This is a genomic window from Isoptericola sp. NPDC060185 (assembly GCF_042728595.1).
Lineage (GTDB): Bacteria > Actinomycetota > Actinomycetes > Actinomycetales > Cellulomonadaceae > Isoptericola.
Genome location: NZ_JBHWYY010000025.1, coordinates 14,467 through 56,417, shown reverse-complemented (window position 1 = coordinate 56,417; position 41,951 = coordinate 14,467). Strand labels below are relative to the sequence as shown.

Here is a 41,951-nt window from a genome sequence, read left to right as displayed (position 1 = left end):
CGGCAGCTCGGACTGCCGACCCGAGCACGAACTGCCGACCCGAGGCATGTCAGGGCCGCAAGGCTCCCGCCGCCGGCGCGTCGTCACACGGCCTCCCCGAGCCGACGCTCGAGGTAGGCGCGCTCGGCGTCGTTGTCCACGAGCTCGAGGGCGCGGCGGTACTCCGCCGCCGCGTCGTCGACCCGGCCGAGCCGCTCCAGGAGGTCGGCCCGGACGGCCGGCAGGTAGTGGTAGCGGGCCAGCTCGTCCGCACCCGCCAGCTCGTCCACCAGGCCCAGGGCGACCCCGGCGCCGTCCGCCATGGACACCGCGACCGCGCGGTTCAGCGCCACGACCGGCGTCGGCCACGCCGCGAGCAGCCGGTCGTAGAACGTGACGATCTGCTGCCAGTCGGTGTCGGCGTAGGTCGGGGCCTCGGCGTGCAGCGCCGCGATCGCGGCCTGCAGGACGTAGCGCCCGGAGGCGCCGCGCCGCAGCCCGTCGATGACGAGGCCCTGCGCCTCCACGACCGCGTCGCGGTCCCACCGCGTGCGGTCCTGGTCCTCCAGCCGCAGCGGCTGCCCGTGGGCGTCGACGCGCGTGGCGCGCCGCGCGTCGGTGGCAAGCAGCAGGGCCAGCAGCCCGGCCACCTCCGGCTCGTCCGGCATCAGGGCGCGCAACGTCCGGGCCAGGTGCAGCGCGGCGTCCGCAAGGTCGCCCCGCACCAGGGACGGCCCGGACGGCGCGGCGTGCCCGGCGGTGAACAGCAGGTGCACGACGCCGAGCACGGGTCGCAGCCGGTCGGGCAGCTCGGCGGCACGCGGCATCCGGAAGGGGATGCGCGCCAGCGAGATCTTCTTCTTCGCGCGCGTCAGCCGGGCCGCCATCGTCGCCTCCGGCACCAGGAGCAGCCGCGCGACGTCCGCCGTCGCCACCCCGCACACCAGGCGCAGCGTGAGGGCGAGCTGCGCCTCGGGCGCGAGCGCCGGGTGGCAGCACAGGAACACCAGCCGCAGCCGGTCGTCCGGCACCACCGCCGCGCTCGCCGCGGCGGCCGCGGCCTCGTCGGCGCCCGCCACCTCGTCCGCGGGGTCGGCGTCGTCGTCCGCCTCGAGCAGGAGCGGCAGCTTGTCGCGGAACGTCCGCTCGCGACGCACGGCGTCCAGCGCGCGCCGCTTGGCCGCGGTGGTGAGCCAGGCGGCCGGGTTGCGCGGGACGCCGTCCTCGACCCAGCGCACCAGAGCCGTGGCGTACGCCTCCTGCACGCACTCCTCGGCGAGGTCGACGTCGCGCGCGACGCGCACCGTCGCGGCGAGCAGCAGGGCCCACTCGCGACGGTGCACGTCGGCGATCACCGCCTCGACGGTGGAACGGTCACGCACCGGGCGCCTCGACGACCCCGCCGGCCGCGACCGGCCGCACCTCGACGGTGCCGCCGTGCACCGCCGACGGGCACCGGCCGGCGATCTCCAGCGCCGCGTCGAGGTCGGGCGCCTCGACGACGTAGATGCCCGCGATGACCTCCTTGGCCTCGGCGAACGGCCCGTCGGTGACGGTGTCGCCGCTGACCGTCGTCGCCGTCTCCGACGGCTGCAGCGCGAACGCCGCCGTCATCACGCCCGCCCGGGCCAGGTCGTCCGCGTGCCGGTCGTGCTCCTCGCCGGAGCCGGCCACCGCGTTCTCGTAGAGCAGGATCGCGTACTGGGCCATGATCGTTCCCTCCATCGTGGTTCGTGCTGACACCTACTCGTCGAACGGCCCGGCGGAAATCGACAGGCGGAGCCCATCCTGTCGATCTGCCGGTCAGCAGTACACCGTCCCCATGAGCTCGCGGACGTCGGCGAGCGTGCGGTCGGCGACCTCGTTCGCCCGCGCGTTGCCCCGCGCGAGGACGTCGCGGACGACGGCCGGACCGTCGGCGGCGAGCGCGGACCGCCGCTCGCGCAGCGGCCGCAGCCCCTCCACCACCGCCTCCGTCACGACCGCCTTGAGACGCCCCGCGCCCGCGTCGCCCACCTGGTCGGCCAGCTCCTGCGGCGTCATGCCGGCGAAGTGCGCTCCGATCCGCAGCAGGTTCGCCACCTCGGGCCGCCCGTCCGGGTCGTAGGCGATGTGTCGGTCGGAGTCGGTGCGGGCGCGGCGGAAGAAACGGACCGTGTCGTCCTCCGAGGCCCGCAGCTCCAGCGCGTTGCCCCGCGACTTGCTCATCTTGGCCCCGTCGTTCCCCAGCACCGTCAACGACGGCGTGAGCAGCGCCTCCGGCTCCGGGAAGTACGGGCTCGCGGCCGCGTAGCGCTGGTTGAACCGGCGCGCGACCGTCCGCGTGGTCTCGAGGTGCGGCAGCTGGTCCAGCCCCACGGGCACGAGGTTGCCGTGGCAGAACAGGATGTCCGCGGCCTGGTGCACCGGATAGGTGAACAGCAGCCCGGACATGCCGCGGCCCTGCCGCTTCTCGGCGTCCGCGGCCTCCGCCTTGACGGTGGGGTTGCGCTCCAGCTCGGCCACGCTCACCAGCGACAGGAACGGCAGGAGCAGCTGGTTCAGCGCCGGCACGGCCGAGTGCGTGAAGACGGTGCTGCGGGCGGGGTCGATGCCCGCGGCGAGGTAGTCGAGCACCACCTCGCGCACGACGGCGGGCAGGTCGCCGGCGTCGTCCCGGTCGGTGATGACCTGGTAGTCGGCGACGACGAGGACCACCTCGACCCCGGCGTCCTGCAGCCGCACCCGGTTGTCGAGGGTGGCGAGCAGGTGGCCCAGGTGCAGGGCGCCCGTCGGGCGGTCGCCGGTGAGGACGCGGAACCGGCCCGGGTCGCGGGCGATCTCGGCCTCGATCTCGGCCGAGCGGGCCTGCGCGACGGCGGCGCTCGCGGTGGCCGCGGGCGCGACGGCGGGGGCCGGGGTGGATCCGGGGACGGCCGGCGCGGTGGGGGCGGTGGGGGCGGACAGGACGGACATGGTGCGGCTCCTTCTCAGGGTTCGCCGCCCGTCGGTCCGGCCCGGACACGAGAACGTCCCGGCTGCGACAGGCAGCTCGGGACGGGTGCTGGTGGGCGCGTCGGGTCACGGCTGCGGAGGCAGCCACCACCAGCACGCGCGCATCGACATGCCGCCATCGTACGCCCGTCGCGCCCGAGGTCCGGCCGGTGGCGGCCCCGCGACCAGGCAGAATGTGGCGGTGATCCGTTGCCTGTTCGCCCTGTCCCTCGGCGTCCTGGCGGCGTCGATCCTCGGTGACGCCCTCACGGGCGACGCGCTCTACACGACCCTGCTGATCGTGTCGATCGTCGTGGCCAGCATCTGCCTGCCGCTGACCATCATCGGCAGCGTCGTGGGGTCGATGGGCGTCACCAACCCCCGGCAGGTGGCCGCGGCCCGGGCGGCCGGACGCACGACGCTGGCCCGCGTGGTGCGCATCGACGCGACCGGGTCCAGCGTCAACGACCAGCCCGTGTGCGACGTCGAGCTGCTGGTGGTGCCGCGCCAGGGCCGCGGGCCGTACCGCACCACCACCCGACGGGTCGTGAACCTGGCGCACCTGCCGTCCATGCAGCCCGGGGCGGTCCTCGTCGTGACGCAGCTCGACCCCGAGCGCCCCGAGGTCGCGATCGACGACTCCCCCGCCCCCGAGTGGGCGGCCCGCGCGGCGGACGACCGGCAGGTGCGCGAGGCGCCCCTCGCCGACGTCTGGGCGGCCCCGCGCCAGGGGCGGGCGCCCGGCTCGATCCGGCGCGTCCCGTTCGTCGTCTTCCCGGTGCTGGCCGTGCTGGGCGGCGTCGCCGCGCTCTACCCGGCGTGGGCCGAGGCCGCCCAGCTGCTCCGGGGCAGCTCGATCGACGAGATCCGGGCCGAGAGCGACGCCGCGGCCGCCGCCGAGACGTCCATGCTCACCCCCGGCAACCTGGCGCCCGCGATGGAGGCCGTCCTGGCCCTGTCCGGCCCGGACGTCACCGACGTGGGCGTGTACGACCAGTTCGTCGTCGTCACCGCGCCCACGTCGCCCGGCGCCACCACCACCGACGAGTGGCAGTACCGCGACGGCTCCGCGGAGCGCACCGGCCCGTCGCTCATCCAGCCGGACCCGAAGGACGTGCCGGGCGAGCTGTTCGACGCCACCGAGGTCGACTGGGCCACGCTGCCCGGCCTCGTCGACGAGGCAGGGCGGCTCACCGGCATCGACGAGGAGGCTCCGTCCCTGCGCGTCGAGCGCAACGTGTTCGCGGACGAGAAGCCCAGCGCGCCCCGCGTCTCCGTCTCGACCTCCGACGACTACCACTCCGGCTGGGTGGACTTCTCCCTCGGCGGCGACGTCGTCGCGATGGGCGGCGGGGCGCCGGACTCCGAGGCCGCCGCGGCGGAGTGGGAGCGGAACGGCGAGAGCGGCTAGCCAGGCCGCGACGGCCGGGGTGGGAGAATCGGGCCGTGCCCGACCAGCCCGCCGCCCCGCCGTCCCCGTTCGCCCACGTCGTCTACTACGAGCCGCGGATCCCCGGGAACACGGGCTCGGCCATCCGGCTGGCGGCCGTCACCGGCGCCCGCCTGCACCTCGTGGAGCCGCTCGGCTTCGACCTGTCGGAGGCCAAGCTCAAGCGCGCCGGCCTCGACTACCACGACCTCGCCGTCATGGACGTGCACCCGTCGTTCGACGCCGCGCTCGACGCCCTGCCGGGCGCCCGCGTCTTCGCGTTCACCGCGCACGCGACCACCACGTACACCGACGTCGCGTTCCGGCCCGGGGACGTGCTGCTCTTCGGGCCCGAGCCCACCGGCCTGCCCGACGAGGCGATGGAGCACCCGCGCGTCACCGACCTCGTCAAGATCCCGATGCTGCCGGGTCGGCGCTCGCTGAACCTCACCAACGCCGCATCGATCGTCGTCTACGAGGCGTGGCGCCAGGCGGGCTTCGCCGGCGCGTCCTGACCCGCCGCCGGCCGCCTTGCGCGACCGGGGGCGCCTGGGATGCTCGGCACATGACCCCGCCGAGCCGCCCCTTCCCGATCGCCTCCGAGGCCGCGCCCGGCCTGGTCCTGCGCTGGGCGGGCCCGACCGTCGCCGCCCCCGACCTCGACCACCTCGCCGTCGACCTCGTCAACGCAGGCACCGAGCCCTGGGCGGCGCGGAAGGACCAGCACCTCCTCGCGGTGGGTCTGCTCCGGTCCGCCGGGGAGGAGCGCGACGGCTTCGCTTTCGCCCTCTTCGGCAGCCAGCGCTTCGCCGTCCCGCTCGGCCCCGGCGACTACGCGCGGCTGCCGGTGCAGATCGGCGGCGGCGAGTGGTCTCGCGCACGGCCCGGCCCGACGCTCGTCGACGCTGTGCTCCCCGGGATCGGCCTCGGGACGGAGGCTCCCCTGAGCGTGGACCTGACCGCCGACGACATCGCGCGGCGACGCACGGCCGCACCTGCACGCCGGGACCCGGGCGACCTCGACCGTGCGGCACGGGACCAACTCGCCACGATGTCGACCCTGCTCGCCGCCCGGGGCCGGCTGACGGAGGTCATCGACGCCGTCCTCTCCGCCGGCTCCGACGACGACGCCGTCGCCCGCGTCGCCGCCCTGCTCGGATGCGACGAGGAGCGCGCCGGGCTCGTCGTCCGTACGGGCATCGTGCGGTACCGGGACGCGGCGCGGCTGGAGGCCGAGGTCACGGCCCTGCGCGAGCGGCTGGCCGACGCGGACTCCTGACCGCGCCACGCCGGCGTCCGGTGCTCCCCCGGTTGTTGCCCCGGCGAATCCGTGATGCGGTGACACCTGCACGACGCCATCCACCGAGAGACAAGGACGTCTTCGATGTCAGCGCTGTCACGACCATGCCGTGTCGTCTACGCCGCCCTGGCCGCCGCGGCCACGGCCCTCGCCGGGCTCGCCGCCGCCCCCGCCTCCTCGGCCGGGGCCGACGAGATCGAGGTGCACGGCCTCAAGGGCGAGTACTTCGCGGCCTCCGCCCCCGACGCCCACGACTTCGCCGAGCTCGGCGGCGTCGCCCTCGACCCGAACATCGACCTGCCCAACCTGGTGCCGACCTTCGAGTCGCTCACCGGCCAGGGCGAGCACACCACCGCCCGGTGGACCGGGAACCTCACGGCCCCCGCGACCGGCGACTACACGTTCTACGCCATCGGCGACAACGGCTTCCGGATGTTCCTCGACGAGGAGCCCGTCATCGACCACTGGGTGGGCGACTGGGACGTGGAGCAGACCAGCGAGACCGTGCACCTGGAGGCCGGCGAGGCCCACACGTTCCGGATGGAGCTGTTCCAGGACGTCGGCGGCGCCAACCTGTTCCTGCGCTGGTCCGGGCCTGGGATCGACAAGCAGGTCGTGCCCACCTCGGCGTTCACCCCGCCGGATGACTACGAGGTCTTCCCCGTGGAGCTGACCACGCAGAAGGAGGGCACGCTCCTGACGGCACGGTTCGAGGAGCCGGTGTCCGACCTCGGCACGCTCACCGACCACCTGACCGTCGAGGCCGACACCGTGCCCATGCCGGTCGAGGACGTGGCGGTGGACCCGAAGGACGACACGAAGGTCCAGGTCTCGCTCTCCGCGCCGGTCCAGCAGGGACAGCGCGTCCGGTTCGACTACGACGGCGAGGGCGGCCTCGTCGTCGGCGGCGAGCCGGTGCCCGCGATCCTGCGCGACGCCACCAACGAGTCGACCCACCGCCTCCTGACCCCGTGGGGCGAGAAGCTCGACCGGAAGCACCCGCTGCCCGAGTACCCGCGCCCGCAGCAGGAGCGCGCGCAGTGGCGCAACCTCAACGGGCCGTGGCAGTTCGAGGCCGCCGAGGCGGGCGCCACGCCGACGTTCGGCGAGGACCTCGACGAGCGGATCACCGTGCCGTTCCCCGTCGAGTCCCAGCTGTCCGGGATCGAGCGCCACGAGGACCACATGGTGTACCGCAAGGAGGTCACCGTGCCCCGGGGCTGGCAGCAGCGGGGCCAGCGCGTGAAGCTCAACTTCGGCGCGGTCGACTACCGGGCCACCGTGTACGTCAACGGCGAGCAGGTGGCCGAGCACACCGGCGGCTACACGGCGTTCAGCGCCGACATCACGGACGCCCTGCGCGGCCGCGGCACGCAGGAGATCGTCGTCGCGGTCTCCGACACCACGGGGAAGAACCAGCCGCGCGGCAAGCAGGTGCAGGACCCGAGCGGCATCTGGTACACGCCGTCGTCCGGCATCTGGCAGACGGTGTGGATGGAGCCGGTGCCGGCGTCGTCGATCGACGACCTGCGCACCACCCCCGACGTCGAGGACGACAGCCTCGAAGTCGTGGCCGTCTCCGCCGGCGCGTCCGAGGACGCCGTCGTCACGGCCGTGGCCCGCGACACCCGCGGCAGGGAGGTGGGTCGCGTGAGCGGGCCCGCCGACGAGCCGCTCACGCTGGGGCTGACCGGCGGCACGACCCACCTGTGGAGCCCGGACGACCCGTACCTGTACGACCTCGACGTGACGCTGCGCGACGGCGCCACCACGGACCGGATGCGCAGCTACTTCGCGATGCGGTCGGTGGGCGTCGAGCAGGTGGGCGGTGTGCCGAAGATGGTCCTGAACGGCGAGCCGGTCTTCTCTCTCGCGATGCTGGACCAGGGCTTCTACCCCGACGGGCTGTACACGCAGCCGAGCGACGACGCGCTCGTCTTCGACCTGAAGGCGCAGAAGGACCTCGGCTTCAACGCGGTGCGCAAGCACATCAAGGTCGAGCCGATGCGGTGGTACTACCACGCGGACCGACTGGGCCTGATGGTGTGGCAGGACTTCGTCTCGGGAGACCTGACCGACGCCGCGGGCCGGCAGGCCTTCCTGGACCAGGGCAAGGCCGAGATGGCGCAGCTGCACAACTCGCCGTCGGTCGTGGGCTGGATCCCGTTCAACGAGGGCTGGGGCGAGTGGGACAGGGAGGTCACCGGCCAGATCGCCGACGAGGTCAAGGAGATCGACCCCACCCGAATCGTCAACGCCCACAGCGGCGTGAACTGCTGCGACTCCAAGGGTGACTCCGGCAAGGGCGAGGTGATCGACCACCACGACTACACCAACACCGACCCGCCGTTCCCCGACGAGACCCGGATGGCGATGGACGGCGAGCACGGCGGGTTCACGCTGCGCACGCCGGGCCACCAGTGGCCGGGCGCGCCGGCGGCGATCTACAGCGGCGTCGCGGACAAGGCCGCGCTCACGAAGAAGTACGTCGACAACACGCGCGAGTTCTACCTCGCCCGCGCGGGTGACGACCTGTCCGGCTCGATCTACACGCAGGTCACCGACCTGGAGACCGAGCTCAACGGGTTGTGGACCTACGACCGCAAGGAGATCAAGGTCGACCCCGGCCCGGTCCGGGCGATCAACGAGCAGGTGATCGAGGCGGGCGCGAACGCCGGCCGCTGACCCACGACAGTGCGAGGGGCGTCCGGGCGCGTGCCCGGGCGCCCCTCGTCGTCGCCGGCGTGCGGCTAGGCCTGGGCCGGCGCCAGCACCTCGACCCGGTTGCCGGCGCCGTCGCGGGTGTGGAACCGGACGTAGCCGGTGAACGACGCGCGCTCGGTCCGGTCGACGTCGAAGCCCGCGCTCTCGAGCCGGTCCGCGACGGCGTCGAGCGTGGCGACGTCGTCGACGACGAGCGCCGGGTGGGCCTTGCGCGCCGGGGCGAACAGGTCCTCGACGCCGACGTGGATCTCGGCGACGACCGCGCCCGCGTCGTCGTAGCCACGGAACCAGCAGCCGCCGCGGCCCGCCAGCTCCGGCGGCTTCGGCACCTCGGTCAGCCCGAGCCCGGCGCCGTAGAACGCGCGGGCGGCGTCCTCGCCGCCCGCGGGGCAGGCCACCTGGACGTGGTGCAGTCGCATGTCGTCTCCTCGTCGTCGAAGTTTCTCGACGTCAAGATACTTCACGTCGAGACTTCCAGGGCCCTCGCCGGCGCGAGCTCAGCCCTCCAGCAGCCAGGTCGCCGCGCGGCGCAGCAGCTCGGCGTGCGACGGCGAGTCGTAGGAGCGGCCGTCGTGACCGAGGCCGGAGTACACGGTGCGCCCGCCGTGCCCGTCGGCGACCCACACCGCGGGGTGCCGCTCGCCCTCGTCGTCGACCACCCACCCCAGCACCTGCGACGTGGGCGCCACGCGCAGCCGGCAGTAGCGCTCGTCGACGACGTCGACGGACCCCAGGCCCTCCGTGATCGGGTGGGCGCCCACGGCGAGCGGCACGGTGGTCGGCCCGAGCGGCGGGTGCATCGAGGCCCCCGGCACCCACCGGCCGCCGAGCACCTCCTCCCAGGCGGGGTGGTCGCCGAACGCGTTGGCCGCCTGGTGCACGGCGAGGATCCGGCCGCCGGCGCGCGCCCACGCGTCGAGGCGCGCGTGGAACGGCGCCCACGCCGCGTCGTCGGGGCCGATGCCGGCCTCCCGGAGGCCCGGCCACGGGCTGCCCGCGTTGACGACAAGCAGGTCGACGTCGTCGAGGTCGTCGAGCGCGTCGGGGAACGTGCTGCGCACGACGACCTCAGGGGCGCCGCCGCCGACCTCCAGCGCCGAGAGCACCAGCGCCAGCCGGTGGGACGTCGCGGCGTGGTCGTGCCAGGGGTCCTCGTGGCGGCCGCGGCCGGCCAGGATCAGGATGCGTGCGTTCGAAGCGGAGGTCACGGGCCCTGAGCGTGGCGCAGACGCCGCGCGCACGCCACCGCCCACGCAGACGAGTTTCGCCCTTCGTATTGAGTAAATGCCCGAGTTGTGGTCTGGTGTGCTCCGAAAGACAACGCTGTCAGTCGGTGGCGAACCCTGCCGCCCCGAGCCACGAGGTCACTGATGCCTTCACGCCCGACCACCCCACCCCCGACCCACCCGCCGCGGCCCCGCGCCACCTCGCGCGCCCGCTGCCTGCAGCTCACCGTCTCCCCCGTCCTCGCGCTCGCGCTCGGCGCCACCGGCGTCGGCGTCGCGGGCGTCGCGACGGCGGCCCCGGCCCCGGCCGGCGACGGCGGGTCGTTCTTCACGTCGTTCGAGCCCGACGACCCGCAGCCCACCTGGGACAGCGAGGCCGAGCAGGGCCCCGACGGCCCCCGCTCGTCGGGCGTCGTCGGCACCACCGTGCTGGAGCGCAGCCCCAGCACCCCGGTCGGCGACAACCTGCTGGGCGACGCGACCGACGCCCTCGCCTGGGAGGGCCCGTTCCAGAACGGCGTCGGCAACGTGCCCGGCACGCTCGAGCCGACCTCCGCGACCGGCGACTCCGCCATGCACTGGGCGATGCAGTCGGCCGGCGAGACCTGGGTCCAGGTGCCGCTGCCCGACCTCGAGCGCGGCGTCCCGATGCGCGCGTCGGTGACCCTCAGCGGCAGCGGCACCGTGTTCCTCAACGTCTACGACGGCAACCGCGACGTCGGTGGCGAGGAGGTCACGCTCACGGCCGAGCCGAAGACCGTGACCGTCGACATCGCGCGCCCGGCCAGCGGCGGCGGGCGCCCGCAGTTCCAGGTCCGCACGCACAACAGCGGCGCGCTCGACGTCGAGATCGCCGACGCGTCCGTGCAGCGGCTGAAGCCCGGCACGATCGACTTCCCCGGCGACGTCACGGGCTCCGTCACGAAGGTGACCGCCAGCGGCGAGAACGCCCCGAACGAGGTGGCCGCCAACCTGGCCGACGGCGACGTCAGCACCAAGTGGCTGGTCGGCTCCCGGACGCCGTCGGTGACCTACGAGCTCGAGCAGGCCGCCCCCGTCGCGACCTACGCGCTCGCGTCGGCGGGCGACGCCCCCGACCGCGACCCGCGCTCCTGGAAGCTCGAGGGCTCGAACGACGGCGACGCCTGGACGACGCTCGACACCCGCACCAACCAGGGCTTCGCCGAGCGCCTCGAGACCCGCCGGTACACCGTCGAGAAGCCGCAGTCGTTCCGCTTCTACCGCCTCAAGGTCACCGAGAACTCCGGCAGCGACGGCACGCAGCTCGCCGAGTGGCTCGTCTCCACCGAGGCCGCCCCGGCCACCCCGATGGCGACGACGCTGGGCACCGGCCCGGCCAGCGCCTACGCCGCCAAGACGCAGGCCGGCTGGACCGGCACGCACGCCCTCCGCTACGCGGGCAGCCAGACCGCCGAGGGTCGCGGGTACGCGTACAACCGCGTGCTCGACGTCGACGTGCCCGTCGGCGAGGACACGCAGCTGTCGTACAAGGTGTTCCCCGAGGCGTCCGAGAAGGACCAGTCGTACGCGAGCACCCACGTCGCCGTCGACCTCGCGTTCACCGACGGGACCTACCTCAGCGACCTCGCGGCCACCGACGGCCACGGCTTCGCCCTCGACCCCCAGGGCCAGGGCGACGCGAAGTCGCTGTACGTCAACCAGTGGAACGCCGTGCAGAGCGACCTCGGCGCCGTCGCCGCCGGCAAGACGGTCGACCGCGTCCTCGTCGGCTACGACGACGCGGCCGGGCCCGCCGACTTCAGCGGCTGGGTGGACGACATCTCCCTCGCCGACGCGCCGCCGCAGAACACCTCCGAGCACCCCTCGGACCACGTCCTGACGACGCGCGGCACCAACTCCACCGGCGACTTCTCACGCGGCAACAACATCCCCGCCACGGCGGTGCCGCACGGCTTCAACTTCTGGACTCCGTCGACCGACTCCGGGTCCACGAACTGGCTGTACGCCTACCAGAAGGACAACGACGGCCAGAACCGGCCGCAGATCGAGTCGTTCAACCTGAGCCACGAGCCGAGCCCGTGGATCGCCGACCGGCAGATGTTCCAGGTGATGCCGTCCGCCGCGACCGGCACGCCGGACGCGACCCGCTCCGTGCGGGCCAAGACCTTCAGCCACGACAACGAGACCGCGCGCCCGTACTACTACGGCGTCACGTTCGACGACGGCATGAAGACCGAGATCGCGCCCACCGACCACGCGGCGATGTTCCGGTTCACGTTCACCGGCGACGAGTCGAACGTCCTGTTCGACAACGTGCGCAACGACGGCGGCCTGACCCTCGACCCCGAGACCGGCACCCTGTCCGGCTACACGGACGTCGCGGGCGGCAGCCAGAGCAACGGCTACAAGCGGATGTACGTCTACGCGACGTTCGACCGGGCGGCCACCGCGGGCGGCAAGCTCGACCCGGGCGGCCGCGACAAGGTGGCCGGCTACCTGACGTTCGACACCTCGACCACCAAGACGGTCGAGATGCGGATCGCGACGTCGCTCATCGGCGTCGAGCAGGCCGAGCACAACCTGGACCTCGAGATCGCCGGCGACGACACGTTCGAGCAGGTGCGCGACCGCGCGCAGGACCTGTGGGACGCCAAGCTCGGCGTCATCGACGTGGAGGGCGCCTCCCAGGACCAGCTCACCACGTTCTACTCGAACCTCTACCGCCTGAACCTCTACCCGAACTCCGGGCACGAGAACGTCGGCACGGCCGCCGACCCCGAGTGGAAGCACGTGGACCAGTCGGGCACGAGCCTCGACCCCGCGCCCGCGGGCACCACGGCCACGAAGACGGGGGCGAAGGTCGTCGACGGGAAGGTCTACGTCAACAACGGCTTCTGGGACACCTACCGCACCACGTGGCCCGCGTACTCCCTGCTCTACCCGGGGGACGCCGCCGAGATGGTCGACGGGATGACCCAGCAGTACGACGACGGCGGCTGGGTCTCGCGCTGGTCCGCCCCGGGCTACGCGAACTCCATGACCGGCACCAGCTCCGACGTCGCCTTCTCCGACGCGCTGAACAAGGGCGTCGACGACATCGACGTCCAGCGGGCGTACGACGCGGCGCTGAAGAACGCGTCCGTGGCCCCGCCGAACGAGCACGTGGGCCGCAAGGGCCAGGAGCAGGCGACGTTCCTCGGGTACACGCCCGCCTCGACGCACGAGAGCGCGTCGTGGTCGCTGGAGGACTACCTCAACGACTACGGCATCGCGACGATGTCGAAGACGCTGCTGGACTCCACCGACGCCTCCGACCCGCGCCACCAGGAGTACGCGGACAACTACGAGTACTACCTGAACCGCTCGCAGAACTACGTGCGCCTGTTCGACCCGGAGACCGGCTTCTTCCGGGCCAAGGACGCCGACGGCGACTGGTCGCAGTCGGCCGCCGACTTCGACCCGCGGGAGTGGGGCAGCCCGTACACGGAGACCGACGGCTGGAACTTCGCGTTCCACGCCGTCCAGGACCCCCAGGGCCTGGCGAACCTGTACGGCGGGCGGGACAAGCTCGCCGACAAGCTCGACGAGTTCTTCAGCACGCCCGAGACGGCGCAGTTCCCCGGCGCGTACGGCGGCGTCATCCACGAGATGCGCGAGGCCAAGGCCGTCCGGATCGGCCAGTGGGGCCTGAGCAACCAGGTCTCGCACCACATCCCGTACCTGTACGACGCCGTCGGCCAGCCGTCGAAGACGCAGGAGATCGTCCGTGAGGCGCTCGCCCGCGGCTTCGTGGGCAGCGAGATCGGCCAGGGCTACCCGGGCGACGAGGACAACGGCGAGATGTCCGGCTGGCAGGTCTTCAACGCGCTCGGCTTCTACCCGCTCCAGGTGGGCAGCCCCACCTACGCGATCGGCTCCCCGCTGTTCACGAAGGCGACGATCCACCTCGCCGGCGGCAAGGACCTCGTGCTCAGCGCGCCGGAGAACAGCGCGAAGAACATCTACATCCAGGGCGTCACCGTGAACGGCAAGCCCCAGACGTCGACGTCCTTCACGCACGAGCAGCTCACCGCGGGCGGGACGATCGAGTTCGACATGGGCCCGACGCCGTCCGCGTGGGGCACCGGCGACGACGACGCCCTCCCGTCGATCACGCAGGGGGACGACGTGCCCGACCCGCTCGCCGACGTCACCGGCCCGAAGAAGGGGACGGCCAGCACGGACGACGCCGTCGCGAAGGCCGGCGCGCTGTTCGACGACACGTCGGCCACGTCGACGACGTTCACGTCGGCCAAGCCCTCCGTGGCCTACGAGCTCGAGGGGCGCACGGCCCGCGTGACCATGTACACGCTGACCTCCGCCTCCGAGCAGGGCGCCGACCCGAAGGCCTGGACCCTGCAGGGCTCGGCCGACGGCAAGAAGTGGGTCACCCTCGACACCCGGCGCGGGCAGAAGTTCGCCGAGCGTCAGCAGACGCGGGCGTTCTCCGTGGCCGACCCGGGGATCTACGGGCACTACCGGCTCGTCGTGACCTCCTCCCAGGACAAGGCCACCTCGCTGTCCGAGGTGGAGCTGCTGGCCCACCAGCCGCGCGTCGCGGAGATCGCCGACGTCGTCGATGCCGCCCGGCACGACAAGCTGATCCCCGCGCGCACGGCGCGGGAGCTGGGCGACGTCCTCGACGCCGCCCGGGCGGCGGAGGCCGAGGGCGACGCCGACGGCGTCCGTGCCCAGGTGCGCGCGCTCAAGGCCGTCATGGACACGACGCCGGAGAGCCGCCTGCCCGACCGCGTGCGCGAGGACCTCGAGCTGGTCGTCTCGCAGTGGGTCGGCGACGGCGAGGGCCTCGACCTCGCCCGGGCGCAGATCGGCGACCTGACCCGCAGCGGCGACGTCAACAAGGGCCTCTCGCGCACCCTCCTCGACCTGGTCGACGAGGCGCAGGACGCCGCCGACGGCAACCACGCCGCCCCGCTCGCGAAGGCGCTGGCCGACCTCCGCTCGACCGTCGCCGACGCGAAGGAGAACAAGGTGAGCAAGCTCGCGAAGGCGGCCCTGCTGCCGCTCCTGGACGAGCTGATCGCCTCCCCGCCGTCGACCGTGCGGGCCACCCGCGCGGCCGAGGTGCTCATGGGCGACTACGACACCGGCAAGGCCTGGTGGCCGTCGAGCTGGTGGAACTCCGCCGTCGCGACGGAGACCGTCATCGAGTACATGCAGCGCACCGGCGACCTGAGCTACCTGCCGCAGGTGGAGCGCACGTTCGAGCGCAACAAGGGGAAGTTCCCCGCGGGCGAGCTCTCCGGCGACGAGCTGTGGGGCAACTTCACCAGCCGCGCGATCGACGACTCCGAGTGGTGGGGCCTCGCCTGGGTCCAGGCGTACGACCTCACCGGCGACCAGAAGTACCTCGACATGGCGGAGACCATCGGCGAGTTCGTCAACGGCTACTGGGACACCAGCACCTGCGGCGGCGGCGTGTGGTGGGACGCCGAGCGCACGTACAAGAACGCCGTCACGAATGGGCTGTGGGTCCGGCTGAGCGCCGAGCTCCACAACCGCATCGACGGCGACACCACGTGGCTCGCCCGCTCCCAGGCCGGCTGGGACTGGATCACCTCCAGCGGCATGATCAACGCCGACGGGCTGGTGAACGACGGCCTGAACGGTGACTGCGAGAACAACGGCGGCACCGTGTGGACGTACAACCAGGGCGTGTTCCTGGGCGGCGGCCTCGAGCTGTACCGGGCCACCGGCGACGCGTCGGTCCTCGCGACCGTGCGCAAGCTCGCTGACGCCGGCACCACCGACCCGGAGCTGGTCACCGACGGGATCCTCACCGAGGAGTGCGACCCGGCCGGCACCTGCGACGACAACGCCAAGCAGTTCAAGGGGATCTTCCTGCGCTACGTGGGCGACCTCAACGACGCCCTCGACGACCACCCGTACCAGGAGTTCGTCGACCGGCAGGCGGGGTCCGTGTGGGCCCACGACCGCAACGGCGACGACCGCCTCGGCCTGCGCTGGGCCGGCGGCAGCGGGTCCGAGAAGGCCAACGTGTACGACTGGCGCACCCAGGCCAGCGCGCTGAGCGCCCTGCTGGCGAACATCCCGGCGACGGACGGCTGACCCCGCCCGTCACCACCCCGAGGGCCGTCGTCCGACCGGACGGCGGCCCTCGGTGCGTCCAGAGCCGGTCAGACCCACTGGTGGCGCAGGGCGTACCACCCGAGCTGGAGGCGTGTGGTGACCCGGGCCGCGTCCATCAGTCCGCGCAGGCGCCGCTGGACGGTGCGCTGCGACGTGCCGAGCTGCTTGGCCATCGCCGCGTCGGTCAGGCCGGCCAGCATGAGCTGGAGGAGCTGGGCGTCCTCGACACCCAGCTCCTGGTCCGCCCGGTACGGCCGGGCGTGCCGCCAGACGGCGTCGAACAGCGACTGCGCGAGCCGCGCGAGAGGGCCGCGCAGCACGACGGCCGCGTCCGGCGACACCTTGGCCAGCGCGACCGAGCCGTCGGCGAGGAGCACCTTCGGCACCTCCTCGTCGGAGATCCGCACCTCCTGGCCGGCGGCGAGCCACTCGTCGATCTTGCGCAGCGCCCCCGGCTCCTGGAGGAACAGGGCGTCGACGACGAACCGGTACTCCAGGTCGGGGCGGATCGTGGTCAGCCGGTGCAGCTCCGGCCCGAGGCCCGGCGGGCGCCAGTCCGGGTCGAGGGTCGCGACCACCGGGACCACCGTGTTCGTCCCGGTCTGGAAGGCGCAGAACGTCTCGCGCGCCCCCACCTCGAGCTGCGTGACGCGCGCGGCCTGCGCGTCGCCCTCCACCAGCTCCACCATCCCGTCGACCGAGGACGAGTCGCGCTGGGCGTGGAACGCCTCGACCAGCTCGGCGTAGGTGGTCTCGTCGCGGCGGAGCCGCTCGCGCGACCGCTCGACGACGGGGCGCAGCGCGACCTCCGGGGAGACCGCCCGCCATCGCCCCTCGCCCGTGCGCAGCAGCAGCTCGTCCGCGGCGAGGCGCTCGAACGAGGCGCGCACGGCCTCGACGTCCCGGCCCAGCGTCGCGGCCGCGGCCTCGGCCGTGCTGCCGGCGCCGGTCATCGTCAGCCGGTACACGGCCTCGTCGTCGTCCCGCAGCGTCGCGTCCAGGTCCCCCAGCACGTGGCGATTATCCGCCATGGCACGACCTCGCCAGGTGCCCCGGGGGCCCGGCCGCCCCGCCGTGCGTCACAGTGGGCCCACCGAAGGGAGACCGACATGAACCGTCATGCCCGGACACGCAAGGGCGTCACCGCCGTCGCCGCGCTCGCGCTGCTCGCCGGGGGCGCCACCGCCGCGGCGGCCGACGACGCGCCCCCCGCCGACACGCCCCCGGCGACGCCCCCCGAGGGCGCCGCGGCCGAGCCCGGCACCACCGCGCGGTTCACGCTCGTGACCGGCGACGTCGTCACCGCCCGCATCGACCCCGACGGCGACGTCGCCGAGGCGCGCATCGAGGGCGACGAGCAGGTCACCACCACCTACGTCGACGGCGACGAGACCTACCTCGTGCCGCCCGACGCGCAGCCCCTGGTCGACGCCGGCGTGCTCGACGAGCGCTTCTTCGACCTCGCGCTGCTGTGGCGCGACGGGTACGACGACGCCTCCCGCGACACGCTGCCCGTCATCGTGGAGCGCGCCGACGGAGCGGCACCCCGGGCGGCCGCCCGCGGCACGACCACCACCGTCGAGCTCCCCGCCATCGACGCGACGGCGCTGTCGATCGACAAGGACCGCGCGGCCGCCGCGTGGGCGGGGCTCGAGCCCGGCTCCGGGGCGCGCTCCGCGAGCGGCGTCGAGCGCCTCTGGCTCGACGCGAAGGTGCACGGCACCGCGGTCACCGACCTGCCGCCAACGGTCCCCCTCACCGGCGCGGACGCGGCCCACGACCTCGGCCTCGACGGCTCGGGCGTCCGCGTCGCCGTGCTCGACACCGGGTACGACCAGCAGCACCCCGACCTCGCCGGCCAGGTCGTCGAGTCGCGGAGCTTCGTGCCCGCGAGCGCCGGCACGATCCAGGACGGCAGCGGCCACGGCACGCACACCGCGTCCACCGTGGCGGGCACCGGCGCCGCCTCCGACGGCCGGTACGCGGGGATGGCTCCCGGCGCCGACCTCCTCGTGGGCAAGGTGCTCGGCGACGACGGGTCGGGCCTGACGTCCGGGATCCTCGCCGGGATGCAGTGGGCCGTCGACGAGGGCGCCGACGTCGTCTCGATGTCCCTCGGCGACTCGTCCGCCACCGCGTGCGTCGGGCCCGACGTCGACCTCGTCGAGGAGCTCTCCGACGAGGCGCTGTTCGTGATCGCCGCCGGGAACGAGGGCCTGCGCGGCCAGGTCTCGACGCCCGGCTGCGCGCCGTCGGCCCTCACCGTCGGCGCCGTGGACCGCGACGACGCGACCGCGTACTTCTCCAGCCGGGGCCCGTCCGTGGGCGGCGCGGCGGCCAAGCCCGACATCGCCTCCCAGGGCGTCGAGGTGGTCGCGGCGCGCACCGGCGGCGGCAGCGACCTGCCGTACGTGGCCATGTCCGGCACCTCGATGGCGACCCCGCACGTCGCGGGGGGCGCGGCCCTGGTGCAGCAGGCGCACCCGGACTGGACGCCCGTGCAGGTCAAGGACGCGCTCACGTCGTCCGCCGCGGCGACCGACGCCCCCGTGCTCGAGCAGGGTGCCGGGCCGATGGACGCCGGCCGCGCCGTCGGCCAGCCGGTCACGGCCCCCGCGGGCGTCGACCTCGGGACGTACGCGTCCCCGCAGGCGGGGCTCGACCCGGTGCGGCGCACGGTGACGCTCACCAACACGTCCGACGCCGACGTGGCTCTCCGGCTCAGCCTGCGCACGTTCGGCGACGACGGCACGGTCGTGCCGACGCCGGTCCTCGCCCTCGACAGAGGTCCGCGCCAGGTCGTGGTGCCCGCGCACGGGACGGCCGACGTCCCCGTCGTCGTCGACCCTGCGCAGCACGTCAAGGACGGCGCCTACGGGACCGTCACGGGCCGCCTGGTCGGCGTCGGCGCCGACGGCGTGCGGGTCACCGTGCCCGTGTGGGCGGAGCTGACGCCCCCCATGGCGACGGTGACCGTCGAGACGATCGACCGGCGGGGAGAGCCGGCCGACTCCTTCTCGAGCTTCCAGGTGATCGACGCCCAGCGCGGCAGGTCCCCGCGGTACGGGGTCGGTGACGGCAGCGTCCAGCTCTCCCTGCCGTACGGCACGTACGACTTCTCCGGCGTGATCCTCACCCGGGACGCGGCGGGCCACCACGGCCAGGTCGACTCCGTCACGCAGGTCGTCGACGACGGCGTGCGCATCGACGGCGACACGACCGTGCGGCTCGACGCCCGCGACGCCACGGAGCTCACGTGGCGCACGGACCGCCCCTCGGAGCCGCAGGGCTTCTCGATCGGCTTCACGTACGGCCTCGCGGAGAACGGCGCGATGCGGACCGGGACGCTCACCACCGTGCCCTCGTACGTGAACCACCTGTTCACGACGCGCACCCGGGTGGACGACCGCTTCACCTTCGAGGCGACGGCGCGGCTCGTCGCGCCGCGGCTGACGATGACCTCCTCGGGCGGCCGCACGGTCGACGACCTGCCCGTGGCGCTCGCCCCCGAGTTCGACGGCGAGGTCTCGGCCCCGCTCGTCTCCGTCGGCCCGGGCACCACGGCCAACCTCGAGGCCGCCGACGTCGAGGGCAAGGTCGTGCTGCTCGACGCGGCGTCGGCCGTCCAGGGCGGCAACACGCTGATGTGGGACCGCGCGCTCAAGGGCCGCGGCGCGCTCGGCGTCCTCGCGTACTCGTCGTCGGCGCAGGGCCGGATCACCACCTCGGGGGCCGGGGTGTCCCTGCCCATGGTGACGATCACCCGGGAGGACGGCGAGGCCCTGCTGGCCGAGGCCGAGGCCGGCCCGGTGACGATGACGTGGTCCGGGCAGCCGGTGGCGACCAGCCCGTACCTCTACAACGTGGCCACCGTTGTCGACGGCTCGGTGCCCTCGGGTCCCCAGCGGGTGCGCGACGTCGACCTCGCCACCGTGCCGACGCAGTACTCCTCGCAGGGCCTCGACTCCCGGCCCCTGTACCTGGACCTGGCCCTCGAGCTGCCCGGGGCGAGCGGGGTGTACGCGGGCGGGTCGATGCTCCCGGCCGCCGCCCCGCTGGAGCGCACCGAGTACTACACGGCGTCCGAGGACGTGCGGTGGACCACGATCACCCGCCTGACGACCAACCTGTCGAGCGCGGCGTCCTACGAGGGGCCGCGGACGTACCAGCCGGGCGTCGTCGAGCCGACGTCGTGGCTGCGCGCCCCGCTCGGCGCGGTGTCGAACACGAACGGCGTCCCGCTGGTCGAGCGGTCGCTCGACGGGCTGGCGGTGAGCCTGGGCGTCTGGGGCGACGCCGCCGGGCACGACTCGACCGGCCTGTTCATGGCCGACTCCTGGGCCCGCACGCTGTGGGTCGACGGCACGCGGGTCGTCCCCGCCGCGGGGACCTACGCCGTGCCGTCCGGGCGCAGCGAGGTGCACCTGCAGCAGACGTTCACGCGCCGCCCCGCCCCGGGCAGCGTCCTCGGGCTCGGGTTCACCACCGACTGGACGTTCCCGACCGAGCGCACGGCGCAGGGCACGCAGCCGCTCCTGGTGCCGCACGTCGACGTCGCGACGGACCCCACCGGCCGTGTCCCGGCCGGGCAGCCGGTGCGGGTGACGCTCGGCGCGACGTCGGACGCGACGCGCCGGCCGGTCGACCTGGCGACGGCGACGCTCCAGTACGCCACCGGGGCGCAGACCGCCCTCGCCCAGGTCACCGACTGGCGGGACGTCCCCGTGACGCGCGGGGCCGACGGGACCTGGACGGCCGAGGTGCCGAACGACCAGGCGGCCGGCGGGTTCGTGCACCTGCGGACGGTGCTGACCGGCGCGGACGGCGGCCGCGTGGAGCAGTCGATGCTGCGGGTGCTCTCCGTGGCGGGCTGATCCCGGCAGAGGTCGGTACGGAGCGCGGAGGGCGTCGCACGCGGGTGCGGCGCCCTCCGCGCTCGCGCTATGTCCGCCCCGGGCCGTAGCCGGGGTTCCGCGGGCGCTCAGCCGGCGAAGGCCCGCACCAGCGCGTCGACGCGCAGGTCGTCGGCGTCGGCGGAGAGCCGGCCCGCCCGGTGCAGGGAGGCGAGGCCGTGCACGGCGCTCCAGAGCACCTCGGCCGCCGTGGCGGGGTCGGCCGGCGGCCGGCGCAGCCCGGCGAGCGTCCCGGCGATCGCCGCGAAGCCCTCCTTCATGACCGCCGGGGTGTCGTCCGCGGCGAACGGGACGACGACGGGCAGCAGGAACATCGCGTCGTAGGTGGCCGGGTGGCGCGCGGCGAACTCGAGGTAGGCCACCACGAGCGCGCGCACCCGGTCGGCGTCCGACCCATGCTCCCCCTGCGCCGCCGGCGCGAGCGCGGCCGCCAGCTCCTCGAAGCCGGCGAGCGCCACCGCCGTGACGATCTCGGTCCGCCCCCGCGGGAAGTGCCCGTAGAGCACCGGCTGGCTGTACTCGATCGCGTCCGCGAGCCGCCGCGTCGTCACGGCCTCCCACCCCTGCTCCTCGGCGAGGGCACGGGCCGCGGCGACGATGCGCTCCCGGCGCTCGGTGACCTGGCGTGCTCGGCGGGCGGCTGCGGGGGTCGTCATGACCTGACCCTAGCACCGCTAGCGAATCGCTGATATGTTCCCTAGCACTGCTAGATCCGTCGCTGAGGAAGAGGTCGTCATGGAGTGGTTGCCGATCGTCGCCGTCGTCGTCACCGGGCTGATGGTGGGGGTGGAGCTGTCGGTCGCATTCGTCATCAACCCGATCGCCGACGCCCTTCCCGAGGACGCGCGGGTGCTCGCCCGCGCCCACGGCGGCCGGATGCTCGGGCGCGCCATGCCGCCCTGGTACATCGGGTCGACGCTCCTCATCGCCGGCACCGCGCTGGTGACCACCGGAGCCGCCGCTCTCGCGTGGACGGCCCTGGCGCTGATGCTGGTGAGCGTCGTCCTGTCGATCACGTTGCTGGTCCCGATCAACCAGCGCGGCAAGACCTGGACGCCCGAGACGGCGCCGGCGGACCACCGCGAGCAGTCGACCCGCTGGGACCGCCTGCACCTGGTGCGGCTCGCCCTGATCGTCGGCGCGTTCGTGCTCGTGACCGTCGCCGCGGCCCGCTGAGGCACCGCGGCCGTCAGGCCTCCAGCAGCACCGCCGAGCCCTGGCCACCGCCGCCGCAGAGCGCGGCGACGCCGACGGACCCGGGCCCGAGCAGCTCCAGCCGCCGCGCCAGGTGCCCCACGACGCGGGCGCCGGACGCGCCGATCGGGTGCCCCAGCGCGATGGCGCCGCCATGGGCGTTCACCAGCTCCGGGTCGAGGCCGAGCATGTCCACCGAGGCGAGCACGACGGCGGCGAACGCCTCGTTGATCTCGACGGCGGCGAGGTCGCGCGGGGACAGGCCGGCCCGTTCGCAGGCCGCGGTGATCGCGTTGGCGGGCTGGGCGTGCAGCCCGACGTCGGGCCCCGCGACCAACGCGTGCGACCGCACCCGCACCCCGGTCAGGCCGCGGGCAGCGGCCACGTCGTCGGCCATGAGCACCAGCGCCGCCGCGCCGTCGGAGATCTGCGACGCGTTGCCCGCCGTGATCGTGCCGTCCTCGCGGAACGCGGGCCGCAGGCGCGCCAGCCCCTCGATCGTGGAGTCCGGCCGCACGCCGTCGTCCATGTCGACGACCACGGCGCCGCGGCGCCCGGGCACCTCGACGGGCACGATCTCCTCGGCCAGCAGCTCCGCCGACTTCGCGGCCCGGGTGTGCGACGCCAGGGCCAGGTCGTCCTGCGCCGCGCGGGTGTTCCACGCCGCGGCCGCCATCGCCTCGCCGTGCCGCTCCGTGCTGAGCCCCATCGAGTCCTGCTCGAAGGCGTCGGTCAGCCCGTCGTGCGCCATCGTGTCGATCAGCTCCACCGGGCCGAACTTCTGCCCGGCCCGCGAGCCCACCCACGCGTGCGGCGCGAGCGTCATCGACTCCATCCCGACGACGGCGACCACCTGCGCCTCCCCGCCCGCGATGAGCCGGTGCGCCTGCGTCACCGCCTCCGCCCCGGACAGGCAGACGGCGTTGAGCGTGATCGCCGGCACCGTCATCGGCACCCCCGCGCCGACGCCCGCCTGCCGGGCCGGGTTCTGCCCGGCGCCACCCTGCAGCACCTGCCCGCCCACGACGACGTCCACCTCGGTGGGCGCGACGCCCGCCGCCGCGAGCGCCCCCGCCAGCGCGTGCGCACCCAGCGCCGTCGCCGGCACGGTGGCGAACGCCCCGTTCGAGCGCACGAACGCCGTCCGCCGGTACCCCACGATCACGCTCATGACCTGATCCCCTCCTGCTCCAGCTCCACGAGGACCTCCGCCTCGGTGGCCTCGCGCACGTCGTCGACGCTCACCCCGGGCGCGAGCCGGCGCAGCACGAACGCGGCCTCCAGCCCGTGGTCGGTCATGTCCAGCACGGCGCGGTCGGTGACGATCCGGTCGACGACGCCCTCCCCCGTCAGCGGCAGCGTGCAGCGGCTGCGCAGCTTGGGGGTGCCGTCGCGGGCCACGTGGTCCATGAGCGCGACGATGCGCCGCGCGCCGACCACGAGGTCCATGGCCCCGCCCATGCCCTTGACGAGCTTGCCGGGCACGGTCCAGCTCGCCAGGTCGCCGGTCGCGGACACCTGCAGCGCGCCGAGGATCGCGATGTCGACGTGGCCGCCGCGGATCATCGCGAACGACGCGGCCGCGTCGAAGTAGCTCGCCCCCGGCACCGCGGTGACGGTCTGCTTGCCGGCGTTGATGAGGTCGGCGTCCTCGGTGCCCTCGACCGGGAACGGGCCGATGCCGAGCAGTCCGTTCTCGCTCTGCAGGGTGATCCCCACGCCCGGCGGCAGGTGGTTCGCCACCAGCGTCGGGATGCCGATGCCGAGGTTGACGTAGTCGCCGTCGTGCAGCTCGGCGGCCGCCACGGCGGCCATCTCGTCGCGCGTCCAGGTCATGCCGCACCTCCCGCCGTCGTCGCGTCCGCCGTGTCCTGTGCCCTGTCCGGCGCCGGGCGCACCGTGCGCTGCTCGATGTCCTTGACCCGCTCGCGCGCCAGCACGAGGCGGTGCGTGTAGATGCCCGGCGTCACCACGACGTCCGGGTCGATCGGCTCGTCGGTGATCTCCTCCGCCTCGACGACCGTGACCCGCCCGGCCGTCGCGACCACCGGGTTGAAGTTGCGCGCCGTGTACCGGTAGACGAGGTTGCCGAACCGGTCCGCGCGCCGCGCGTGCACCAGGGACAGGTCCGCCACGATGGCGCGCTCCAGCACGTACCGGCGGCCGTCGATCTCGTCGACCGGCTTGCCCTCGGCGACGGGGGTGCCCACCCCGGTGGGCGTGTAGAACGCCGGGATCCCCGCGCCGCCCGCCCGCAGCCGCTCGGCGAGCGTGCCCTGCGGCACGAACTCGACCTCGAGCGCGCCGTCCAGGTACTGCTGCGCGAACAGCTTGTTCTCCCCCACGTAGGAGGCGAGCACGCGCCGCACCTGGTCGTTCTCCAGCAGGATGCCCAGGCCCTTGCCGTCCACGCCCATGTTGTTGGACACGATCGTCAGGTCCGTCACCCCCGAGTCGCGCACCGCCTCGATGAGGTCGTTCGGGTTGCCGCTCAGGCCGAAGCCCCCGACGGCGATCGTCATGCCGTCGTGCAGCAGGCCCTCCAGCGCTGCCACGGCGCTGGGCTGCAGCCGGTCCGCCGTCCTCGACACCGTCATCGTGCTCCCCCGTTCTCCTCGACCGTACGTCCGTCGGTGCCCTGCTCGGCCTGCTCCGCACGCCGCAGCACCGCCTCGGCGTGCCGCAGGAGCGGCGCGTCGACCATCTGCCCGCCCACCGTGAGCACGCCGGCGTCGGCCGCCCCACCCCTCCCCTCGTCACCGGCGAGGTCGGCGAGAGCCTCCGCCCGCCCCGACGCCGCGGCGAGCACCTCGCGCGCCCGCTCCACCTCCGCCTCCGACGGCGCGAACGCCGCGCGCACCACCGCCACGTGGCTGGGGTGCACGCACAGCGACGCGACGAACCCGCTGGCCGCGGCGTCGAGCGCCTCGGCGCGCAGCCCGGCCAGGTCGTCGAGCTCCAGGTGCACGGCGTCGATCGCCGCCTTCCCCGCCGCGCTGGCGGCCAGCAGCACCGCGGACCGGGCGTGCCGGGCGACGTCGCGGTACCCGCCGTCGGCGCCCCGGCTGGAGGTGCCGTGCAGGGACGCCACGAGGTCCTCGGCCCCCCAGGCGAGCGCCACGACGTCGGGCCGCGCGGCCAGCGCGGGCGCCGCGAGCACTCCCGCGGCCGTCTCGCACAGGGCGACGACGGCGTAGGGGCGCCCGTCCGGCGCCAGCAGCGGGCCGACGAAGCGGCCGTCCGCCTTCGGCAGCATCACCGTGCGGTACGGCGTGCGCGCCAGGGCGGCCAGGTCGGCGTCGTGGTCCCGGGTGCCGACGGCGTTGACCCGCACGACCACCCGCCCGGGGTCGAGGGCCGCGTCGAGCGCGGTCTCCACCAGCGCGGCGCGGGCGGCCTCCTTGCGGCCGGGCGCGACGGCGTCCTCGAGGTCGAGGATCGCCGCGTCCGCGCGGTCCAGGGCCTTCGCGAACCGGTCCGGCCGGTCCGCGGGGCAGAACAGCAGCGCCGGGCCGAGGGTGAACGGGGCGGGGTTCACAGCACTCCCTCGCCGTGCTCCGCCGCGAGCCGGTGCTCGTGCTCCTCGTGCCCCTCGCGGGTCCACATCAGCATGGTGCGCACGGCCCGCGCCACGACGTCGCCGTCCTGGTTGCGTCCCACGTGCTCCACGGTGACGATCCCCTGCCCCGGGCGCGAGCGCGACGGCCGCCGGTCGGTCACCGTCGTCTCCCCGTACAGGGTGTCGCCGTGGAACATCGGGTGCGGGAACGCGACCTCCGTGAAGCCCAGGTTCGCCACGAGGGTGCCTCGCGTCAGGTGCGCCACCGACAGCCCCACCAGCGTGGCCAGCGTGAGCATCGAGTTCACCAGGGGGCGTCCGAACGGCTGCGTCGCCGCCCAGGCCGCGTCCAGGTGCAGCCCCTGCGGGTTCATCGTGACGGACGTGAACAGCACGTCGTCCGCCTCCGTCATCGTGCGGCCCGGCCGGTGCACGTACCGCACGTCGGTCTCCAGCTCGTCGTAGTACAGACCGCGCTGCACCTCGTCACGCATGGCGTGCCCCTTCCTCCGTGCCGAACAGGCAGTTGACACCCTGATGGGGCGTCGAACGACGCCATAACGGTGTCAGGTGCCTGTTCGGCACCCGGCCGGGGCTCACGACGCGAGCCCCAGGTCGCGGGCGATGATCATGAGCTGCACCTCGGTGGTGCCCTCGCCCACCTCGAGGATCTTGGAGTCCCGGTAGTGCCGGGCCACCGCGTTCTCGTTGAGGAAGCCGTAGCCGCCGAAGATCTGCGACGCGTCGCGGGCGTTCGCCATCGCGGCCTCGCCCCCCACGAGCTTCGCCACCGACGCCTCGGCCTTGAACGGCTTGCCGTGCACCTGCTTGAGCGCGGCGTCCAGCCAGCACAGCCGCGCCGAGTGCACGCGCGCCTGCATCCGCGCCAGCGTGAACGCGATGTGCTGGTTGCTGCCGATCGCGTGCCCGAAGACCTCGCGCTCCTTCGCGTAGCGCAGCGCCTCCTCGAGGCAGCCCTGCGCCGCGCCCGTCGCGAGCGCGGCGAAGGCGATGCGGCCCTCGTCGAGCGCGCGCAGGAAGTTCGCGTACCCGCGCCCCTGCTCGCCCAGCAGGTTCCCCGCGGGGACCCGGACGCCGTCGAGCGTCAGCGGGTGGGTGTCCGACGTGTGCCAGCCGACCTTGTCGTAGCTGGGGCCGACGACGAGGCCCGGCGTGCCCGACGGCACGAGGAACGACGAGAGCTCCTTGTGCACGCGGCCGTCCGCGTCGGTCCGCTCTCCCGTCACCGCCGTCACGGTGAGGACGCTGGTGATCGGCGTGCCGGAGTTGGTGATGAACTGCTTGGAGCCGTCGATCACCCACTCGCCGGTGCTCTCGTCCCGGCGTGCCGTGGTGCGCGTGGCCCCGGCGTCGGACCCGGCCCCCGCCTCGGTCAGCCCGAATGCCGCCAGCGCCCGGCCGTTCACCAGGTCCGGGAGCCAGCGCTGCTTCTGCTCCTCGGTGCCGTGCCGGAAGATCGGCATGATCCCCAGCCCGACGCCGGCCTCGAGCGTCACCGCGATCGACTGGTCCACTCGCGCGAGCGCCTCGACGGCGAGGCACAGCGAGACGTAGTCCTTGCCCTGGCCGCCCACGTCCACCGGGAACGGCAGGCCGAACAGCCCGAGCTCGCCCATCTGGGCGATGATCTCGACCGGCAGGCGCCGCTCGTTGTCGTAGCGGTAGGCGGCGGGCGCCACCACCTCGTCCGCGAACTCGCGCACCACGGCGCTGAGCTTCCGCTGCTCGTCGGTGAGCACGGTGGACTGGGTCTCGCTGATCATGACGCTCCTCGGGTGTCGGAGTGTGCTGCCGCGACGGCGGGGTCTGCCGGCGCGGGAGCGTGGTCTTCGGCGGTGTCGACGGGTGGGTCGACAGGCTGTTCGGTGGTCGGATCGACGACGGCGACGACCTGGTCGAGGCGCACCTGGTCGCCCGCGCGGACGTCGACGCGCACGACGCCGGCGACGGGCGCGAGCAGCGGGTGCTCCATCTTCATCGCCTCGACGACGACGAGGGGCTGGCCCGCCGCCACGACGTCGCCGTCCGCGACGGGCACCGCGGACACCGTGCCGGGCATCGCGACGCGCACCGCGGCGGACCGCGGCGTGCCGTCGTCGGCACCTCCGGTGAGCGCGCGCTCCGCCCGCCGCCGTGCGGCCAGCGCGGCGCGGTCGAGCACCGTGAACGACGGCGCCCGCCCGTCCACGTGCACCCACACCACCGCGGGCGTCGCTGTGAGCGGGCGATTGGCCCGTTCGGTCGGTGTGTCGAGGGCGTGTCTTCCGCTCACAGCAGCGACCAGCGGCCGGGTGACGCCGTCGACGGTGAGCAGGTGGCGGCCGTCGTTCGCGTCACCCGTCGGGCGCAGGGAGGCGCGGACCTGCGCGCCGTCGTCGAGGGTGACGACGGCGTCGTCGGGCGTCCCGGTGACCGCGACGGCGCACTCGGCGCCCGTCGCGTCGACGAGCGTCAGGCGCCGTGGCGCGGGCGCTCCGTTGAGGCGGAAGCCGTCGGCGGCCGACCACGGGCCGGTCGCCGCGAGCGTGGCGCCGTCGAGAGCGAGCAGCGCCGACGCCACCAGCCCCGCCGAGCTGTCAGAGCCACGTGGCGGTATACCCCGGCCTGACTCTGACAGCTGCGTGACGAAGCGGTCGATGAGGCCGGTGTCGAGACGTCCGGCGCGCACGTCGTCGTCGGCGAGCAGGTCGCGCAGGAAGCCGGCGTTGGTCTCGACCCCCAGCACGACGACGTCGGCGAGCAGCCCGTCGAGCCGCGCGACCGCCTCGGCCCGGGTGGGCGCCCAGGCGACGGCCTTGGCCAGCATCGGGTCGTAGTCGCCGGTCACCTCCGCGCCGGGCAGCAGCCCGCTGTCGAGCCGCAGGGGGGTGGCGCCGGGGCCGGCGGGGACGCCGGCGTCGTCGTAGCGCAGCACGCGGCCGGCGGCGGGCAGGAACCCGCGCGCGGGCTGCTCGGCGTACAGCCGGGCCTCGACGGCGTGCCCCCGCAGGGTGACGTCGTCCTGCGCGAGGCGGAGGGGCTCGCCCGCCGCGACGCGCAGCTGCAGCTCCACCAGGTCGAGGCCCGTGACCAGCTCGGTCACCGGGTGCTCCACCTGCAGGCGGGTGTTCATCTCGATGAACCAGAAGGTGCTCGGGTCGTCGCCGGGCGCCAGGAACTCGACGGTCCCGGCGCCCACGTAGCCGACCGACCGCGCCACCGCGCACGCGGCCTCCCCGAGCCGGGCGCGGGTCGCGTCGTCGACGGCGGGCGACGGCGCCTCCTCCACCACCTTCTGGTGGCGGCGCTGCAGCGTGCACTCGCGTTCGCCGAGGTGCACGACGGTGCCGTGGGTGTCGGCGAGCACCTGCACCTCGATGTGCCGCGGCCGCTCGACGAGCCGCTCGAGCAGCAGCCCGTCGTCGCCGAACGACGAGGCAGCCACGCGCCGGGCCGAGGCCAGCGCGCCCGGCAGCTCGTCCGCCGCGCGCACCACCTCCATCCCCTTGCCGCCGCCGCCCGCGACGGGCTTGACCAGCAGCGGGAACCCGACATCGGCCGACGCCCCTACCAGGGCCGCGTCGTCGAGACCGTCGTCGAGCGTGCCGGGCAGCACGGGCACGTCGTGGGACGCGACGAGCCGCTTCGCCGCCGCCTTGTCCGCCATCGTCTCCACGGCGGCGACGGGCGGCCCGACGAAGACGATCCCGGCGCGCTCGCACGCCCGGGCGAGCGCCGGGTTCTCGGACAGGAAGCCGTAGCCGGGGTGGATCGCGTCGGCGCCGGCCGCGACGGCGGCCGCGACCACGGCCTCGACGTCCAGGTAGCTCTGCGCGGCCGGCGCCGGTCCGAGCCGGACGGCGACGTCCGCCTCGCGCACGTGCCGGGCGCCGGAGTCGGCGTCCGAGTACACGGCGACGGACCGGATCCCCAGACGGCGCAGCGTGCCGATGACGCGGCACGCGATCTCGCCGCGGTTGGCGACGAGCACGGTGGTGAGCTCTCGAGTCCCCATCGCGATCACATCCGGAAGAGCCCGAAGCGGGGCTCGTCGTCGGGGGCGGTCGGGGAGCCTCCGGGCAACGGCGTGCGGGCGCACACGCCCAGCGCGAGGCCGAGGACCCTGCGGGTGTCGGGCGGGTCGACGATGCCGTCGTCCCACAGGCGCGACGTCGCGTGGTACGGGTCGCCGGCCACCTCGTAGCCGTCGCGGATCCCCGCGCGGAAGGACTCCTCCTCGGCCGGGTCCCACTCCTCGCCGCGGCGCGCGAGCTGGTCGCGCTTCACCGTGGCGAGCACGGACGACGCCTGCGCCCCGCCCATCACGGAGATCCGCGACCCGGGCCACGACCACAGGAAGCGCGGCGAGTACGCCCGCCCGCACATGGCGTAGTTCCCGGCGCCGAACGAGCCGCCCACGATCACGGTCAGCTTCGGCACGCGGGTCGTCGCGACGGCCGTGACCATCTTGGCGCCGTCCTTCGCGATGCCCCCCGCCTCGGCGTCGCGCCCCACCATGAAGCCGGAGATGTTCTGCAGGAACAGCAGCGGGATGCCGCGCTGGTCGCACAGCTCCACGAAGTGCGCCCCCTTGAGCGCCGACTCGCGGAACAGCACGCCCGCGTTGGCCAGCACCCCGACGGGGTGCCCGTGGATGCGCGCGAACCCCGTGACGAGCGTGGTGCCGTACTCCGGCTTGAACTCGTGCAGCTCGCTGCCGTCGACGATCCGGGCGATCACCTCGCGCGGGTCGTACGGCTGCTGCACGTCCACCGGCACGGCGGCGTACAGGCCCTGCGGGTCGACGACCGGCTCCCGGGACGGCGCGACGTCCCACGCCGGCTCGGGGTCGGGCGGCAGCGTGCTCACGATGTCGCGGACGATGTCGAGCGCGTGCTCGTCGTCCTCGGCGAGGTGGTCGACGACGCCGGACCGCCGGGCGTGCAGCTCGCCGCCGCCCAGCTCCTCGGCCGACACGTCCTCGCCGATCGCGGCCTTCACCAGCGGTGGCCCGCCGAGGAAGATCGTCCCCTGCTCCCGCACGATGACGGTCTCGTCGCTCATCGCGGGCACGTACGCGCCGCCCGCCGTGCACGAGCCGAGCACCGCCGAGATCTGCGGGACCCGCGCCGCCGACAGCTTCGCCTGGTGGTAGAAGATCCGGCCGAAGTGGTCGCGGTCGGGGAACACCTCGTCCTGCCGGGGCAGGAACGCGCCGCCCGAGTCCACCAGGTAGACGCACGGCAGCCGGTTCTCCAGCGCGATCTCCTGCGCCCGCAGGTGCTTCTTCACGGTGAGCGGGTGGTAGGTGCCGCCCTTGACGGTCGCGTCGTTGCAGACCACCATCACCTGCCGCCCGCTCACCAGCCCGATGCCGGCGATGACGCCCGCGCCCGGCCATGCCCCGTCGTCCACGCCGAACGCCGCGAGCGGCGCGACCTCGAGGAACGGGCTCCCCTCGTCGAGCAGCCGGGCCACGCGGTCGCGCGGCAGCAGCTTGCCGCGCGAGACGTGCTGGTCCCGCGCCCGCTGCGTGCCGCCGAGGGCGGCCGCCGCGGTGCGCTCGCGGAGCCGGTCCGCGAGCGCCCGCTGGGCCTCGTCGTTGGCGCGCGCGGCGTCGGCGCGGGGGTCGACGGTCGAGTCGAGGACGGTCACGAGGCCTCGCTCTCGGTCGGTGTGTCGGTCGGTGTGTCGGTCGCGGCGTCGCCGCCGAGCAGGAGGGCGAGCCCGGGGTCGGCGAGCACCGCGCCGAGCTCGGCCAGGAAGCGGGCGCCCTGCTCGCCGTCGACCACGCGGTGGTCGAACGTGAGGCTGAGCGTCGTCACCTGGCGCAGGGCTACCGCGCCGTCGTGCTCCCACGGGCGGCGGACCACCTGGCCGAGGCCGAGGATGGCGGGCTCGCCCGGGTTGAGGATCGGCGTGCCCGCGTCGACGCCGAAGACGCCGACGTTCGTGATGGTCAGCGTGCCGCCCGTCAGCCGCTCCGGCGTGGTGCGGCCGGCGCGGGCCGTCGTCGTGAGGTCCGCGAGCGCCGCGGCCAGGCTCGTGAACGACAGCGTGTCCGCCGCCGGCACGTGCGGCACCACCAGTCCGCGGTCCGTGGCGACGGCGATGCCGAGGTTCACGTGCGCGGGCCGCACGATCTCCGCCTCGCCGCCCGGCAGGTCCACCCAGCGGCTCGTCAGCGACGGGTGCTGCGGGAGCAGCGCGAGGAGGGCCCGCGCGACCAGGGCCAGCACGGTGATCCGCTGCCCGCCCGCCATCGGGTGCGTCTTGAGCCGGGCCAGCAGCTCCATGCTCGCCGTGACGTCCACGGTGAGGAACACGGACGCCTGCGGGGCCGCCGCGCTCGCCACCATCGCCGCGGCGGTGTACTTGCGCACCCCGCGCACCGGCGTGCGCGTCTCGCCGGCCGCCGCCGGGAGCGACGCAGCACGGGCCGACGACGGGGCCGCGGACGACGACGGGGCCGACGCCGCCTCGACGTCCTCGCGCGTGATGCGCCCGTGCGGGCCGGTGCCCGTGATCGTGGCCAGATCGAGGCCGCGCTGCCGCGCCAGGGCCCGGACCACCGGCGTCGAGCGCGGGCGTTCCGCGCGCCCGTCCGACGACGGCGCGGACGCGACGCCGTTCGCGGACGCCCCCGGGGCCGACGTCGTCGTCGCGGACGGTGCGGGAACGGCAGCGACCGGCACGTCCCGCCGCCGGCGCCGCGCCGGGCGACCCGTGCGCGCGGGCCGGGCACCGTACCCGACGAGGTTCGGCTCCGGGCCGTCCTCCCCCGCCGACCCCCTGGACTTGTCAGGGCCAGGTGCAGGTTCCGGTGCACCTGATCCTGACAGGTCGAAGGTGACCAGCGGCTCGCCGACCTCGACGGTCTGCCCCTCCTCGGCGTGCAGCACCCGCACGACGCCGGCGCACGGCGACGGCAGCTCGACGAGCGCCTTGGCGGTCTCCACCTCGGCGATCACCTGGTTGAGCTCGACGGCGTCGCCCACCGCCACGCGCCACTCGACGACTTCGGACTCGGTCAGCCCCTCGCCCAGGTCGGGCAGCTTGAACTCGCGCGTCGCCATCACGCTCCCACCTCCACGCCGGCGTCCGACGTCGCACGCCCGAGGGCGCGGTCGATGCCGACGAGCACCCGGTCGAGGTCGGGCACCTGGGTGCCCTCCAGCTTGGCGGGCGGGTACGGGATGTCGTACCCGGTGACGCGGACGGGCGGGGCCTCGAGGAAGTCGAAGCAGCGCTCGGTGGCGCTCGTGACGATCTCGGCGCCGACGCCCGCCTGCCGCGGCCCCTCGTGCAGCACCACCAGCCTGCCGGTGCGCCGCACGGAGGCGGCGACCGTGTCGTGGTCGATCGGCGACAGGGAGCGCAGGTCGATGACCTCGACCGAGACGCCCTCGTCGGACGCTGCGACGGCGGCGTCGAGCGCGGTCGCGACGTGCGACCCGAACGTCACCAGGGTGACGTCGGCGCCCGGCCGGACCACCCGCGCGGTGCCCATGGGGGCCGCGTCGTCGAGCGGCAGGTCAGGGTCCACCTCGCCCTTGACGTGGTAGAGCCGCTTGGGCTCGAAGAACACCACGGGGTCGTCGCAGGCGATCGCCTGGAGCAGCACCGTGGACGCGTCCTGCGGGTTCGACACCGACACCACGCGCAGCCCGGCCGTGTGCACGAAGTACGCCTCCGGCGACTCCGAGTGGTGCTCCGCCGCGCCGATGCCGCCGGCCACGGGGATGCGGATCGTCACGGGCAGCTTCACCGCCCCGTTCGTGCGGGCGTGCATCTTGGCGAGCTGGCTGACGATCTGGTCGAACGCGACGTACACGAAGCCGTCGAACTGGATCTCCACCACGGGCCGGTAGCCGCGGTACGCGAGGCCGACGGCGGTGCCGAGGATGCCGGACTCCGCGAGCGGCGTGTCCACCACGCGGCGCGGCCCGAACTCCGCCTGCAGCCCGTCGGTCACGCGGTACACGCCGCCGAGCCGGCCGATGTCCTCGCCGAGCACCATGACCGACGGGTCGTCGGTCATCGCGCGGCGCAGCCCGGCGCCGAGCGCCTTGGCGACGGTGAGCGTCTGGGTGGTCATCGGTCGCTCCCCTCGGCGAAGCCGGCCAGGAACGCCGCGTGCTCCGCACGCTCGGCGGCGACCGTCGGGTGTTCCTGCGCGTACACGTGGTCGAAGACGCTCAGCGGCGGCGGGTCCTCCAGGGCGACGACGCCGGCCCGCAGCTCGGCGGCCACGGCGTCCGCCACCCCGCGCACCCGCGCCTCGTCGTCGTCCGTGAGCAGGCCGGCGGACCGCAGGTAGGCGGCGAGCCGCGCGATCGGGTCGCGCTCGGCCCACGCGGCCAGCTCGGACGCGTCGCGGTAGCGGGTGGGGTCGTCGGCGGTCGTGTGCGGGCCCATGCGGTAGGTGACGGCCTCGACGAACGTGGGGCCGCCGCCGGTGCGCGCGCGGTGCAGCGCCTCGCGGGTCACGGCGAGGACGGCGAGGACGTCGTTGCCGTCCACCCGCACGCCCGGGACGCCGAAGCCCCCGGCCCGGCGCACCAGCGGCACTGCCGACTGCAGCGTCACCGGCTCGGAGATCGCCCACTGGTTGTTCTGGCAGAACAGCACCAGCGGCACCTGCCAGGTGGCGGCGAACACGAACGCCTCGTTGACGTCGCCCTGGCTCATCGCGCCGTCGCCGACGTACGCCACGACGGCCGCCGACCCGTCCTCACCCGGCTCGACGACGCCGCGCGCGACGTCGGCCTGGATCCCCAGCGCGTAGCCCACGCCGTGCAGGGCCTGCGCGCCGATGATGACCTGCGGCGTCGCCATGTTCACCGCGTACGGGTCCCAGCCCGACGCCGTGATCCCGCGCCACACGCGCAGCAGGTCCACCGGGGACACCCCGCGCTTGCGGGCCACGGCGTGCTCGCGGTAGCTGGAGAAGACGAAGTCGTCGCCCCGCAGCGCCGCGGCCGAGCCCACCTGCGCGGCCTCCTGGCCCTGCAGCGGCGGCCACAGGGCCAGCTCGCCCTGCCGCTGCAGCGCCGTCGCCTCGGCGTCCACGCGCCGGGCCACGACCATCTCCTCGTACAGCCCCAACAGGGTCGCCCGCGCCTCGTCGGTGCCCGCGTCGACGTCCGTCAGCCAGCGGTCGAGCCCCGCGTCGGGGTGTCGCACGCCCTTCTCGTCGAGGAGCCGGAGGGTGGTGTCCGCCCCGTCCCTCGTGCCGTCGTCGGTGCTGCCGGTCGTGCTCTGTGTCGTCGTGCCGTCCGTCGTTCCGGACGCCGTCTCCGTCCGCGCTCCGCCCGCTCGTGACAGGTCGTCGCGGGACGTCGAACCCATGGTGCTGGGCATCGTCGCCTCACCTCGCGTGTCGCCGGTAGCTCCTCGTCGAGCGCCGGATACCGCGAACGTAACGCCGCTCACAGGGCGCGACCAGCACCTCACGACGCACTGCGCAGAGTGCTCAGCCCTCCCCCGCTAGGCTGGTCGATGTGCGCAGCTACGACGCCGTGGACCTGAGTCTTCTGACGGCCCTCGCCGAGGACCCGAGGGCCACGATCGCCGCGCTCGCGGAACGCCTGAAGCTGTCTCGGAACACGGTGCACGCGCGGCTCGCGAGGCTGGAGGAGGCCGGCGCCTTCCTGGACTTCGACCGGCGGGTCAACCCGCAGTTCCTGGGTCACCCCCTCACCGCGTTCCTCGAGGTCGAGGTGCGCCAGAAGGAGCTCGGCCGCATCGTCGACGCGCTCCGCCAGGTCCCGGAGGTGGTGCAGGCGTTCGGCCGCAGCGGCACCGCCGACCTGCGCGTGCAGGTGGTGTGCCGGGACACCGACCACCTGTTCCGCATCGACGCCGCCATCCTCGCCATCGACGGCGTCGAGCGCACCGAGACGTCGTTGTCGATGGGCGAGCTCATCCCCTACCGGATCCGGCCCCTCATCGACGAGGCGCGCCGGGCGCTCTGAGCCGGCCGCGGCGCCCGGCGTGTCCCCCGGCATGTCGCGAGCTCACGGACGTTCTCATTTTTCGCGCTGTCCGCAGCGCCGCACTTCGTCCCGCGCCCCCGGCGCGGATCCCGCACAGCGCGAATCTCCCGCAGCGCGGGATCTTGTCCGCGAACGCCGGCACGGTTCCCACTCAGCACGAATCACCCGCAGGGCCGGATCTTGTCCGCGAACGCCGGCGCGACTCCCGCCCGCCAGGCATCTCCTGCCGGGCAGGACGAGGTCCGGCCTGGCCGTCGATGCTCCCGTCCAGGAAGAAATTTGGCCTGAGGCGGATCGGTGACACCGGCGCGAGCACAACTCCCGATCTGCCGACAGCACGAAAAACAACAACGTCCGCGATCTCGCGACATTCCGGGCGACACGCCGCGCCGAAGGGCGGACGGTCGAGCGTCGCTCAGCCCGCCGGGAGCGCCGCGCTCGTGAGGGCGCCGTCCGGCCAGCGCACGCGGACCTCCGACGGTGCCGCCCGCCCGTCCACGACCTCGACGTCCGGCAGGTCCGACACGGCCGCCCCGCCGTGCAGCCCCACGACCACCGCGCACCACCGCGCGAGGGGAACGGGCTCGACCGTCGCCCAGGGGGTCGTGGTGCGCGACCCCAGCGGGGTGGCGTCATGCGCTGTGGCCACGCCGGCGAGCCACACCGGGACGTCCGGGACGCCATCGGGGCCCGCGCTCGCGGGAGCCGACGGGGCGACGGGCACGAGCGTCGACACCAGCCTGCCCGCGCGGGCTGCGCGCGGTCCGTCCGGCCGGGCGTCGTCCCCGCTGACCGGCCACCCGCCGACGCGCAGCGCGACGGCCTCCGGCACCGCGTCCTCGACGCGGACCAGCCGCACCTCCCATGCGCCGCGCACCACGCTCACCGTCGTGATCGTGCCCGCGGCGCGCACGGCGCCGCCGCGCCCGGAGCCGGCGTCGAACGCGGCAGGCTCCGCGTCCAGCCAGTCGGCGTGCGCCCGGGACGCCAGCACGGCGGCACCGCCGTCGCCGTCGACCGCGGACGTCGTGCGGACCTCCAGCGTCCGGAATCCCGTGCGGTGCGTGGCGCGACCCTCGGCGTCGAGCAGCACGACGGACTGGTCGAGCGGGTCCGTCCACCCCTCGGCGTCCAGCAGGGGAGCCGTCGCCGTGGAGTACCCGAGCCGCGCGTACAGCGGCGAGTCGCCGGTCTCGTCGCCCTCGGACGCGTGGTCCGTGCCGTGGTTGTAGACGCGCACGACGCCGTCGTCGCGCGTCCCCGCGACGGCCCAGCCCGGGGCGCGGGCCACCAGCAGCGTGTCGCCGGTCTCGACCGGCAGCGGCTCCTCCGGCGCGATCCACGCCGGGTGGTCGGCGGGCAGCGCGAGCCCCAGCAGGCCCTTGCTCGCCCAGTACGGCGAGCCGGTGCCGGAGTACGCCTGCGCCATCGCGCGCCACTCGTGGTGCCAGCCGAGGGTGAGCAGGCCGCGCTCGTCGGGGGCGCCGCGGTCGACGAAGTGGCCCACGACGCCCGACGCCGCCCGGCGCAGCAGGCCCGGCGACGTGCTCGGCACCTCGGCGAGCGCGCCCACCCAGAACGGCGCCGCGGCCGCGAAGCGGTAGACCAGGCTGCGGCCCTGGACCAGCGGCGAGCCGTCCGCCCCGACGAGGTGCACGGCGTCGGCCACGAACCGGTCGAGGCGCTCCAGGTACGCGCCCGTGCGCGGCGCGGCGAGGTCCTGCGCGCCCGCCATGCGCGACCACAGCACGGGGTACAGGTGCATCGCCCAGCCGACGTAGTGGTCGTAGTTGCGCTGCGGCCCGTCGGAGTACCAGCCGTCGGTGCGCCAGAAGTCCTCGTGCCGGGCGAGGTCGCGCTCCATGTCCTCGGCCGACCACGGGCCGCCGACCGACCGGAGGAACTGCTCGGTGACGATCCGGAACCAGACCCAGTTGTTGTCCGCGTACCCGTCGTCGCCGACGACCGTGCCGAGGTAGTCGACCACCCGCTCCTGCACGCCGGCGTCCAGGCGGTCCCACAACCAGGGGCGCGTGAGGTCGAGGACGAGGGCGATCGACGCCGCCTCCACCTTCGCCTGGCCGTGCTCGTCCGGGCGCAGCCAGCGCTCGGGGGACGCCGGGTCCGTCCCCGCGGCCAGCCCCTGGGCGTACCAGTCGGCGAGCCCGAGCGGGTCGGCGCCGCGCTCGCCGGCCAGCCGGAAGCCCGCCGCGAGGAACGTCCGCGCGAACCCCTCGAGCCCGTCCACGTCCGTACCGAGCCCGCCGGGCGCGCCCGGGAGCACGACGCGCGCGTGACCCTCCGAGGCGTACGGCCGCACCGCCAGCAGCATTCGGTCCGCGAGGTCCGCCCACCGCTCCCGCGTCCACCCGGTGATCGGGGCGAGGTCGTGCCCCGCGCCCTCGATCGTCGTCCCTGCCGCCCGGCCCGTCTCGCCCACCGTGTCCCCCTCGTCGCGGACGCCCACCTCGGGCGCTCGCGTCGAGTCAACCGGTCCGTGTCCACGGCGGGCAAGGAGGTCGTGCAGACCCGAACATCGCTCGTAGGCTCGCCGCCATGAACGACCCACGCGGCCCGGGCCTGGCGGCGCACCGGCACGACCTGATCCGCAACGAGGCCCGCCTGCGCGGCTTCGTGAAGGTGGCGGAGCTCGCGCGGCGCCTCGGCGTCTCCGAGGTGACCGTCCGCCGCGACATCACGACGCTCGTCGACGCGGGCGAGCTGGAGCGGGTGCACGGCGGCGCCACCCTGCCCGCGGGGGGCGCCGGGTCGCGGCGGCCGCTCGCCACGCTCGGGATGATCCTGCCCGCGTCGCGCTACTACTACCGCAGCGTCGTGGCCGGGGCGGAGGTGGCCGCGGCGCGGGCGGGGATGCGCCTGGTCCTCGCCGTGTCCCGGTACGACGTCGACGAGGAGGCGCGCCTCGTGGAGCGGATGCTGCGCGCGGGCGCCGACGCGCTGCTGGTCGCGACCGCGCGGCCCCCGCAGGACGAGCCGCCGCGCTGGCTCGCCTCCGCCCGCGTCCCGGTGGTCCTCGTCGAGCGGTGGTGGGACGGGCCCGACGTCGAGTACGCGCGCACCGACCACGCGGCGGGCGCCCGGCTCGCCGTCGAGCACCTGGCGGACCTCGGGCACCGGACGGTGGGCCTGGCCGTGCGGACGTCGACGGCCACCGCGCCATGGCTGGCCGACGGCTTCCACGACGCCACGGACCGCCGCGGGATCGCGACCGCCGGGTTCCCGCCGGTCGGGCTCGCCACGGAGGCCGACGGCATCGCCGCGCGCGACCGCCGGCTCGCCGACCTGCTGCGCCGGTGCGCCGAGACCGGTACCCGCGGCCTCCTCGTGCACGCGGACGACGACGCGCTCGCGCTGCTCGGCACCGCGGCCGACCTCGGCGTGCGCGTCCCCGAGGACCTGTCGATCGTCGCCTACGACGACGAGATGTCTGCGCTGGCCCCCGTGCCGCTGACGGCGGTCGCACCGCCGAAGCACGACGTCGGGGCCGCCGCCGTCGACCTCGCCGTGCGACGGCTGTCGCGCGGGCCGTCCCCCGCGACGCAGCAGGTCACGCTGCTGCCAAGGCTCGTCGTGCGGGCCTCGACGTCCGCCCCGACGACGCCCGCGTGACCGACTCTGTTCGTTCTGCACGGATGTGGTTGACCCCGCTCGGCCGGGCCTGCGGAGAATGGCGGACGACGGCCCGCGACGGGGCCCGCGATGGGGCCCGCCACGAGGCCCGCCACGAGGAGAGACCATGCAGCCCGGCAGCACCCCGAGCGTTCCCACGGTGACCCTGGCCATGCAGCCGGGGCTGCCCGACCGGCTGTTCGCCACCGAGGACCTGGACCGGCTGCGCGCCGTCGCCCGCCTCGAGCCGGGCGTGCTGCACGACCTGACCGACGACGCCGCCCGCGACGTCCTCGCCCGCACGGACGTGCTGCTCACCGGCTGGGGCTGCCCGCCGATCACGCGCGAGGCGCTGTCCCTCTCGCCCGGGCTGCGCGGCGTCGTGCACGCCGCCGGCTCCGTGCGGCACCACCTGCCGCCCGAGTTCTGGGACGCGGGCCTGCCCGTCAGCACCGCGGCCGGCGTCAACGCGCAGCCCGTCGCGGAGTACACCGTCGCGACGATCCTGCTCGCCAACAAGCGGATCTGGCCGATCGCGGCGCGCTACCGCGCCGACCGCCGTGCGGAGGACTGGAGCGTCGAGGTGCCCGACGCCGGCAACTACCGCCGCACCGTCGGCGTCGTCGGGGCGTCGCGGATCGGGCGACGCGTGCTGGAGCTGCTCGCGCCGTTCGACCTCGACCTCCTGCTCAGCGACCCGTACGCCGACGAGGCCACGGCCGCGGCGCTGGGCGCGCGGCTCGTCGACCTGGACACCCTGGTGGCCGGCAGCGACGTCGTGACCCTGCACGCCCCGGACCTGCCCGAGACCCACCACCTCGTCGACGCCCGGCGCCTCGCGACGATGCGCCCCGGCGCGACCCTCGTGAACACCGCGCGCGGCGCCCTCGTGGACACCGCCGCGCTCACCGAGGCCGTCGTCGCGGGACGGGTCTACGCCGTCCTCGACGTGACGACGCCCGAGACCCTCCCCGCCGACTCCCCGCTGTACGACCACCCGAACGTGCTCCTCACCCCGCACGTCGCGGGGTCGATCGGGCTGGAGCTGCACCGCATGGGAGCGTTCGCCGTCGACGAGGTGCTGCGGCTCCTGGCCGGCGAGCCGCTCGCCGCTCCCGTCGACCGCGCCCTCCTCGACCGCACGGCCTGACCTTCCGCTCCGAAGGGTCAGGCGGTCACGCCGTCCAGCGGACGACGACGTCGGCCGCGGCGCGCGTGGCGGCGACCGCTTCCGCGTTGACCTGGTCGGAGCCGTGCGCCCAGCGGCGCGCGTCGTCGCGGCTCTTGCCGAACGCGTGGTGCCGCTCCTCGAGGCGGGCGAGCCGCACGTCGTCGGGGACGTCGAGGTACCAGACCTCCGCCATCCGCGCCCGCGCCCGCGGCCACGCGCCGGTGGGCGCGAGCAGGTAGTTGCCCTCCGTCACGACCAGCGGCACGGCGGACGCCACGGCCACGCCCGCCGCGACGGGCTCCTCGATCTCGCGGCGGAAGACGGGGGCGTACACGGGCGGGTCGCCGGGGCGGGCGTCCGCGAGCCGCGCCACCAGGGCCGCGTACCCGGCGTCGTCGAACGTGTCGATGGCGCCCTTGCGGTCGCCGCGGCCGAGGTCCGCGAGGACGGCGTTCGACAGGTGGTAGCCGTCCATCCCGACCTCGACGGCGAGCCCCGGCCCGAGCGCCTCGACGACCGCGCGCGCGAGCGTGGACTTCCCCGCCCCCGGCGGGCCGACGACGCCCAGCACTCGCCGCTCGCCCGGCACCGCCAGCCGTCGGGCGCGCGCGACGAGGTCCGTCGTCGTCGCCGCGACCGTCACCCCTCGCCCCGCGAGCCGTCGGACCCAGGTCGGCCCGTACCCCCGTGTGGCCCGGAAAGCTCCGGCAGGTGCGCGAGCCAGGACCGCGGGCCGACCTTCCGCACCCGCGTGCTCGCCACGCGCACCGCCGTGGCGCAGGCGTGGGGCAGGTCCTCCCCGCGGGCGAGGGCCACGGCCAGCGCGCCGTGGAACACGTCACCCGCGCCGAGCGTGTCCTGCACGTCGACCTCCGGGACCGGCACCGTGCCGCGCTCGCCCGGCACGACGGCCCCGTCGTCGGCGCGCCGCGACCGGGCCCAGGTCACGGCGTCGCCCCCGTGGGTGACGACCACCGCCTTCGCCCCCAGCAGCAGTGCGCCGTGCGCGGCGTCGGCGGTGCCGGGGGTCAACTCGGCCGGCACGGTGAAGGCGGCGCTGAGCGCCGCGACGTCCGCCGCGGGCAGCAGGTCCGCGAACACGGGCCGCCACCGGCCGCCGTCGAGCACGACCAGCGGCCGGGGGCGCAGCTCGGTGACGTGGGCCAGCACGGCCCGCGCGATCTGCGGGTGGTGACCGTCGAGCAGCACGACGTCGGGCCGCGGCAGCCCCGCGATCTCGTCCGGGCGCGGGGCGGGCACGTCGACGAGGGCGGCGTCGGGCGAGACCACGGACCGCTGGCCCGTCACGTCGTCGACGAGGACGGCCGAGACGGCGAGCGGGAACTCCTCGTCCGGGCCGGCGACGTCGTGCACCTGCACCTCGCAGTCGTCGAGGTCGGCCCGCGCCGCCTGCGCGACGGGCCCGGCGCCCAGCGCGCTCACCAGGACGGCGTGCGCCTCGAGGGCCGCCGCCGTGACCGCCGCGTTGGCCGCGGGACCGCCGGCCGCGACGTCCTGCCGCACGGCCGTGACCTTCTCGTCCGGTCCCGGTCGCGACGACGCCCGGTGCACGACGTCGAGCGTCGTCAGCCCGACGAACCAGCAGACCACCATCGGCCCTCCCCTCTCCGTTGTGGGGGGGGGGGGGGGGGGGGTGGGGGGGGGGGGGGGGGGCCGAAAACAAGCCCCCCACCCACAACCCCGGCCCGGGGGGGCGGCGAAG

The 41,951-nt window shown here is 74.7% G+C and carries 31 protein-coding genes; 10 read left to right on the top strand and 21 right to left on the bottom strand.

What is annotated here, in order from left to right:
• Positions 1–83 precede the first annotated feature (83 nt).
• From ACFWDO_RS10780 to trpS, 3 genes are all read right to left on the bottom strand, one after another.
• Positions 84–1,361, bottom strand: coding sequence for an RNA polymerase sigma factor (locus ACFWDO_RS10780; RefSeq protein ID WP_380325588.1), 1,278 nt, complete (start codon positions 1,359–1,361; stop codon positions 84–86).
• On the bottom strand, positions 1,354–1,704 hold the full coding sequence (locus tag ACFWDO_RS10775; protein WP_380346937.1) for a YciI family protein: 351 nt from the start codon (positions 1,702–1,704) through the stop codon (positions 1,354–1,356). The genes ACFWDO_RS10780 and ACFWDO_RS10775 overlap by 8 nt, the downstream gene beginning before the upstream one ends.
• 78 nt (positions 1,705–1,782) lie before the next feature.
• The gene (gene trpS / locus ACFWDO_RS10770; RefSeq protein WP_380325594.1) at positions 1,783–2,934 is read right to left on the bottom strand and encodes a tryptophan--tRNA ligase; all 1,152 of its coding nucleotides are present in this window, start codon (positions 2,932–2,934) and stop codon (positions 1,783–1,785) included.
• A 220-nt stretch (positions 2,935–3,154) separates the two neighbouring features.
• Here trpS and ACFWDO_RS10765 point away from each other — a divergent pair, with 220 nt between their 5' ends.
• From ACFWDO_RS10765 to ACFWDO_RS10750, 4 genes are all read left to right on the top strand, one after another.
• A complete protein-coding gene (locus tag ACFWDO_RS10765; RefSeq protein ID WP_380325597.1) occupies positions 3,155–4,363 on the top strand; it encodes a hypothetical protein in 1,209 nt (402 codons plus the stop codon).
• A gap of 35 nt (positions 4,364–4,398) precedes the next feature.
• On the top strand, positions 4,399–4,896 hold the full coding sequence (locus ACFWDO_RS10760) for a tRNA (cytidine(34)-2'-O)-methyltransferase (RefSeq protein ID WP_380325599.1): 498 nt from the start codon (positions 4,399–4,401) through the stop codon (positions 4,894–4,896).
• A gap of 50 nt (positions 4,897–4,946) precedes the next feature.
• Positions 4,947–5,660 (top strand): hypothetical protein, encoded by a 714-nt coding sequence (locus ACFWDO_RS10755; RefSeq protein WP_380325601.1) that lies wholly within the window; start codon positions 4,947–4,949, stop codon positions 5,658–5,660.
• Positions 5,661–5,765: 105 nt separating this feature from the next.
• The gene (locus ACFWDO_RS10750) at positions 5,766–8,366 is read left to right on the top strand and encodes a PA14 domain-containing protein (RefSeq protein WP_380325604.1); all 2,601 of its coding nucleotides are present in this window, start codon (positions 5,766–5,768) and stop codon (positions 8,364–8,366) included.
• A 65-nt stretch (positions 8,367–8,431) separates the two neighbouring features.
• On the opposite strand, the gene ACFWDO_RS10745 is transcribed toward ACFWDO_RS10750, so the two are convergent.
• On the bottom strand, positions 8,432–8,824 hold the full coding sequence (locus ACFWDO_RS10745; protein ID WP_380318033.1) for a VOC family protein: 393 nt from the start codon (positions 8,822–8,824) through the stop codon (positions 8,432–8,434).
• A 78-nt stretch (positions 8,825–8,902) separates the two neighbouring features.
• Complete coding sequence (locus ACFWDO_RS10740) at positions 8,903–9,613, bottom strand: ThuA domain-containing protein (protein WP_380318030.1); 711 nt, start codon at positions 9,611–9,613, stop codon at positions 8,903–8,905.
• A gap of 162 nt (positions 9,614–9,775) precedes the next feature.
• On the opposite strand from ACFWDO_RS10740, the gene ACFWDO_RS10735 reads away from it, so the two are divergent.
• On the top strand, positions 9,776–15,742 hold the full coding sequence (locus tag ACFWDO_RS10735; protein ID WP_380318027.1) for a GH92 family glycosyl hydrolase: 5,967 nt from the start codon (positions 9,776–9,778) through the stop codon (positions 15,740–15,742).
• A gap of 68 nt (positions 15,743–15,810) precedes the next feature.
• Here ACFWDO_RS10735 and ACFWDO_RS10730 read toward each other — a convergent pair whose 3' ends face one another.
• A complete protein-coding gene (locus ACFWDO_RS10730; RefSeq protein ID WP_380318024.1) occupies positions 15,811–16,794 on the bottom strand; it encodes a hypothetical protein in 984 nt (327 codons plus the stop codon).
• A gap of 78 nt (positions 16,795–16,872) precedes the next feature.
• On the opposite strand from ACFWDO_RS10730, the gene ACFWDO_RS10725 reads away from it, so the two are divergent.
• Positions 16,873–20,637 (top strand): S8 family serine peptidase, encoded by a 3,765-nt coding sequence (locus ACFWDO_RS10725; protein ID WP_380318021.1) that lies wholly within the window; start codon positions 16,873–16,875, stop codon positions 20,635–20,637.
• 107 nt (positions 20,638–20,744) lie between these two features.
• On the opposite strand, the gene ACFWDO_RS10720 is transcribed toward ACFWDO_RS10725, so the two are convergent.
• Complete coding sequence (locus ACFWDO_RS10720) at positions 20,745–21,332, bottom strand: TetR/AcrR family transcriptional regulator (RefSeq protein WP_380318018.1); 588 nt, start codon at positions 21,330–21,332, stop codon at positions 20,745–20,747.
• A 79-nt stretch (positions 21,333–21,411) separates the two neighbouring features.
• Between ACFWDO_RS10720 and ACFWDO_RS10715 the strand changes: the two genes are divergently transcribed.
• Complete coding sequence (locus tag ACFWDO_RS10715; RefSeq protein ID WP_380318015.1) at positions 21,412–21,852, top strand: anthrone oxygenase family protein; 441 nt, start codon at positions 21,412–21,414, stop codon at positions 21,850–21,852.
• Positions 21,853–21,865: 13 nt separating this feature from the next.
• Here ACFWDO_RS10715 and ACFWDO_RS10710 read toward each other — a convergent pair whose 3' ends face one another.
• From ACFWDO_RS10710 to ACFWDO_RS10660, 11 genes are all read right to left on the bottom strand, one after another.
• Positions 21,866–23,041: an acetyl-CoA C-acyltransferase gene (locus ACFWDO_RS10710; protein WP_380318012.1), complete on the bottom strand. Its 1,176-nt coding sequence runs from the start codon at positions 23,039–23,041 to the stop codon at positions 21,866–21,868.
• Complete coding sequence (locus tag ACFWDO_RS10705) at positions 23,038–23,706, bottom strand: 3-oxoacid CoA-transferase subunit B (RefSeq protein ID WP_380318009.1); 669 nt, start codon at positions 23,704–23,706, stop codon at positions 23,038–23,040. Before ACFWDO_RS10705 ends, ACFWDO_RS10710 begins: the two co-directional genes overlap by 4 nt.
• Positions 23,703–24,467, bottom strand: a complete 765-nt coding sequence (locus ACFWDO_RS10700) for a CoA transferase subunit A (RefSeq protein WP_380318006.1) — start codon at positions 24,465–24,467, stop codon at positions 23,703–23,705. Before ACFWDO_RS10700 ends, ACFWDO_RS10705 begins: the two co-directional genes overlap by 4 nt.
• Positions 24,464–25,408, bottom strand: coding sequence for an HpcH/HpaI aldolase/citrate lyase family protein (locus tag ACFWDO_RS10695; RefSeq protein ID WP_380318003.1), 945 nt, complete (start codon positions 25,406–25,408; stop codon positions 24,464–24,466). Before ACFWDO_RS10695 ends, ACFWDO_RS10700 begins: the two co-directional genes overlap by 4 nt.
• A complete protein-coding gene (locus ACFWDO_RS10690; protein ID WP_380318000.1) occupies positions 25,405–25,923 on the bottom strand; it encodes a MaoC family dehydratase in 519 nt (172 codons plus the stop codon). Before ACFWDO_RS10690 ends, ACFWDO_RS10695 begins: the two co-directional genes overlap by 4 nt.
• Before the next feature lie 102 nt (positions 25,924–26,025).
• Positions 26,026–27,213: an acyl-CoA dehydrogenase family protein gene (locus tag ACFWDO_RS10685; protein WP_380317997.1), complete on the bottom strand. Its 1,188-nt coding sequence runs from the start codon at positions 27,211–27,213 to the stop codon at positions 26,026–26,028.
• Positions 27,210–29,444, bottom strand: a complete 2,235-nt coding sequence (locus ACFWDO_RS10680) for an acetyl/propionyl/methylcrotonyl-CoA carboxylase subunit alpha (RefSeq protein ID WP_380317994.1) — start codon at positions 29,442–29,444, stop codon at positions 27,210–27,212. The genes ACFWDO_RS10685 and ACFWDO_RS10680 overlap by 4 nt, the downstream gene beginning before the upstream one ends.
• Positions 29,445–29,449: 5 nt before the next feature.
• Positions 29,450–31,084, bottom strand: a complete 1,635-nt coding sequence (locus tag ACFWDO_RS10675) for a carboxyl transferase domain-containing protein (RefSeq protein ID WP_380317991.1) — start codon at positions 31,082–31,084, stop codon at positions 29,450–29,452.
• Positions 31,081–32,505, bottom strand: coding sequence for a dihydrolipoamide acetyltransferase family protein (locus tag ACFWDO_RS10670; RefSeq protein WP_380318036.1), 1,425 nt, complete (start codon positions 32,503–32,505; stop codon positions 31,081–31,083). Before ACFWDO_RS10670 ends, ACFWDO_RS10675 begins: the two co-directional genes overlap by 4 nt.
• Positions 32,505–33,527, bottom strand: coding sequence for an alpha-ketoacid dehydrogenase subunit beta (locus ACFWDO_RS10665; protein WP_380317988.1), 1,023 nt, complete (start codon positions 33,525–33,527; stop codon positions 32,505–32,507). Before ACFWDO_RS10665 ends, ACFWDO_RS10670 begins: the two co-directional genes overlap by 1 nt.
• The gene (locus tag ACFWDO_RS10660; RefSeq protein WP_380317985.1) at positions 33,524–34,792 is read right to left on the bottom strand and encodes a thiamine pyrophosphate-dependent dehydrogenase E1 component subunit alpha; all 1,269 of its coding nucleotides are present in this window, start codon (positions 34,790–34,792) and stop codon (positions 33,524–33,526) included. Before ACFWDO_RS10660 ends, ACFWDO_RS10665 begins: the two co-directional genes overlap by 4 nt.
• Positions 34,793–34,932: 140 nt before the next feature.
• Between ACFWDO_RS10660 and ACFWDO_RS10655 the strand changes: the two genes are divergently transcribed.
• A complete protein-coding gene (locus ACFWDO_RS10655) occupies positions 34,933–35,406 on the top strand; it encodes an Lrp/AsnC family transcriptional regulator (protein ID WP_380317982.1) in 474 nt (157 codons plus the stop codon).
• 436 nt (positions 35,407–35,842) lie between these two features.
• On the opposite strand, the gene ACFWDO_RS10650 is transcribed toward ACFWDO_RS10655, so the two are convergent.
• Positions 35,843–37,867 (bottom strand): DUF2264 domain-containing protein, encoded by a 2,025-nt coding sequence (locus tag ACFWDO_RS10650; RefSeq protein WP_380317979.1) that lies wholly within the window; start codon positions 37,865–37,867, stop codon positions 35,843–35,845.
• Between the two features lie 116 nt (positions 37,868–37,983).
• Here ACFWDO_RS10650 and ACFWDO_RS10645 point away from each other — a divergent pair, with 116 nt between their 5' ends.
• Together ACFWDO_RS10645 and ACFWDO_RS10640 are read left to right on the top strand one after the other, a co-directional pair.
• Entirely contained in the window at positions 37,984–39,057 is a 1,074-nt protein-coding gene (locus ACFWDO_RS10645) for a substrate-binding domain-containing protein (RefSeq protein ID WP_380317977.1), read from the top strand.
• A gap of 127 nt (positions 39,058–39,184) precedes the next feature.
• Positions 39,185–40,207: a hydroxyacid dehydrogenase gene (locus ACFWDO_RS10640; protein WP_380317974.1), complete on the top strand. Its 1,023-nt coding sequence runs from the start codon at positions 39,185–39,187 to the stop codon at positions 40,205–40,207.
• 25 nt (positions 40,208–40,232) lie between these two features.
• Here the strand turns inward: ACFWDO_RS10640 and ACFWDO_RS10635 are convergent, their stop codons facing one another.
• Together ACFWDO_RS10635 and ACFWDO_RS10630 are read right to left on the bottom strand one after the other, a co-directional pair.
• Positions 40,233–40,871 (bottom strand): nucleoside/nucleotide kinase family protein, encoded by a 639-nt coding sequence (locus ACFWDO_RS10635; protein ID WP_380317971.1) that lies wholly within the window; start codon positions 40,869–40,871, stop codon positions 40,233–40,235.
• Positions 40,868–41,842, bottom strand: a complete 975-nt coding sequence (locus tag ACFWDO_RS10630; RefSeq protein ID WP_380317968.1) for a PfkB family carbohydrate kinase — start codon at positions 41,840–41,842, stop codon at positions 40,868–40,870. The genes ACFWDO_RS10635 and ACFWDO_RS10630 overlap by 4 nt, the downstream gene beginning before the upstream one ends.
• Between the last annotated feature and the right edge of the window lie 109 nt (positions 41,843–41,951).

Excerpts from the sequence above, each read along its gene's own strand:
- ACFWDO_RS10660 (WP_380317985.1), bottom strand. The coding sequence starts at position 34,792 with ATGCCCAGCACCATGGGTTCGACGTCCCGCGACGACCTGTCACGAGCG.
- ACFWDO_RS10745 (WP_380318033.1), bottom strand. The coding sequence starts at position 8,824 with ATGCGACTGCACCACGTCCAGGTGGCCTGCCCCGCGGGCGGCGAGGAC.
- ACFWDO_RS10690 (WP_380318000.1), bottom strand. The coding sequence starts at position 25,923 with ATGCGTGACGAGGTGCAGCGCGGTCTGTACTACGACGAGCTGGAGACC.
- ACFWDO_RS10645 (WP_380317977.1), top strand. The coding sequence starts at position 37,984 with ATGAACGACCCACGCGGCCCGGGCCTGGCGGCGCACCGGCACGACCTG.
- ACFWDO_RS10685 (WP_380317997.1), bottom strand. The coding sequence starts at position 27,213 with ATGATCAGCGAGACCCAGTCCACCGTGCTCACCGACGAGCAGCGGAAG.
- ACFWDO_RS10700 (WP_380318006.1), bottom strand. The coding sequence starts at position 24,467 with ATGACGGTGTCGAGGACGGCGGACCGGCTGCAGCCCAGCGCCGTGGCA.
- ACFWDO_RS10750 (WP_380325604.1), top strand. The coding sequence starts at position 5,766 with ATGTCAGCGCTGTCACGACCATGCCGTGTCGTCTACGCCGCCCTGGCC.
- ACFWDO_RS10720 (WP_380318018.1), bottom strand. The coding sequence starts at position 21,332 with ATGACGACCCCCGCAGCCGCCCGCCGAGCACGCCAGGTCACCGAGCGC.
- ACFWDO_RS10670 (WP_380318036.1), bottom strand. The coding sequence starts at position 32,505 with ATGGCGACGCGCGAGTTCAAGCTGCCCGACCTGGGCGAGGGGCTGACC.
- ACFWDO_RS10640 (WP_380317974.1), top strand. The coding sequence starts at position 39,185 with ATGCAGCCCGGCAGCACCCCGAGCGTTCCCACGGTGACCCTGGCCATG.
- ACFWDO_RS10730 (WP_380318024.1), bottom strand. The coding sequence starts at position 16,794 with ATGGCGGATAATCGCCACGTGCTGGGGGACCTGGACGCGACGCTGCGG.
- ACFWDO_RS10755 (WP_380325601.1), top strand. The coding sequence starts at position 4,947 with ATGACCCCGCCGAGCCGCCCCTTCCCGATCGCCTCCGAGGCCGCGCCC.
- ACFWDO_RS10680 (WP_380317994.1), bottom strand. The coding sequence starts at position 29,444 with ATGGGGACTCGAGAGCTCACCACCGTGCTCGTCGCCAACCGCGGCGAG.
- ACFWDO_RS10710 (WP_380318012.1), bottom strand. The coding sequence starts at position 23,041 with ATGAGCGTGATCGTGGGGTACCGGCGGACGGCGTTCGTGCGCTCGAAC.
- ACFWDO_RS10725 (WP_380318021.1), top strand. The coding sequence starts at position 16,873 with ATGAACCGTCATGCCCGGACACGCAAGGGCGTCACCGCCGTCGCCGCG.
- ACFWDO_RS10705 (WP_380318009.1), bottom strand. The coding sequence starts at position 23,706 with ATGACCTGGACGCGCGACGAGATGGCCGCCGTGGCGGCCGCCGAGCTG.
- ACFWDO_RS10775 (WP_380346937.1), bottom strand. The coding sequence starts at position 1,704 with ATGGAGGGAACGATCATGGCCCAGTACGCGATCCTGCTCTACGAGAAC.
- ACFWDO_RS10630 (WP_380317968.1), bottom strand. The coding sequence starts at position 41,842 with ATGGTGGTCTGCTGGTTCGTCGGGCTGACGACGCTCGACGTCGTGCAC.
- ACFWDO_RS10665 (WP_380317988.1), bottom strand. The coding sequence starts at position 33,527 with ATGACCACCCAGACGCTCACCGTCGCCAAGGCGCTCGGCGCCGGGCTG.
- ACFWDO_RS10735 (WP_380318027.1), top strand. The coding sequence starts at position 9,776 with ATGCCTTCACGCCCGACCACCCCACCCCCGACCCACCCGCCGCGGCCC.
- ACFWDO_RS10715 (WP_380318015.1), top strand. The coding sequence starts at position 21,412 with ATGGAGTGGTTGCCGATCGTCGCCGTCGTCGTCACCGGGCTGATGGTG.
- trpS (WP_380325594.1), bottom strand. The coding sequence starts at position 2,934 with ATGTCCGTCCTGTCCGCCCCCACCGCCCCCACCGCGCCGGCCGTCCCC.